Genomic DNA, 57,671 nt, shown 5'->3' on the forward strand with positions numbered 1-57,671 from the left:
GTGATCATTGCCATTGCTGTGAAGTTCTCCCGGGCAAGACTGATAGATAATGTGATTTTCCATGTTCCTGAAAGCGGTGAAAAACATGTATAGAACTTTTATGACCTCGAAACTTCATAAAGCGACAGTGACTGAAGCAAACTTACACTATGTAGGTAGTATTACCATCGACGAAGATTTGCTTGATGCGGCAGGCATGATGGCAAATGAAAAAGTGCAAATTGTCAATAATCACAATGGTGCTAGACTTGAAACATATATCATCCCTGGGGAAAGAAAGAGCGGTGTCATTTGTTTAAATGGTGCGGCAGCAAGATTGGTTCAGCCAGGAGATGAAGTCATTATTATCGCTTATGGGATGTTGTCAGAGGAAGAAGCGAAATCGCACACACCTAAAGTGGTCGTGTTAAATAAACAAAATCAAATTGAACAAATGATTGGGCAAGAGCCTGCGAGAACGATTTTATAACGCACGCTCACATGGAAACAGAACAGTTTCATCATAAGGAAGCTGTTCTGTTTCAGCTATATTGCCCAGAGTGTGTTTCACTATGAGTGGAACGAGGAATTGAGGTGTCCATTTTATGACCGATCAAAGGTTTGTTGTCGTTGATATTGAAACCACCGGGAATTCACCAAAAAAAGGTGATAAAATCATTCAAATTGCTGCGGTGGTCATTGAAAATGGACAAATTGTCGAACGGTATTCAAAATATGTGAACCCAGGGAAAACGATTCCTGGATTTATTGAACAGCTGACAGGTATTAAGCAGCACATGGTTGATGACGCGGTGTTTTTTGAGGACATTGCCCAAGAGGTGTATGATCTCATACAGGGCGCTTATTTTGTTGCGCACAATGTTCATTTTGATTTGAACTTTTTAAACGATGAACTAAAAGCATGCGGGAAAAATGAGCTGGATGTGCTAGCGATTGATACGGTTGAAATTTCTAGAATTCTTTATCCTGAGCTTGAAGGTTATAAGCTAACTGAATTAAGCGAAGAGCTCATGCTTCCACATGACCACCCGCACAGAGCGGATAGTGATGCGGAAGTTACTGCCATGTTATTTTTAACCTTATTACATCAATTAAGGAATACACCGCCAAATGTGTTAAAACAGCTGCGCAGATTATCCTCTTATCTTCTAAGTGATATAGGACTTTTAATTAAGCAGCTTGAAACCAATCACTCTAGTCAGGATGATTCGCTTGTAGAAGTAGGATCTTTTGCTGTGAAAGATGTGACCAATCCTATCACTGAATCGACATATGCAGTAGGCGCTGACGACGAGCAACTGTTTGAGGAGATAAAAGAGAAGCTTCCTCAAACATTAGAAGGCTATGAAGTAAGAGAAGGCCAGCTCACGATGATGAACAAAGTAAGAGATGCGTTCCATGAAAGAGCTTATGCGTTAATTGAAGCGGCGCCAGGAATCGGGAAAACACTCGCTTATCTTATACCAGCTGCTTTAGAAGCAAAGAAATCAGGAAAACCTGTCATTATCAGTACATATTCAATTTTACTGCAGCAGCAAATGCTTCAGCGCGATGTTCCGCTACTCAAGCAATTGCTCCCATTTGAGCCAGCCGCCTGTGTGTTTAAAGGGCGGGCACATTATATTTGTTTAGATAAGTTTGAGCATGTGCTGCATGAGGAAGATGATAACTATGATGTTGTCTTAACAAAAGCGCAAATTTTAATGTGGCTTCTTGTCACTGAAACAGGTGATTTGTCTGAACTGAATTTACCGTCAGGAGCTGCAAATATAAAAGACCGTATCTCTTGTGTGCACATGCCATTTACATCGAAAAAACGCCGTTTTAAAGAACATTGTTTTTATGAACGGGCTAAACGAAAGGCTCAAACCGCTGATTTAATTTTGACGAATCACCGTCTGCTTTTATCTCAAACGGAAGGACCTTCTATCTTTCAGCATGCAGATGTCTATGTGATTGATGAGGCCCACCAATTTGAAAAAACAGCCAATGAAACGCTAGGTGACAGTGCGTCTTATATCCAGCTTCATGCGAAATTAACGCAGCTTGGCTCTTTGCATGGCGGGCTGCTTAAGAAATTGAAAAAGAGATTTCATGGGGCAGGTTTATCAACTGACACCTTTATTGAAATGGACGAGTATCTTCAGCAGCTTCAGATGGAAAGTGACGCATTTTTTAGTACCGTTCATTCTTTTGTCAAAAGGACAAAACCAAAAGCGGACATCAATCGTCTCATTCATAGAGTCCGTCATCATTCAAAACATGCTCAGTGGGTCCGAATTAAAGAATCAGCGAGTAAGCTTTGTTCATTATTGATTGCTTGTGAGAAACTGTATGAGCAGCAAAAAAATGAGTTACTTCACAAAAGTGATCAGTTCATAGAACACTTTGCATTTGAAGCAGAAGAATACGATCAAGTGATGTCATTTATGCAGACATTCTGCAGTACGCTGTACCGGTTTATCTTTGAACCAAACAATGATGAAACCGTTTGGATTGAGATTGATGCAAAGGGTGCCAAGAATGCTGTCTTTATGCACGCGCAGCCGCTAGATACAGGGGAGTTGCTAGCTGATCGGTTCTTCATGAACAAAAAAAGCGTTGTCCTCACATCAGGGACGCTTACCATCAATCAACGCTTTGATTATTGCTTGGAACGTTTTGGCCTGCAAGATTTTTACCCACACCTTGTCCAAATTGATTCACCTTTTGAACTTGAAAAACAGCTTAAGGTCGTTGTACCGGCTGACATGCCGCCGATCACAAACCGTGATGAACGCGAATATGTGAAGCAAGCTGCAACATATATTAAGATCATGGAAAAGCAGGATCAAGCGAAAATATTGGTGTTATTTAATTCACATGAGATGTTAAAAGCAGTGTATGAAGAGCTGAAATCAGAAGGTATGCAATCGGCCTTGTTTGCTCAAGGTTTGACAGGCGGGAGCCCTGTAAAATTGACAAAAATGTTCAAATTGGCGAAGCAGGCCATCTTGCTAGGAACAGGGAGTTTCTGGGAAGGTGTGGATTTTCCTGGCTCAGAGCTAACGACCGTCATTATGGCAAGGCTTCCTTTCCGCCCGCCCGATTCACCGCTCATTGAAGCAAAATGCGAAGCGGCAAAAAAACAGGGGAAGAATCCGTTTAAAGCCGTCGCTCTCCCGGAAGCTGTGTTAACTTTTAAGCAAGGAGCCGGCCGCTTGCTGCGCTCGGAAAAAGACATCGGAACATTGCTGATTTTAGACCGCCGAGTGAAAACCGCTTCGTATGGAAAACTATTTTTAGAATCACTTCATCATGCGCCAGTTCACGAGATGTCCAAAGAGTCGCTTGAGGCGTATATAGAAAAGCTTAACAACGAAAAGCCGCTGTCATAAGCGGCCTTTCACTGGTGTGGGTTTGGAGTTAATTTATCGTAACGGCTTTTTATGTTCCGTTGTAAAAATAGTATCGGTTCTCACATTGAAAAGTATGACTAACAATATTTACGTACCGAGGAGGAATTAGAAGTGGAAAGTAAAATAGAGGTACTTTCAACTGTTCAAATTAAGCATTCAGAAGACCTATACAAAATCGTCGATTTGCTGAACAGAACGCTTAAAAGGGAAGATCTTATGTTTGGATTAGCATTAGATCAAGAAGATCAAAATCAAGCGATATTTACCATATATCGCACATAGGGGAAGCTTGACATGAAAAAAATAGTTTGGATTATTTCATCCATTGCTGCGCTCGTTTTACTCATTGGCATCATTAGCTTTTCGTGGATTTATCAAATTGCCATGGGACAAAAAGAAGAAGGTCATCAGGCAGCGATTGAACGAGCAAAAAAGCAAGCATCATTAGCACAAGTAGAGCAAGTGGATACCTTTGTTGGGAAAGAAAAGCAATTTATTGTGGAAGGTAAAAACAAACAAAACGAAGCGATCTATGTGTGGGTACCTGCCAGCAAAAAAGAAAAAGTCATTGCTAAAAAAGCAAAAGAAGGCATTACTTCAACCCAAGCAGTACAAGCCGTTCAAAAGGAGAACACCATTTCTAAGCTGAAAAATGTTCAATTAGCAAGAGAAGGTGACGTCCTCCTTTGGGAAGTAACGTACTTAAATGAGAACGACCAATATAGTTTCAGCTATGTTGATTTTACGACAGGACGAGTGGAAAAAAATTTAACACCATAGTTTCTTCTGTCTTGCGTTGACCATGCTGATTTAGAACGGTTATAATAAAATGTATGAAAAAAGAATCACACCTATCTAACAAGGTGAGTTTCTTTCTGGCTTTGGAGGGAAATATGTTGAAAACAACTATTAATCAAGTGTTCAAACACGTCGATGAAGAAGTAACAATCGGCGCATGGATTGCCAATAAACGTTCAAGCGGGAAAATTGCATTCTTGCAGCTTCGCGACGGGACAGGCTTTATTCAAGGAGTCGTTGTAAAAGCAGAGGTGGAAGAGGAAGTCTTTAAGCTTGCGAAATCAGTGACACAAGAGACATCGGTCTATGTCACAGGACAAGTAACAAAAGACGAACGTTCACCACTTGGTTTTGAATTACAAGTGAAATCCATTGAAGTGATTCACGAAGCAACAGATTACCCAATTACACCAAAAGAACATGGAACAGAATTCTTAATGGATCACCGTCATTTATGGCTGCGTTCTAAAAAACAGCATGCCATTATGAAAATCCGTAATGAAATTATTCGTGCTACATATGAGTTTTTCCATCAAGAAGGCTTCGTGAAAGTGGATCCGCCAATCTTAACAGGAAGTGCTCCTGAAGGAACAACAGAGCTGTTTGCTACTAAATATTTTGATGAAGATGCATACCTTTCTCAAAGTGGACAGCTTTACATGGAAGCTGCTGCGATGGCACTCGGAAAAGTATTCTCATTCGGTCCAACATTTAGAGCAGAAAAATCGAAAACGAAACGTCATTTAATCGAGTTCTGGATGATCGAGCCTGAGATGGCATTTGTTGAATTTAATGAGAACCTTGAGTACCAAGAAAATTATGTGTCTCACGTTGTTCAAAGTGTACTTGAAAATTGTAAAGTAGAACTGCACACACTTGGCCGTGATACAGCAAAATTAGAAAACATCAAAGCACCATTCCCGCGCATCACATATGATGAAGCGATTAAATTCTTGCAGGATAAAGGATTTGATGACATTGAATGGGGAGATGACTTCGGTGCGCCGCATGAAACAGCGATCGCCGAAAGCTATGATAAACCAGTCTTTATCACTCATTACCCAACCTCATTAAAACCATTTTATATGCAGCCTGCACCAGACCGTGATGATGTCGTCCTTTGTGCAGATTTAATTGCACCAGAAGGCTATGGAGAGATTATCGGCGGTTCTGAACGTGTTCATGATTTAGATCTGCTTGAAGCAAGATTAAAAGAACATGGGTTAGATCAAGAAACGTACAAATGGTACACAGAATTAAGACAGTATGGTTCTGTACCACATTCAGGTTTTGGTCTTGGACTTGAACGAACAGTTGCTTGGATTAGCGGAGCGCCGCATGTGCGTGAAACAATTCCATTCCCAAGATTATTAAACCGTTTATATCCTTAAGACGTGAAAGCCTCCAACATATGGAGGCTTTTTCAAACGTCTTAAGGGCAGCACGTATGAGAAAACGTGATATACTGAAAGTGAAGAGGTGTATCCGATGAAAAGGCAGCAATTTATAGATATGCAGAAAATGGGTTCGACCAGTTTGCCTAATTTGCTGATTGCCCATTATGAGCAATTAGGACTGAATGAATCACAAATGATGGTCATGTTAAAGATTAAAATGAATGAAGAACAAGGCGTCTTTTTTCAAACATTTGAAGAGCTTTCACATGGTATGACCATTTCGGCCGAAGAATGTGCTTATATGGTGCAGTATTTGATTCAAAAAGGGTTTATTTCGATCCAGCCGTTTGAAGACAGGTCTGGTATTCAGCATGACCGGTACTCGGTAGAACCCTTATGGGGTGTGCTGTATGACTTTTTAGAAGCAAAACAGGCGAAAGACCTGCAAAAGAATCATGTGCAGGCTGAAAAATCTTTATATGCGCTATTTGAAGATGAGTTTGGCAGACCACTTTCTCCTCTTGAAGGGGAAACACTCTCGATCTGGATGGACCAAGACCATCATGATGCTGAAATGATTCGTCTTGCTCTAAGAGAAGCCGTTTTATCAGGAAAATTAAATTTTCGCTATATCGATCGAATATTGTTTGAGTGGAAAAAGAAAGGGCTGAAAACAGCGGAAGAAGCGAAAGAGCATAGCCAGCATTTCCGTTCGCAGCAAAAAGCCCCACCTTCAAAAGAAGAAACATCTTCATATAAACGACAAGTTCCTTTTTATAATTGGCTGGAACAATAACCAATAAAGGAGAAGGCATGTTATCAAAAAAACAAATCAATGAATGTTTAGATATTATAGGAGATATGTTTCCAGAAGCTGAGTGTGAGCTTGTTCATTCCAATCCATTTGAACTAGTGATTGCTGTCGCACTCTCAGCGCAATGTACAGATGTTCTAGTGAACAAAGTGACCAAACATCTATTTCAAAAATATAAAACACCAGAAGACTATTTAAGTGTGCCGCTTGAAGAGTTGCAGCAGGATATTCGTTCGATCGGTCTTTATCGTAATAAGGCAAAAAACATTCAAAAATTAAGCCAAATGCTGATTGAAGATTATGGCGGTGAAGTGCCAAGAGATCGAGATGAGCTAATCAAGCTCCCAGGGGTTGGGCGGAAAACAGCAAATGTCGTTGTATCTGTCGCTTTTGGAATTCCCGCCATTGCAGTAGATACACATGTCGAGCGCGTCAGCAAACGACTTGGGATTTGCCGCTGGAAGGATTCTGTTCTTGAGGTAGAGCAAACCTTAATGAAGAAGGTGCCAAAAGAGGATTGGTCCGTGACCCATCATCGTCTCATCTTTTTCGGCAGATATCACTGTAAGGCACAGCGACCACAGTGTGAATCTTGTCCACTTCTTGATATGTGCAGAGAAGGGCAGAAGAGGCTGAAAAAAGGGCTGGTGAAGCTGGCATGAGCGGAGCAGCTGTTTTCATCTCATATGTCGAAAAGCTAAAAGAGAAAAAGGTAGAGATAAGCGGCGAAAAAAAGGATATATTAAGAATCAATCCACTCGCATTTGATCTATCTTCAGAACCTTTACTAGATGAGCAACCGTGGCAGAAAACGGAAGAATTTGTTCCTTTGATGTTTGATCTGTGGAGTGAATTAAAAGACAACATGCTTCCTCGCTTTCAAACGAGAAAATCTCGGTGTGAAGAGGATGATATGCTGCAAGGCATTGTCAGTATGATTGCAATGTTTTACTGGATCAAAGGAGAGAAGCTTCAAACCGTTGATTGGGAGCAAATTAAACAACAGACGTTTCCAGTAGCCCCTATTAACTGGACAGAACGATTAGAGTTTATTTTGCTTAAACCTACCCAATATCATTGCTTTATTCAATTGGACGAGTTATACACAGAGCTCAAAAAGCAGTATGGAAAATACGAAGCACTCAGAAAGTTAAAACAAAATCGTTAAAAAAGCACTTGCCACATAGGGCAAGTGCTTTTTTGTTATTCGTCTTCTTTGCGAGAAGTAGAATTTGACTGAGTATTTGAGCTTTGAGAATTGGCTTTCTCGTCGTCTTTCTTTTTATCTTTATTGGCATCCCTCTGTGAGTTGCTGTTTCCATTTGTACTGTCTGAGCCATCACTTGAACCGCCATTGCCGTTTTCGGTATTTCCGCCTTGATCTTGATCTTTTTTATCATCAGGCTTCTGCTCATCAGTGCCGCCTTGGTTTTGATTATCATCTGTTTGATCTGTTTGCTCATCATCAGGTTGCTGTGGCTCTTCTTCTTCTTTGTTCTCATCATCTGCTTTTTCTTCCTCTTCTTCGTCATCTTTAATGGTGAGGAAGGTAGAAGCAGCTTTACTTGTGACATCGTCTACAGTCGCTGTCACTTGGAATTTATAGGTGGAACCTGGCTTCACATCAGAGATGACGGCTTCTTTAGAAGAGCTGTTTTGAATGTCTTTATAGCCTCCATCATCGACCGCTTGCTTCACATTAAATGTTGCATCTGCATCGTCATCATAACCCCAAGTGAGTGTAATCGACTTTTTCTCTTCATCATACACCGCTTTTAAGTCAGATGGTTTGTCAGCTTCTTTCTTTTCATATGTGTCAGAAACTTTTGTTGGGACAGTTCCTTTGACGAAGTATTCCGTTGTCTTCTTATCACTTGGTGTGTTTGGTCCAGCTAACTTCGCTGGATCTGATCCTTTTTCAACCGTTGCTTCAACGACACTGTCTGGCTTTTCAAATGAGCCGCTTCCATCATCAATTTGAGAAATTAATTTCTGGAAGACAACTTTGGCAACACGTTGTTCATAATCCGTGAGCCACATTTTGCCGTCTGCATCTTTTGAGTTGCCGATTCCGGTCCATACAGCTGCTGTGTATTGCGGCGTGTAACCGACAAACCAAGAATCTTTCGCCCCGCCAGAAGGGATGTTGTATTTATTAATATCATCTTGTGTAAAGTTGGTTGTACCTGTTTTACCAGCTACTTGAACATTCGGTACTTGTGCGAGTGTACCTGTTCCAGATTGTACAGCAGTTTTCAGCATATCTGTGATCATAAATGCAGTGTAATCACTCATGGCTGCTTTAGAGTCTGGAGTTAAGTCAAGCTTCGTCCCGTCATTAAATTCAACAGACGTTACAGCATGCGGTTCATTATAGTATCCGTTGTTACCGAATGCACTAAATGCACCAGCCATTTTAAGAGATGAGACACCTTCGTCAAATCCGCCGATTGAGTAAGACTCAGGAATGTCAGAAGGTAAGTCCAAACCTAAGTTATTGGCGAATTGAACAGCATTATCTGTACCAGCTTCTTGGAAAGCTTTTAAAGCAGGGATGTTTCGTGATTGTGCCAAAGCACTTCTCATCGACATTTTCCCTAAGTGTCTTCTGTCAAAGTTGTTAATTGGTGTACCGTTAGAGTACGTATAAGGCGCATCATCAATTTGCTGATATGTTGACCATTTTTTGTTTTCAATTACAGGACCGTAATCTAAAATTGGTTTAATTGTAGATCCCGGCTGGCGTTTTGCATCAGTGGCATAGTTAAAGCCGCCGGCTGGCACATCACGACCACCACCAATGGCACGAATTTCACCATTTTTTGTATCCAGCAGGGTGACTCCAGCTTGCATACCTTTCGTAAATCCGGCTGAATCCCCATTGATGATGTCATCCAGATGATCCTGTGCTTTTCGATCAAGAGAAGTATAGATTTTTAATCCATCTGTTGATACATCTACTTTGGCTTTTTTCTGTACTTCTTCCATGACTTCTTCAATATAAGCAGAGTACTTACTTGAGTTTTGACTCTTATATTTATCAGCTGAAACAACCGTTTTGCTGACAGGTGTTGCTTTGGCTTCCTCATACTCTTTCTCTGAAATATAGCCTTGTTTTTTCATTAGGCCTAAAACGATATTACGACGTTTTTCCGCTGCCTCTGGATGTTTCACTGGGTTATAGGCAGATGGACTTTGCGGCATACCTGCAAGTGTAGCAGCCTGTGCTACAGTTAGTTTATTTAAATCTGTTACTCCGAAAAATTGTTCAGCCGCTTTCCCAACACCATAAGCATAAGGAGAGAAGAAAATACGGTTTAAATACATTTCTAAAATTTCATCTTTAGAGTATTTTTGCTCAAGCTGAATCGAGAGCCATACTTCCTGTACTTTACGTTTTAACGTCTTTTGATTGTTAAGCAGGGAGTTCTTCACTACCTGCTGGGTAATCGTACTTCCACCTTCTGCTCCAAAACCGTCCTCGACGTTTGCGACAAGAGCACCGCCAATACGGATAGGATCAATCCCGTGGTGTTTATAAAAACGTGCATCTTCAGTGGCAATAAACGCGTCTTTTACCACGTCGGGTATATCTTTAATCGAGACATACGTTCTTTTCTCCGCCCCGACTTCTGCAAAGACTTTTTTGTCTTTATCATAAAGTTTTGAAGAATACGGCGTTTTTAGCTTGCTATCATCAATAGAAGGAGCGCTTGATGCAAAAACGGCAAAAGTTGTGATTCCGGCTACTAAACAAAGAAGACCGATCACGAGTAAAGATAAAAATATTTTTTTAAATAGACCTGCTTTCTTTTTGCCTTTTTTGTTCTTTTGCTTCTTATTGTTTTCTTGACTTGCTTTACGTCGCTGTTCACGACTTGTAAATTGATCAGACATCACATCTCAACCTTTCGTGTTAAACCTTTTTCGAACGTAAATGATGCTTGCTTTCATCCGAAAAATGAAGTGTCTCCACTACTTTAATATAATCAATTCTTGGCGAATATCCAAGTGTCATGAGGTGACCTGCTTCCATTAATTCATCTTTGCTAATGGATTTTCGGCCGTTTTGCTGCTGCCGCTCCCAAAAGAAGAAGAGGTCAGTAGCGGACAAATAATAAACGGAACCAAATGCGGATATAATAACAAAACAAATACCGCCTTGCTTTTCAACCTGTTTCATATGCTCAATTTGATGGTCGTGAAAATTTTTGAGTGGAAACGAGGTGGTGCTTTTGGTTTCCTTTGCTTCAAAATCGATATAACGCCCTTTGTATACCCCGTTGTAGTCTGTTGTGGAGGATTGTTTAAAGTAGGCTTCTTTAATGACAGCAGCGCTTCTTTTTGGATAATCCACATTGACAATTTGAACAGGGGTAGGCTTTTTATGAATGACTGCGATCCCGTTGACCAAATAGTACTGGTTCGTTTCATTTAAGTCAGCTTCAAGCGTCATCCCGCGGTTACTATAAGATGATTCGCCGCTGATTCTTTTTTTTGTCCCAATTTGTTGAATGGGCTGATACGATTTTCCGTTAGGATACCGAATCATCAAGTTTCAGCCTCCTTTTAATGCATTTTGTATTGGAGAGATCACCATGTTGTCACAACAAGAGCACATGATTACCCAGCATATTCTACATGAAACGAAAGCGAAAAATAAGGACAACCTGACGCGGACAAATGCGTACAAGCGCTTTTATGACCGTCATCCAGAGATGAAATGGTCTCTGCTTGCTTCTTTTGTCTCCAGAAATGCTGGATGGTCGATGACAGATTTAAAAGGCGAGCTCTTCCATCCGGGTTTAACGGATCAGCAAGGGCATCTGTTCTTTACAGCATATGAAAGAGCGAATTGGCTGATCTTTTCAGATGCTTACCCGCAGCTTCTCTTGTATGAATGGTCAAAAAGGTGCCGCAAACCTTTATTTCATCTGCTCTCCCATTTCGGTGTGTCTCGTTTTATGAGCGCTGAGTGGGAACGATTTTGGCAAAAGCGTGACACAGAGCGACTGCTGCATGCACTCATCATAAATGAACAATATACTATACAATCTCCTATTATACAAAATCCTCTCCTGAAAAAGAATGTTTTTCACTCGATTCAATATCTTTTCAGCGAGTGGGCACATTTTCAAACCGTCGTTTTTCCGACAGTAGACGGGCATTTGTACGGGTTAACCATACGAAAGTTTTCCCAAGTAAAAGAGCGCATTACGTTAGGGAAAAAACTAGCAAAACTATTGTTTCGAGCCGATTTGTTTTCGGATTTTTATCATTTTTTGCATACCGTGCCGCATACGGGATCTCGATTTGATTTTGAATCGTTTTTAGGGATTGCGCGAAGGTCAAGCCCTTTCCTCAGAACGGTGTATCCAGTCATGACACATTCATTAGACGATCAAAGGGAAGATTGGTTTCAAAAGAAATTGAGTCCATCCTTGTTTGAAGCAGAGCGTTTACCAAAACAAATTGAGCTGACCGACTGGTATTTTCATAAAAAAAGGCAGCTTCGTTTTCTTTTCTCATTAGAACACTATTTTTTGCATAAATAAAAAGCAGGGGGTACCTGCTTTTTTTACGTGGATGGACGGTTAGGGCCGCCGAGCTTTTTATCAAGCTGATCTGTACTGTTTTCTTTCCCTTTTGTTTTTTGCTCTTTTGGTGCTTGCTGCTTTTTCATGATATCTACCTCCTTTGTCCTTAGAATTTACACAATTGGACGCGATCATACAAAGAAGGACAAGCACGTGTCGAAATGGAAGAAATTGCGCTTATCTTCACTTAGATTGGCGATTTAGTTCTAGTTTTGTCATGTATGAAGGAGGGAGTAAAAGAAAAGAGAATGTAACGAGAGATGATAAAGGAGGAATCTGATGATGAGCGAATTTGTATCAAAAGAATCCATTATGCAGTTGTTAGAGGAAATTGAGCGAAAGATTGATGAGGTGGAAGAAGAACTGTCTTTAGCTGTCAAAAAAACAAAAAACGCTGCCGTAGAGGAGCAAGAACAAATCATTGACCGTCTTGAATCTGAAGTGAAGGAATGTGAATTGAAAATTCATGCAGCAGAGTATAAGCTAGCGGCAAGACCCGCATATCACGCCGGATAGCTTTTCTATTTGAGCAATAAGTAAACGTTTGATAGGATGGTTCATAGAGGTGAACACTTTGGATAATCAAACATTACTGAAACATACACAAGAGTTGATCACGTGGATCGAAGAAGCATACGAGCAGTACCTAAAGGGAAAGGCAGAAGAGGAATACCCAGTTTATGATTTTTACAACGATATTCAGCCGGCCGTTGTCAAATTTGATCAGCAAATGGAAAAGTGGCTTACTGCTGCTACCTCATTTATTCATCAGGCCAAACCTAGATACTTACATCAAGAACAGCTTGAAGCCGTCCAAGAAAATGGAAAAGAGGTTGTGCTGCAATCTTATTTTGGCAAACAGCATGCACCTCGTGTGAAAAATTTAGTTGAGTCAGTGATTTATACACTGAACCTTTTAATAGAAGAAATCAACAAACGCAGCTGATGAAACAGCCTGCGTTTTTCTTATGGTTGCTGTAGGCACATTTTCTGCTTCCTGAACATAATATATCATTGACTTCAATATGTTTTCAGAGCGAGAGGAGCGAGATACATGTTCCCTTATTCAAACCAGCCATCTTATGAAATGAATCAATTTCAGCAACGGCCTTTTCCGTATCCAGATATGCAGCAGCCTCCGCAGCCTCCAGAATATTTTATGCCCCCATATCAAGGTGAAATGAACCAGCCGCCGTCTGCAGGCTATCAGCCGCCTTTTGGATATCAGGAAAACTTCCAGCCTTATCAGCCGCAGCCTGAAGCAATGAATCAGCCGCAAATGCAGCCGCCGGGCATGATGCCTATGCAGCAACCTATGAATCCTTATCCTTTGCCAAGGCCACAAAAACAGCAATCATCTCAATTTAAAAGTGTGCTGTCACAATTTAAAAAAACGAATGGGCAATACGATTTTAATAAAATGTTTGATACTGCTGGACAAATGATGAGTACAATGAATCAAGTGGGCTCATTGGCGAAAGGATTTACTAGTATTTTTAAAGCATAGCAAAACCCAATAGATATACATCTATTGGGTTGTTTGTTTTGGCGCAGTCACACGAAGTGATTGATCTTTCCAAACGCTCTTCATATTGGTTTCATCTATTTTTGCAGGCATTAAAATGGTTTTGGTAAAGCTCGAATAGGAGGAAGTCGTGTCTGTTTTGATTTTTTCCTGTACCGATAAGTGTAAATATTGCGCTTTCACTTCTAGTGCGATATCACCTTCGACAAAATGGTCTGGAAATCGAATCTCAATATATACATATTGATCATCTTCTGTCACATCGGTTGTAATGGATGCAAGTGAATGGCTCGTGGTCATCAGCGCCTCTGCACTATTTAAAATGTCGTGAAACGGCGATGATGCAAAAAATTGTTCAATCGCTTCATATAGAATGTCTTCATTTGATAGCAACTCGTGTTTCTTTTCACTTTCATGTTTCATTTGAATCACCTCTCATCTACAGCCTATGCAAAAGGGGCTCAGGCGGTTATCAATTGATGAGAGGAAAAAATTATGATTAAATAGTGTTGAATGAAGCAAGGTGTATGGGCGTGAAGATTTATACGCTGAATAGATCTAGAAGCAAAGCTTGAAGGGAGCAAATGAACATTGCTGAAAAAATTATTCGGTTTCGGAAAAAACCAAGATGATGTAAAGGAAGAAGTCATTTATTCTCCAGTTGATGGAGAGTTAATGGATATGACCGATGTACCAGATCCCGTTTTTTCTCAAAAGATGATGGGAGACGGCGTAGCTGTAAAACCAAAAAACGGCACCATTGTGTCACCAGTAGATGGTGAAATTATTCAACTCTTCCATACAAAACATGCAATTGGGATTCGAACACTCTCGGGGCTTGAGCTTCTGATTCATATCGGACTTGAAACGGTTGGATTAAATGGTGAAGGCTTTGAAGCACACATAAAAGAAGGGGATAAAGTGAAAGCAGGTGATCCTCTCATTACGTGTGATTTAGCGCTGATTGAAGAAAAAGCGGCAAGCACAGTGACACCAATTGTCATCATGAATGGTGATTTAGTAGAACATCTTACTAAAGAACCTAAGGGCTCTGTAGAAAAGCAGACGTCCAAGCTTTTTACAGTGAAAATGAAATAACCCAAAAAAAACTACCCTGAGTTGATAGGGTAGTTTTTTGATTGAGGACATTAATCCTCCATTGGAACCCAGCCTTTACTTGCTTCCATGACAGTCCATAAACCTTCTGGAATCAAGTACTTATCTTTTTGACTGCGTTTAATGACGGTTTCAATCTCGTTTTCTCTGCCTTCTTTAATCTTTACTGCCCAATCGGGATCAACAATGACTTCTCTTGCAACAGCAATGAGTGGAATCCCTTGATTGTATGCATTCAGTGCATCCTCAGCTGTAATGACGCTGCCGACGCCGATGAGTGGAAGCGTGTCACCACAGCGCTCTTTTAATAATTCCATCCGCGTCTTACTTGTATCAGCACCACGTCTTGCTTTAGCGTCAATCTCCATTAAAGAAATATGCAAGTAATCAAGGTTTTTTGTCTTAAGTACGTCCACTAAAGTAAATGTTTCTGTCATGGTTAAACCAGGTGTTTCTGGTTCTTCAGGTGATAATCGATACCCAAAGATAAATGGTTTTGTTACATGCTCTTTGATTGCTTCTTTCACTGCATCTACTACTGCAATTGGAAATGCGAGACGCTTTTCTTCGCTTCCGCCCCATTGATCTGTACGCTGATTACTATGCGGGGAGTAGAATTGCTGTAATAAATATCCGTTCGCTCCATGGATTTCGATCCCATCAAATCCCGCTTGGATTGCGCGCCTTGCTGCTTCTTTAAATGAGTCGATGATGTGAGGAATTTCTTCTTCTGTCAAAGCTCTCGCAATTTGTTTTCCATCTTTAAATACATCACTTGGCGCAACGACATCACCGTTTGGGACTAAATGAGGGAGAGCCTGAGAGCCGCCATGATGAATTTGCATAATGGCTTTTGTTCCTTTCGCTTGAATCGCAGAAGCAAGTTTTTGAAGGCCAGGTATATCTTCATCTCTTGCAATAGAAGGCTGTCCTTCAAACGCCTTACCATCTGGCGTCACGTTTGCACATGCGGTGATGACCATGCCCATTTCGCTTGATCTAGCGGTGATAAAATCAATTTCTTCCTTTGAGATCGTGCCATCCTCATGAGAACCGAAGTGTGTCATTGGTGCAACGACTAAACGGCCATCAATAGAGGCACCCCCTGGAAATGTAAAAGGTTCAAATAAAGGCTTAAATTCGTTTTTCAATCTCATCATCTTCTTCCTTAATAAAATCATTTCACTATAGAAGTGTAATAGATATTGTTACAACACATCAAAATATTTGCTCACAAGCGGTGCATCAAAAAATTGCCGCCTAGTCATGCAAACAAATATTCGGTACACTAGAATGAGAGGTGGATACCAGATGAAGAAGAAAACAATGAACGAACTCATAGAAGATTTAAAAAAAGACGAACAGGTCGAGCATTGGCATGAAATTGAAGCGAAGCCTGCACGGACTTCTCCAATTCCTGAAAGAGTAAATGACAGGCTCAAAGTGGCGCTTGAAAAAAGAGGTGTGAGCGAACTATACATTCATCAAAAGGAAGCCTTTGAACGTGTGATGGATGGTGAGAATGTGGTGACTGTGACACCTACAGCTTCAGGTAAAACGCTTTGCTACAATCTGCCAGTTCTTCAGTCGATCGCAGAAGATCAGACAAGCCGCTCCCTCTATTTATTTCCAACAAAAGCACTCGCGCAAGATCAAAAAAGTGAATTAAACGAAATCATTCATGAGATGGATGTTCCAATTCACAGTGAAACCTATGACGGGGACACCTCCCCAGCGATTCGCCAGCGCGTCAGACAGGCAGGACATATTGTCATTACAAATCCAGATATGCTGCACTCAGCGATTTTGCCTCACCATACGAAATGGGTCAGTTTATTTGAGAACTTAAAGTATATTGTCATTGATGAGCTTCATACATATCGAGGCGTGTTTGGCAGTCATGTTGCCAATGTCATTCGCAGACTAAAGCGAATTTGTGCATTTTATGGAAGTGACCCGACCTTTATTTGTACTTCAGCGACCATTGCGAATCCAAAAGAGCTTGCAGAGCAGCTGACCGGAAGCAAGGTGCATCTCATTGAACGAAACGGAGCGCCTAGCGGTAAAAAGAATTTTGTCTTTTACAACCCGCCAGTCGTCAATAAGCCATTAAATATTAGACAAAGTGCGGCCACTGTTGTGAATCAGCTCGCTAAAACATTTTTAAAAGAAAAAATTCAAACGATTGTTTTTGCTAGAAGTAGGGTAAGAGTTGAAGTTATCCTAAGTCATATTCAAGAACTAGTGAAAAAAGAAATTGGTCCTAAATCGATCCGTGGTTACCGCGGGGGCTATTTGCCGAAAGAGCGGCGCATGATTGAAAAAGGCTTAAGGGAAGGAGACATTCTCGGTGTTGTCAGCACAAACGCACTAGAATTAGGAGTAGATATTGGACAGCTAAAAGTCTGTATCATGACCGGATATCCTGGCAGTGTAGCGAGTACGTGGCAGCAGGCAGGACGAGCTGGAAGGCGTCATGAGGAAGCACTCATTATCATGGTCGCAAGCTCATCGCCACTTGACCAATATATTGTCAGACACCCTGAATACTTCTTTAACAGACCACCTGAATCGGCAAGAATCAATCCTGAGAACCTTATCATCTTAGTCGATCATCTAAAATGTGCGTCCTACGAGCTACCGTTTCGAGAAGATGAACAGTTTGGCAGTATGGAAGTAGAAGAAATCTTGCAATACTTACATGAAGAAGGGGTTCTTCATTTCAGCGGGAACCGTTATTATTGGTCAGATCAATCGTTCCCGGCTCATGGCATCAGTCTGAGATCTGCAAGTCAGGAAAATGTCGTCATTGTCGATCAATCCGATGTAGCGAACGTTCGAATTATTGGGGAGATGGATCGATTCAGTGCGATGACCTTACTTCATGATGAAGCGATTTATTTACATGAAGGGGTTCAGTATCAAGTGGAAAAGCTAGATTATGAGCATCTTAAGGCTTATGTGAAACAAGTCGATGTAGAATATTATACAGATGCGAATTTAGCAGTTCAGCTCAAGGTGCTTGAAATTGATCAAACAACAGAGAAAGATGCGGTATCTGTTCACTACGGTGATGTGACCGTCAATGCAATGCCGACCATTTTCAAAAAAATTCGATTATCATCCGGGGAAAATATCGGTTCCGGCCCGATTCACTTACCTGAAGAAGAGATTCATACGAGTGCTGCTTGGTTTGAATTACATGAAGCAGAGCGGACATTTGAAGAAAAAACACTTGAACAGCTCTTGCTCGGTATTGCCAATGTTCTTCAGCATATTGTTCCGGCGTTTGTTATGTGTGACCGTTCAGACATTCATGTCATTTCTCAAATAAAGGCAGCCCATACCGGGAAACCGACCGTATTTTTATATGATCATTACCCAGGTGGAATCGGTTTAAGTAAAGAGGTGCAGGCTCGCTTTGATGAAATTGCCCGTGCAGCCACTCAGCTGATTGAGCTATGCAGCTGCGAGAACGGCTGTCCATCTTGTATTGGCATGGAAATGAAAGAGATTGATGGAAAAAGCAGGATCATTCAATTGATGGCAGGATTTTAAGGGAAGGGGGAATAGACGTACTCATGTCATTAAAAGGAAAATTAAACAGAATGAAAAAACACCTGTCGCACAATCAGTCAGATGAAAAGCGTGTGGCAGTAAAAGAGGGACAAACGCACACTGTGACGGCTGAAACCATTCCATTTCTAAAAGAGTGGGGGGAATTAAGTGCAGCTCCTTACTACTTTGAAGACTCTTTCTGCCTCATTCGGGAAGTGACCTATCCACTTGACCATCAGCATGGGCGATATTCATTTGCAGAACTGCCGGAGATGGTGAGTGCATGGAACAAAAGTGAGATTCAGCATTCTCTTTCTGCAAAAGGCTACAAGCCTCACGAGCTATTTTTCTTCGATACAGAAACAACAGGACTATCTGGCGGAACGGGAAATATGATTTTTCTGCTTGGGCATGCGAGAGTTTATTCAGATAAAGTGGTGGTAAAACAACATCTGCTCACGAATCCAGGAAATGAAGCGGCACTTTACAAAAGCTTTCTTAGTGAGGTGGATGTCGAATCACTTGTGACATATAATGGGAAATCATTCGACTGGCCTCAAGTCAAAACGAGGCATACATTATTACGTGATCAAATACCTGCTCTACCTGAATTTGGTCATTTTGACCTTCTGCATGGGTCAAGGAGATTGTGGAAACATAAATATGAGCGTATGGCTCTTTCGGTTGTAGAAAAAGAGGAACTGCACGTCAATCGTGAGGGAGATACACCGGGGTTCCTCGCACCAATGATCTATTTTCACTTTTTAAAGGAACAAAACCCGAAACTGATTGAAGGAATTTTGACTCACAATGAACTTGATGTCTTATCGTTAATCAGTCTCTACATTCATTTGTCTAAAAAAATCTTATCCAAAGATGCGGTGAAGGAAGACGATGAGAAATATGCATTAGCTAAGTGGCATCTTGCTCACCGTGATGTGCAGGAAGCAACAAAGCACCTGCAAGAATTAACGGGAGCAGCGTTTGAGCATGCGGATCAAGCAGCTTATGATCTATCATTACAGTACAAGCGATTAAAACAATGGGATGAAGCGGCATGCATATGGAGGCGTCTATTTGAATCAAGTGATGTTCATGTAAGATTAAAAGCGGGTGTAGAGCTAGCAAAGTATGAAGAACACCGTCAAAAGGATCCAAAAGCAGCCCTTTCCATTACCCAAACATTGTTATCACAATCGTCTTTAAGTGAACGAGACATTGTGGAACTTGACAAGCGAGAAAACCGGCTCTTAAGAAAAGCTGGGCGATGAAATTATTGCCTGGGAAAGCGCAAAAAATGACAACGTTCGGCTCTCGGCCGAAAATAAAAATTGTTTAGCACTTTTATTGTAGAAAAGTCACGAATCCTGTAAAATAACGTTAGATATTGAATGAGGAGCGTAGAGCATGTATAAGGGTCTTTTCTACTTGTTTTTTCTTGTTGTCATATTGGTCGCTTTTGTGTTTTCAAACTATAAAGATGTTTTTCTTGCAAACTTTTAAAATAGGTTAATGCATTAGTACATGTACACCTCTTGATTCATACATTATTAATGTAAGAAAATCAAGGAGAGGGGAATGCTACATGTACCATCATCATCATTGCAATCCAAATGTTACACAGCCAATTGTACATCCAACGAATCACTGCTGTACGCATAGTGAGTCAACTACAATTGTGCCGCACATCCACCCGCAGCATGTAACAAATGTTCATCACCAAAATTTCCAACATGTTCACTACTTCCCGCATACGTTTTCTCAGGTGGACCCGGCAACACATCAACACTTTAACTGCGGTGGACCTTGCTGTAACAGATAAAGTGAAATGGGACTTTTATAAGTCCCTTTTTTTAAAAGCAGGTGAAAAAATGAAAATTATTGCTGTCACAGGGTACAAGCCATTTGAGCTTGGGATCTTCAAACAAGACGAGCCTGCACTTCAATACATAAAAGCGGAACTTCGGAAAAGGCTGACAGCACTCATTGAAGACGGGCTGGAATGGGTGCTCATTTCAGGTCAGTTAGGGGCAGAAATATGGACAGCTGAAGTGGTCTTTGAGCTTCAAGAGAAGTTTCCAGATTTAAAACTTGCTGTCATTACACCATTTTATGAACAGGAAGAGCGCTGGAATGAACAAAATAAAGAGCTGTATGAAGGCGTTCTTGCACAAGCTGATTTTGTAGAAAGTGTCACGCATAGACCGTATGAGAGTCCGGCACAATTTAAACAAAAGAACCGCTTTTTTATTGAAAAAACGGACGGTCTTCTCGTCTTATATGATCCTGAGCATGAAGGCTCGCCAAAATATATGATCAAAGAAGCTGAAACCTATACCGACTACCCAATTATGTATATCACAATGGATGATTTAAGAGCACAGGTTGAGGCGGAAGATCCGTTTTTTGACTAAAAGCAAGAGAAAATTTGACAACGTCACGTATTTCTGAAAAAATATACTATGAATTCACGATATGAGGTGAAAAAGATGCTTGCTGATAAAGTAAAGCTTTCTGCGAAAGAAATTTTAGAAAAAGAATTTAAAACAGGTGTCCGAGGGTATAAACAAGAAGAAGTCGATAAATTTCTAGATATGGTCATTAAAGACTATGAGACATTCCATCAAGAAATTGAAAAACTCCAACAAGAAAACCTTCACTTGTCAAAACAGCTTGAAGAAGCGGTTGAGCAAGGGAAAAGACAGCCTGCACAGTCCAATACAACAAACTTTGATATTTTAAAAAGACTATCTAATCTTGAGAAACACGTTTTCGGCAGCAAACTTTATGATTGAGTAATACCAAAAAAGCTTGTGTCAGATGACATTGTCGTTTATAATAACGCATGTTGATTAACGTTCGGGTAATCGCTGTAATGCTTTGACATTGCAGAGGAAAGTCCATGCTCGCACGGTGCTGAGATGCCCGTAGTGTTCGTGCCTGGCGAAAAGATAAGCCAGGGCAGCCTGGGAAAGGCTGACGGCAGGAAAAATGCCTACGTCCTTTTAGGATATGGCAAAGTATCCTTGAAAGTGCCACAGTGACGAAGTCTCACTAGAAATGGTGAGAGTGGAACGCGGTAAACCCCTCGAGCGAGAAACCCAAACTTGGTAGGGGAACTTTCTCAAAGGAACCAAACGGAGAGAAGGACAGAGAATTCTGTAGATAGATGATTACCACCTGAGTACGAGGCTTTTGCCGTTTGCAGTACGATGGAACAAAACATGGCTTACAGAACGTTATATCCGTTATCATAAACATGATGAAATCAAAGCTCTCCTATTTCTACATATGGAGAGCTTTTATCTTGATTAAGAAAAGAACGAGAAAACAGGTGATAAACAAATGAAAACCTATACACTCATCGCAACAGCGCCAATGGGAATTGAAGCGATTGTTGCAAAAGAAGTAAGAGACCTCGGATATGAGTGCACCGTAGATAACGGAAAAGTCATTTTTCAAGGAGATGCACTTGCCATTTGCCGTGCAAATCTATGGCTGCGTACAGCAGACCGGATCAAGGTTCAAGTTGCTGAATTTTCGGCTAGAACATTCGACGAGCTTTTTGAGCAGACAAAAGCCATTGACTGGGCTGCTTTTTTACCGAAAAATAGTACATTCCCTGTCATTGGTAAATCTGTTAAATCTCAGCTTGCCAGTGTGCCGGATTGTCAGCGCATCGTCAAAAAGGCTATCGCGCAAAAACTTAGATCATCTTACAACATACAGTCTGAATGGCTAGAAGAGACAGGCCCTGAATACAAAATCGAGGTAGCGCTTTTAAAAGATAAAGTGTTGCTGACGCTTGATACGTCTGGTGTGGGTCTTCATAAACGTGGATACCGTGCAGATCAAGGAGGCGCGCCGATTAAAGAAACCCTTGCAGCGGCGCTTGTCTTATTAACGAACTGGACACCTGACCGTCCGTTTGTCGATCCTTTTTGCGGATCAGGAACAATTGCTATTGAAGCAGCGATGATTGGACAAAACATTGCCCCTGGATTTAACCGTGAGTTCGCATCTGAATCATGGGAATGGATCGGTAAGGACGTTTGGAACAAAGCACGCCTTGAAGTAGAAGAAAAGGCGAACTATGATCAGCCGCTTCACATTATCGCGAGCGATATCGATCATCGTATGGTAGAGATTGCAAAACTGAACGCAGAAGAAGCTGGACTTAGTGAACTGATTCAATTTAAGCAAATGCAAGTGAAGGACTTTCAAACAAAAGAAGAGTATGGTGTAATTGTCGGAAATCCGCCTTACGGTGAACGTCTCAGCGATAAGCCAGCTGTGGAAAAAATGTATCAAGGCATGGGCGAAGCATTGAAAAACCTAGATACGTGGTCCATTTACATTTTAACGTCACATGAAAAATTCGAAGAGTGTTTCGGAAGAAAAGCGACGAAAAAGAGAAAACTGTTTAATGGATTTATTAAAACAGACTATTATCAATACTGGGGAAAACGCCGACCTAGAAGAGAAACAACTGAATCGTAACAAATGTCCACACCACGAGAAGGTGTGGATTTTTTATGCTAAAAAGGTATAAGTCTTGACGGGACGGAATAAACTGAACTTGATTTTAAAAAAAGAGGTGTCTTCATGATTCATTATGATCAATTTCAGTTAATTCAAAAAGCACTCGCTTCAACAGCCCGAGAAATAGAAGGGATTGAAACAGGACAATCTGCTAAACTTACGGCAGCCATCGAGAACTTAGCAATGGCTCAAAACTACATAGACCATTCAGAGCACGCATTTTTAATGAAGGAAAGCTACCAGCATCGCCTGCGCTCTTAAAAAAAGATTGTCATACCCCAGCATAAATGGTACTATTGAATGTCTGAATGATTCAAAAGTTGGGGGTTGAAGCAGGTGACAGCGTCTCGTTTGCCTTTTTCATTAACAAAAGAACATAATTTTTACGAAGAACTGGGCAACTGGATTGGTGATGTTTTTTATGACATCTTGCCAGAAAAGGGCTTTGATCTTCGAGATGAACAAATATTCATGGCTTTTCAGTTAGAAAGAGCCTTTAAAGAAAAAAGTGTGATGTTTGCCGAAGCTGGGGTAGGCACAGGCAAAACAATCGTTTACCTTTTATTTGCGGTCACATATGCAAGATATACAGGGAAACCTGCGATCATTGCATGTGCAGACGAAACGTTAATTGAACAGCTCGTCAAACAAGAAGGTGATATCTATAAAATTGCCAATCACCTTGATATTCAAATAGATGCGAGATTAAGTAAATCGCATGATCAATATTTGTGCTTAAAGAAACTAGAGAAAACGATGCAACGTGAAGATGATGAGAAGTGGCTCGACATTTATGAATCGCTTCCTTCATTTGTTCATGAATCTCATGGGATGCAGACATTTTATCCGTACGGTGATCGAAAAGAGTATCCAGAATTAACAAATGATGAGTGGTCAAGAATTGGTTATGACTCTTTTCAGGACTGCTTAACGTGCGACATGCGGCACCGCTGTGGCTTGAATTTATCAAGAGACCATTACCGAAAAGCCACAGACCTCATCATTTGCTCTCATGACTTTTACATGGAGCATGTATGGACAAAGGAGTCACGTAAACGTGAAGGACAGCTGCCGCTCCTTCCTGAGCATAGCTCTGTTGTATTTGACGAAGGACATCTTCTTGAATTTGCAGCACAAAAAGCGCTAACATACCGAGTGAAACAATCAACACTTGAGACGTTTTTGGAGCGTCTTTTGCAAAATGATATTCGTGAAGAGTTTGCAGAGCTTGTTGAAGATGCACTTGCAACAAACGATCAATTCTTTTACCTCTTAAAAACGAATGCCAAAGAAATCAAAGGATCACACCGCCTTGAAATTGGTCGTGTAGATGAGGTGAAGCGTTCAGCAAGTGAATTATGTGATTTGCTTGAGAAGATTGGAGAAGCGCTCGTATTTGAATCAGAGATGTACACAATTGATCAATATGAATTGTCTGTTGTGGAAGAGTACATTGAGCAGATGGCGTATTCTTTGTCGCTTTATCAGAAAAATGCCATTAGCTGGCTGGAGAAGCAGGAATTAGATACCACCTTTGTCGTCATGCCAAAAACGGTAGCAGAAGTTCTCGGTGAAAAGGTATTTTCGCAAAAAATCCCTTATATTTTCTCGTCTGCAACATTGTCTGAAAACCAATCATTTGATTATTTAGCTGAAAGCCTTGGGATCAAAGATTACTTATCTATGAGTGTGGCTTCGCCGTATGATTATGAGGAGCAAATGCAAATGTATTTCCACGGAATTCAGCAGCCAATGACAGAGTCAGATGTAAAAGGTCAGCACGTGCTATCTCAGGTAAAAGAAAATGGCGGTCGATCTCTTATTTTATTCCCTTCATTTGATGAACTGCATGTATTTAGAAAGCAGCTCGATGCATCAAATGAACCACTGCCTTTCCATGTGTATTTTGAAGGAGACGAGGAGATCAGTACCATTGTTCAAAAATTCCAAGCAGATGAAACATCTGTGTTAAGTTCCGTTCACCTGTGGGAAGGGCTGGATATTCCAGGACATTCTCTAACAAATGTGGTCATTTGGGGACTTCCATATCCACCGCATGACCCAGTATTTGAAGCAAAACGGAATGAAGCGAAAGATGCATTTACTGAAGTGGACCTTCCGTACATGCTGCTTCGTCTAAGGCAGGGCATTGGGAGACTGATTCGGACAAGCCAAGATGCTGGCAGCATTCATATTTACTTTGGCAGTCAGAAAGATATTGAGCTACAAAGTAAAATTGAATCCGTTCTTCCAGTGAGGCCAGTTATCTCTTAATAATAGAAAATGATTCAACAAACGGAGGATACGAGCAGCGTATCCTCCTTTTTCATTGACAAAAGAACATTTATTGAAGTAGCCTTGAAACGTACATACATATTTTATTGATTGGGGGAACGAACGCATGAGTCTTGAATCAAAAGAGAAAGCGTTTTATCAATTACTAGGAAAAATCGCCCATTATACAGAGGCGCTTCATTTACTTTATTGGGACTCTCGAACACAAGCGCCTAAAAAAAGCGCTGATTTCAGAGCAGAAACCATCGGTCAATTATCCAGCGATATCTTTAATATGAAGACTTCTGATGAAATGAAAGATCTTCTTGATGCTTTAAATAAAGAAAAAAAAGAGCTGTCAAAAGACACACAGAAGGCACTCGAATTATCGCAAAAAGAATATGATGAAAACAGTAAAATTCCAAAAGAAGAATTTAAAGAATACTCCATTCTACAATCAAAAGCAGAACATGTTTGGGTAGAAGCAAGGGAGAAATCAGATTTTTCACTCTTTGCGCCCTATTTAAAACAGCTGATTGATTTTAACAAGCGTTTCATTCAATACTGGGGCGTGAAAAAAACGCCATATGATGTGCTGCTCAATAATTATGAGCCGGATATGACGGTTGAACAACTCGATCAAAAATTTGGCGCACTTCGAGACGCCATCGTTCCTCTCGTGAAAAAAATTGAAGCTTCGCCAAATAAACCAGATACATCATTTTTATCGAAAAGCTTCCCGATCGACAAACAAAAAGAGCTGAGTCTCTTTTTCTTAAAAGAGTTAGGGTATGACTTTGACGCAGGACGACTTGATACAACGGTTCATCCATTTGCTGTGACATTAAGCAGAGGGGATGTACGTGTGACGACGCGTTATGATGAGCACGATTTTCGCATGGCGATCTTTGGCACCATTCACGAATGCGGCCACGCCATTTATGAACAAAATATTGATGAGGCACTGAGCGGAACGCTTTTATGCGACGGGACATCAATGGGTATTCATGAATCACAGTCTCTTTTCTTTGAGAACTTTATCGGCAGACATGAAGATTTCTGGAAAACGTATTATCAAAAACTGCAAGAGGCATCTCCTGAGCAATTTAAAGATGTCACATTAGAAGAATTTGTGCATGCGGTGAATGAATCGAAGCCGACTTACATTCGAATTGAAGCAGATGAACTCACATATCCGCTTCACATTATTATTCGCTATGAAATTGAAAAGGCCATTTTCAATGAAGAAGTAGCCGTTGAAGACTTGCCAGCGTTATGGAATGAAAAATATAAAGCATATCTTGGCATTACGCCGCCTAACGATGCGCTTGGTATTTTGCAGGATGTTCACTGGTCAGATGGTAGTTTTGGTTATTTCCCTTCATATGCACTTGGTTATATGTATGCGGCGCAATTAAAGCAGCAAATGATCAAAGATTTACCGAATTTTGATGAACTGATTCAAAATGGGTCTTTTGCACCGATAAAAGAATGGCTAACTGAACATGTCCATCAGCATGGAAAGCGGAAAAAGCCATCTGAAATCATTCAAGACGCAACTGGTGAAGAATTAAATGTTCAATACTTAATTGATTATTTAACAGATAAGTACACGAAACTGTATTTATCATAAATGAAAGGCACCCTTTGATCAGAAGGGTGCTTCAGCGTGTAGACAAACCCTCGCATTCGTTGTCAGGGTCTGCGCGCCGGTGCTCACGAATGTTAAATTCGCTCTGCTCCGGTGCTCGCCCTTCCTAGACTGCAAAGGTTTTCTATCACGCTGAAAAGAAGACAAAGGGCTAAAATAAAGTTCATTTTAGCCCTTTGTCAACAATCTGAGGCACCCTTTAATCAGAAGGGTGCTTTTTTGCTGCTTGAATATTCTAAAAACGAACGTTTAAAGCTTAATGATTATTTAAGTTCGGTATTTTTCTAGAAAAGTGCTTTCCAAGCGTCTGAAATCTTGTTATAATTTGAACACTATGAAACACTCATATAATCGCGTGATGAAGGCACGCAAGTTTCTACCGGACACCGATACCGTCCGACTATGAGTGAGCAAAATGAAACAGCTTTTGTATGAGCTGAAGATCCCGTGGATCGTTTTCGCATTGCTTGCTCCTTAATGGACAGCAATGCTTTTTTTATGCAAAAAAATGAAAGTTGCTAATATGCTGGGAGGAAGAATGATGGAATTGTTACGTCAAAAGATCGAGAACGAAGGAATCGTTCTGTCAAATCAAGTGCTAAAGGTAGATGCTTTTTTAAATCATCAAATTGACCCTGTGTTAATGCATGAGATCGGTCAAGAGTTTGCTAGATTATTTAAGCATGATGGAATTACTAAAATTATCACAATCGAATCTTCTGGTATTGCACCTGCTGTCATGGCTGGACTTGCCCTTCATGTGCCAGTTGTTTTTGCCCGAAAGCGGCAATCACTGACTTTAACGGATAACCTTTTGACAGCAAGTGTGTATTCTTTTACCAAAAAAGTAGAAAGTACGATCGCTGTCTCTAACACGCACCTTAGTGAGGATGATTGTGTGTTAATCATCGACGACTTTTTAGCAAATGGAGAAGCCGCTAAGGGACTAGCTGCAATCGCAAAGCAAACGAAAGCAAAAGTAGCTGGTTTTGGAATTGTTATCGAGAAATCATTCCAGCCTGGAAGAAAAGAGCTTGTGCAAATGGGCTATAGAGTCGAGTCACTCGCACGTATCGAATCGCTCGAGGAAGGAAAAGTCACGTTTGTACGCGAGGTACAATCATGAGTGCCGCTAAAAAAGCCAAAACCCTTTCGCTAGGGATACAGCATGTACTGGCGATGTATGCAGGTGCGGTTCTTGTCCCGCTCATTGTTGGAGATGCGCTTGGGCTCACGCCAGCCCAGCTGACGTACTTAATTTCGGCAGATATTTTCATGTGCGGTGCCGCCACACTGCTTCAAGTATGGAAAAACCGCTTTTTTGGCATCGGTTTGCCTGTTGTACTAGGCTGTACATTTACTGCGGTCTCTCCTATGATTGCGATTGGCTCTAAATATGGAATTTCGTCTATATATGGAAGTATTATCGCCGCAGGGTGTATTGTCATTGCTCTTTCATTTTTCTTTGGGAAGCTTGTGAAATTCTTCCCGCCCGTTGTCACAGGTTCCGTCGTCACGATCATTGGAATTACCTTAATTCCGGTAGCCATGAACAATATGGCAGGTGGTGAAGGAAGTGCAGACTATGGTTCTTTTGAGAATCTTGGACTTGCTTTTCTAGTGTTGTTTATTATTGTCCTTCTCTATCGATTTACAAAGGGATTCATGAAAGCCATTGCCATCTTAATCGGCATTCTACTTGGGACAGCAGTTGCTGCTTTCTTAGGGAAGGTGGAGACGGCAGAAGTGGCGAATGCACAAGTTTTCCGCATCATTGAGCCTTTTTACTTTGGGTTGCCTACTTTTGAGTTTGCACCAATCATGACGATGACATTAGTTGCCATTGTGTCATTAGTCGAATCAACGGGTGTATACTTTGCGCTCGGAGATTTAACGAATCGTTCATTAAAAGAGAAGGATTTAGCAAAGGGATATCGTGCAGAGGGAATTGCCGTCTTATTAGGCGGTATCTTCAACGCTTTTCCATACACAGCCTACTCCCAAAACGTTGGATTGATCCAATTAACAGGTGTGAAGAAAAATCAGGTCATTGTGGTGACAGGGGTATTATTAATGGTATTTGGCCTTTTTCCTAAAATCGCGGCATTTACAACGATTATTCCTAAATCCGTTCTAGGCGGTGCAATGGTTGCCATGTTTGGCATGGTCATTGCGTACGGGATTAAAATGCTCTCACGCGTCGATTTTGCAAAACAGGAAAACTTACTCATTGTCGCATGCTCAGTTGGCATCGGGCTCGGAGTAACGGTGGTACCGCAAATGTTTGATCATTTGCCAGAATCGATTAAATTGTTAACAAGTAATGGAATTGTCGCCGGAAGCTTTACCGCTATTTTGCTTCATATTATTTATCACATGATTCCTTTTAAAAAAGAAACAGAGCAGGAGCTAATGGAAGAACCTAAGCAATCTGTTATGTAAACACTTCTCTTGGAGAGGTGAAAGCCCGCATCCTTTGGATACGGGCTTGTTGTGATTAGCGCTATTAATGTTGTACCGGCGGCATTGTTTCGTTAATGACTGCAAAAGTATAGCCCCTTGCTTTTAGTTGTGTAATCAGGCTATCTAAATAGTTCGTGGTAGAGGGTTGATCATGCATTAAAATAACTTTTGGTTCCCATGGTTTATTTTTCTCAAACATTTGCAGTTGATTCAATACCTCTTGAACATATTGTGAGTTTTTATATCTCCAGTCAAGGCTATCAATCGTCCAATCCCAGTAAATAAAGCCATTTTGGTTTAAACGTACTTTTTGATCATATGTTAAATTTGGAACACTGCCATAAGGTGTTCTCACAAGACGGGTGTAAACGCCTGTAACAGAAGCAAGAATGAGCTGAGCTTCTCTCATTTCATTTGCGGGAGACTCACTGTTCTGATAAAAGCGGTTTATATCATGCGTCATGCCATGAAGCCCTAATTGATGTCCTTCTTGATAAAGTCTTTTCACCGCTGCTTGGTGAGCTTGGATTTGCGGTCCAAGCATGAAGAATGTCGCCTTCACTTGATGTGCTTTTAAGACATTTAACAGCTGATTTGATGTAGCAGAAGGGCCATCATCAAATGTTAAAAAGACCGTTTTATTCGTTGCCTGTTGGTTTGGATTGGTCTTAAATTGTTGATCCAATGTTCTTGTAGACTGATCTTTTGCTTTCAGACTGATACTTGTGTCTCGGAAGTCACTGCTAGCAACAATTGTTGCATGCCCATTTGTCGCCTGCAAATGGGGTTTAGACATATCCCAGATAAAAACGAGAAACAGTGTAAGAAGCACTAAACCAATTATCTTCGAGAGAAATATCGTGTTGTAGGGTGTCTGTTTTTTGGACACCTTTTTCATGACAATCACTCCAGTCAATTAAATTTTGTGCCGAATCATGTAGTAGATTCTGTCTTTTTTCACTGTTTTTCATGGTGTTCATATTGATTAAGTATACAGGAAAAAAACACCTTTTTATATATAATCATCAAATAAATTAGCATTTTATGGTTATTTATTTGTGTTGATCAGAAAAAAGGTGATCCATTCATGTTTAAATGAAATAATTCTGAATAATAATCGAAACGTTGGTATTTATACGCTAAGATAGCAACAGATTTAACCATTAATGCGAAGTGAAAGGAGATTCCGTATGAAAGTGTTGTAAAATGACGATTTCATTGAAAAAAGGATGCTCATGTGGATATTGGAGATAGAGGCTAACTATCGCGAAATACATAGAGAAAAGCTCTTACCCTACAAAATAAAGAAGAAACAAAAAAAGCAAAGTCAGTACAACTGAATCAGAGATTGGCTACTATGTAAAAGGTGAATGTGAAAAGTCATTTGCTTATTCCTTTCATACAGCACTTTTACTTGAAGTAAAGGTGGGGTTTGTCTACGGTCTGCACTTCTCATTTGAGAGGTGTTTTTTTGCATAAAGCTATGTTAACTAATTCTATTAAAATTGCATAAAAAAAGCAGGTTCGCTTGGCTTGGAACGAACCTGTGAAGGAGGAAAACTACATCATGTTTTCACCTATATTATCCAATATTTATCAATTGTCGTCAAGACAAAAAGTTAGACGGAGGAAAATATTTTGACTGAATTGTGTCGTTTTGGCATGTATATCCTTTTTTTGATTGGGGATATTAACCGAAAAAAGAGGTGAAGCCGATGGCATACATTCTTTCAGTTGGAACAAGTCTGCCAAAACATCATGTGGATCAGCAAGCAGCTGCTCAATTTGCAAGATCTCAATTTAAACGATCGTTTAAAGACATTGATCGACTATTAAAAGCTTTTAATAATGGCGAAATAGAGAGCAGACAGTTTGTACAGCCTATTGATTGGTATCAAGAACATCACTCTTTTGAAGAGAAAAACAACCTCTATATCGAAAAAGCATTGGCTCATGCGAAAGAAGCCGTTTTTCACTGTCTGCATGAAACAGCATTTCTTACAAAGCCAGTTCCTTTTGATGAGATTGATGCTTTGTTTTTCATCTCCAGTACAGGGTTATCAACGCCAAGTCTTGATGCAAAGCTGATGAATGTTCTTCCATTTTCTCCTTATACGAAACGAGTGCCAATTTGGGGGTTAGGCTGCGGGGGCGGGGCGGCAGGCTTATCCCGAGCTTATGAATACATCAGGGCGTATCCAGAAGCGAAAGTGCTCGTTGTTGCCTGCGAGCTTTGCAGCCTCACTTTTCAGCCGCAAGATCAATCAAAAAGCAATTTAATTGGAACCTCGCTGTTCGGTGACGGGACTGCGGCCGTTCTTTTAACTGGAGAAAAGGCCGCCTCTAAGTATACGCGGTTAAAAACGGTTCCTAAAGTGCTTGGCACGCAGTCAGTGACCATGAAAGATTCTGAGGATGTGATGGGATGGGATTTTACCGCCGACGGATTTCGGGTCATCTTCTCACGTGACATTCCGTCCATCATTTCTGGCTGGTTAAAAGAGCAAGTGGATCACTTTTTACATCAACTAGGGTTTTCAACAGAGGATGTATCCGTATTTCTTGCTCACCCTGGAGGAAAAAAAGTGATTGATGCCTATCTTGAAAGCCTATCTTTACAAGAGCATCAGCTATTTTCTTCAAAAGAGGTTCTGAAACAGCATGGAAACATGTCCTCTGCCACCGTTTTATATGTCATGAAGCATTTTCTTGAACATCAGTCACTAGATGCAGGACAGGTGGGGCTTTGCGGAGCACTTGGTCCAGGCTTTTCGTCAGAATTATTGCTCATGAAATGGGAGGGGCTCTCGTGATGATTTTCTGGATAGTGATTGGCATTTTCATTTGTCAGCGCCTCATTGAAGTGCTTGTGGCGAAAAGAAATGAAAAGAAGGTGAAGGCGATCGGAGCAATTGAATTTGGTGCAAGCCATTATCCTTATATGGTCGCTATGCATGCAGCTTTTTTCCTCTCGCTTATTGGAGAGACATGGCTGCTGCATCGTCAACCGTCTCGTTTTTTCCTATTGCTGCTTGTGTTCCTTCTTGCTACCCAGGTGATTCGGTACTGGGCACTATGTTCACTTGGGACGTATTGGAATACAAAAATCTTAGTCGTTCCAAATGCGATGATTGTGAAAAAGGGGCCGTATCGCTGGTTAAAGCATCCTAACTATGTGGTGGTGGCGATTGAACTGATGTTCATTCCGCTGCTATTTAACGCATTTATTACTGCCATTTTGTTTACGTGTTTAAATGGATGGATGATGATGGTCAGAATACAAACAGAAGAAAAAGCGCTGAATCAATATTTACTAAATTAATATTGAAAATCATTATCAATTGTGCTACACTTTCATTATTGATAAACATTCTCAATCATGAAGGATGGACGGTGATCACATGACAATGATTTTCTTACTCGGTACGGTCTGTGTATACAGCTTATTGATTGGCTTCGTATTAAAAGGTGTTTCAAAAAAATCTGCTTCCTGATTGCAGTCCATTGTGACTGATCGGGCAGCAGATTTTTTTTATTTCCTCAGATCAGAAGAAAAATCTCTTTATTTTGTGTAAAATGGTACACATACATAACTGACTTTTCTAAAAACAAAGGGGTTTATCGTCATGAAAGACTTGTCTATTCGAGATTCGCTCGTTCAAACTACAGGTGCTTTATATCAAAGCCTTCTGAAAAGGGATGATCACGAGCGCGCAGCCAAACTTGCATCTATTATGAAAAAGGAAGCTGAAGAAGAAGTATATATCGCATTTACCGGCCACTATTCTGCTGGTAAGTCATCACTAGTGAATCATCTTCTTCATGATCACATCCTGCCCACAAGCCCAATTCCAACGAGTGCAAACTTGGTTGTTGTCAGGAAAGGGGTCAGTGAAGTTCAGCTCCATACGTCTGATGGACGCTTTGCAAAAATGAGCGGTTCTTATGATAAAGAAGCGGTGCAGCGTTTTTGTAAAGATGGGGAACAAATTGAGATGGTGGAAATTAGCGGTGATTATAGTGGACTTGAAGAAAAAGTGGCACTCATTGATACGCCGGGAATTGATTCAACGGATCATGCGCACTTTTTATCCGCTGCTTCGATTCTTCATCAAGCGGATGCTCTTTTTTATGTCGTTCATTATAACCATGTCCATTCTGAAGAAAACATTCGCTTCATTCGCTCGATTAAAGAGAAAGTGCCTAATCTTTATTTCATCGTCAATCAAGTGGATCGGCATGATGAACAAGAGACAACTTTTGAAAACTACAAAAAACAAGTCGTTGAGATGCTTTTAAAAGAAGGCATTGAAGAAGAACATCTATATTTTACTTCTGTGACGGATGAGGCACACCCAAAAAACGAAATGATCCGTTTAGTGAAGAAGCTACAAGAATTACAAACCATGCCTAAAGCATCACTTCGAGCCTATACAGAGCAGAAAATCGAACATGTTTTAAAAGAACATATAGACTCGTTAAAAGAAGAACTGCATGAAGAGGACCTTGACGCGCAGCTTCAAGAAAAAAGGAATGAAGTGAAAGAACTAGAAGAGAAACGCCGATTTATTGAAAATGGTGCAAAGCAGGTAGAAGATAAAGTGTCTTCTGAAGTAGAGAACATCTTAAAAAATGCAAACCTCACGCCATTTAAGATGCGAGAGCTTGCAAGTGACTATATCGAATCGAAAGCACCTGGCTTTAAAGTGGGTTTACTTTTTGCAAAAAATAAAACCGAGCAGGAAAAGGAAAAGCGGGCAAGTGATTTCTTAGCAGATGTAAAAAAGAGAATGAAAGCGGAAGTTGACTGGCACATTGCCGAGCTCCTTAAAAAAGAAATAAAACAGCATCAGCTTGGGGAAGCGTTATTAGACAAAGCCATGGCATTTGAGACACCTGTTGAAGAATCCTTGCTTGAAAAGGTCATTCGCCAAGGGGCAACTTTTTCTAACGAATATGTTCTTCAATATGCGAAAGATGCTGGTGAAGCATTGAAAAGACAGGCAAAACAGCAAGCGCTTCAATTGATTGAACAGATGATTGAGACCTTGAAAGACCAGCTCCGGAATGAACAAGAGAAGCAAGAGGAAAAATGGAAACAAGCGAAACAAGAGCTTCAGAGCCTTGAGGAGTATAACGAAAAAAATGAACAAATAAGACAGGATATTCAGCATTTATGGGATATTTGGCAAAACGGAACGGATGATCATATCCCAGGCGACTGGTTTTATGCGAAAAAGCAATGGATGCAGCACGACCAGCTGGAGAAGAATCGCGCATCAATTCATGTTGAAGAGAGCGATCAAGCAACTGAACGGATAGAGCGCGATCAATACCGCCAATCACAGCATTTAACAACAGCACAATCAATTGCACAATTTAAAGAGCTTTCCCGCATTTTATCGCCTTTAGATATTCTAAAGTCTCAAAGAGATTCCTTTGAAAAACGAACAGAACGGCTGCAGGCAAAAGAATTTACACTCGCTTTATTTGGCGCTTTTAGTTCTGGAAAATCTTCTTTTGCCAATGCGCTTGTTGGACGGAAGGTGTTACCATCATCACCTACGCCAACAACTGCGACAATTAACAAACTGACACGACCTACGGAAGATCATCCTCATGAAAGTGTCAAAGTGGTGTTTAAAACCAAGCAGGACATTCTAGAGGAACTCGATCAGATTCTTGGATTTTCGATCGCAACAGAAAAAGGAGATTCGTTTAAGGCAAAGCTGGAAAGAGTACTGAAAAAACGGCAGCTCGAACAGGATCACCGAATCATTGTAGAACATTTCCTACAAGCCTATGCCAAGTTTCATGATGACATTGACAACCAAACCAATTTACATGTCACACTTCAAGAATTAAAGCCTTATGTAGCGGAAGAATCTGTTTCTTGTGTGGTGAAGGAAGTGACGGTGTATTTAAGTACACCTTTGACAGATAAAGGACTGACGATTGTCGATACACCAGGTGCTAGCAGTATGAATAAGCGTCATACAGAAATCGCCTTCCAGTATATGAAGGATGCAGACGCCCTTCTTTATTTAACGTATTATCAGCACTCTTTCTCAAAAGCTGATCGCTCATTTTTACGGAAGCTTGGACTCGTAAAAGATTCCTTTAGCATGGATAAAATGTTCTTTATCATCAATGCAGCTGATTTGGCTAAGGATCAAGCAGAGCTTGAAACCGTATTTGACTATGTACGAAGCGAGCTCACAAAAGAAGGCATCCGCAATCCAAACCTGCATCATGTGTCTAGTAAGGAAGAGATCGAGGGGAAAGAGCCGACATCTTATAATCAATATGCAACACTGAGAAAACAGCTCGACTATTTTATTGAGGAAGAATTAACGAAAGATGCCATTGAACTTTTGCATTTTGAAGCTAATACATTATGTACAACGGTCGATAGACTACGTGCGACCTTGCATCAATCAGAAGATGAGAAAGAAGCTGAAAAGAAAAACATCAAGACATCCTATGAAGCCATTCTCGAAAAAATGCAAGATGTGAAACGGTCTAAACTTGTGACCGAAAGCGTAAAAAAAGACGTGCATGAACAGCTCTATCATATTGTACAGCGGCTTTCATTATTTGCGAATGATCTATTAAAGTCGGCTTTTTATCCTGGCATATCTCAAGGGAATTTTGGTCAGCAGTTAAAAAAGGCACTTGAGAAAGCGTTAAAGGAGTATGAATTTGAATTTGTGCAGGAGCTCAAGGCACTTGATATCCGAATGGAATCGTTTATCCATCATTATTTCCAGGAGGAGTGGGAAAAAGGGATGCAGGCTGCATGTGCGGAAGATCCTTACTTTTCTCTTAGCCTGTCAGCCCCTGAGGAGAAAAATGCTGAGCTAAAACAAATTGAAGTTGAAGCAGAGATTACACCATTTGAGCCGCTTTTAAAGAAACAAAAATCAGCGAAAGCCTTCTTTGAACAAAATGAAAAGGCTACGTTTATTGAAACCATTCGAGATGTTCTACATCAAATGACAACACGTTGGGCAGATAACGAAAAAGAAGAGTTGCTGAGCAGATATGAAAAGCTAGTGAAGACCTATACGGAAAGGTACGAACAAGATGCTCTCCAACAGCTCAATGAGCAAAAACAGACATTTATGACAAGCCTTACAACAGATGCTGAAAAACAGGCGGTCATTGAACAAGTTTATGAACAAACAAATGAATGGAAGAACCAGTTGAAAACGATATGATTCATGGTAGACTATATAAAAAAGAAAGCAGTTGATAGACGATGACGAGCGTACACGAAGAAATTTCTGCACATTCACAGAAACAACATGCCCACATCCAATCTTTTCTTGCACTTGAACAAAAAAGAGAGCAGGCGATTGAATCGGCTGTGAAAAAATGTGAACACAATGAACCATTTTCAACAGATGAGATCAACGCCATTACGTCTAAAATGAATGAGCTTGCCCGAGGCGGAATTGTTCCCCTTCGTAAACATGTCACGATTGAGATGGTGGAGGAATACACCCAGCGTAAACAGAAGTAAAGAGTAACTTTCTCATTTTTGGTCATCTTAACAAATGAACCAGAAAGGGGAATGATCATGGCAAAAAAGCAAAACGTAAAGCAGCAGGAGGAGCGCATGCCGAAGGAAAAAGGCATGCCATCCTACGCAGAAGCGGAAACGAAAAAAATGCAATATGGTAAAAAGTAATCGGGCTGCCTCTTCTTTATCAAAAGAAGAAGGCGCCTTTTTTATGTTCGTTTCGATGTTCTATGATAGAATAGGAGTATTGTTTATAAAAAGGGAGTTTAGATGAATGAATAAACACGTATTACTTGTAGATGGAATGGCCCTTCTTTTTAGGTCGTTTTATGCGACGGCTGTCCATCGCAATTTTATGATAAATGATCGTGGTGTGCCGACAAATGGAGTGAATGGTTATTTGAAGCATTTGTTAACAGCTGTCCAAACATTTGAGCCGACTCATATCGTATGCTGCTGGGATATGGGGAGCCAGACATACCGGAACGAATTGTTTCAAGATTATAAAGCCAATCGAGGCGAGGCGCCTGTTGAGCTTATCCCGCAGTTTGATTTAGCAAAAGAGGCGACAGAAGAACTGGGGATCATGAACATTGGTGTGAAAGGTTTTGAAGCAGATGATTGTATTGGAACGCTTGCATCAATCTATCAAAACGAAGCACATGTGACCGTCTTAACAGGAGATAAAGATTTGCTGCAAATCTTGAATGAACAAGTGACCGTGGCTTTAATGCAAAAAGGCATTGGGAATTATAAGCATTATACAAAAGCCCTTTTTGAAGAGGAAATGGGCATATCTCCAAAGGCACTGATTGATATGAAAGCACTGATGGGTGATTCTAGCGATAATTACCCTGGTGTAAAAGGAATCGGCGAAAAAACAGCATTGAAATTTATTCAAACGTATGAAACGATTGATCGACTGTTAGAAAATGTTCATTCATTAACGGCAGCTCAGCAAAAGAAAATGCAAGCAGGATTAGAAGATCTGAAGCTTTCTCGTATACTGGCAGAAATTAAATGTGATGTACCACTCAGCTGTGCGATTGACGAAACAAAAATAAAAATGGATCCAGAGCGGGCAGCGGCAATGCTTCGCTTGCATCAAATTAAAGGGATCGAACCAATGGTGAACCGCTTAAGTCAATTAGGAATCAGTTAAGGTTAGAAAAAAAGAAAGGGCTAAAATCAAGTTCATTTTAGCCCTTTGTGTTGCTTTTTTTCGCCTTATTTTCTAATTGCGATATTGGCTGTTTATCTTTTGTCTGCGCATCACCTTGAGGAGTCGTTCCGTTTGTGACACGGCCTCTGTTCTCTTTATCCAATTCGTATCACCTCACCCATTAGCATAACCAAAAGAAAAGCGATTCATCCTTTTGAAAGGTGAATCGCTTTTCTAGCGAGCTGATCAGCCACTTGATTTTCCTTGCTCGGAATCCACTTAATGAAAAATAAATCAAATTCGCTTTGAAGCTGCAGCATTTCTTCGATAAAATGACGAAAAGATGGATTTTTAGCAAATCCTGCATTGGCTGCACGATCTACTACTTGTGAATCAGTGCGGAATGAAACGGTCCGTAATCCTTTTTCTACGCAAATTTTCATGCCTTCAATGAGCGCGGAAAACTCTGCTTCATGATTGCTCATGGTGCCAAGAGGAATGGAGAAAGACTCAGCTTTTCCGTCATATTTCAAGAAAATGCCGATGCCAGATGGACCTGGGTTTCCGGCACTAGCACCGTCAATATATATTTCAGCTGGCAATTTATTTCCCCCTTTCATCAATCGGAACCATTTTTTTCGCCGCATAGGCATAAGGTGTGCCAATGGCAGCGACGATAAATTTAATCACATAAGTCGTGATGAAAATTTCGATCCATATATGGAATGGGTAGGTCCCAAGAAAGGCAATGGTTGTGAAAACGAGTGTATCAAGCAGCTGGCTAATCATTGTACTCCCCGCATTTCGCAGCCAGAGCGCACCATCTGAAGGAAATATCCGGCGAATAAACGAATATACATAAACATCTAACATTTGACTGATGATATAAGCAGCAAGGCTACCAAGAGCGACCCTTGGCATAAAGCCAAATATCGTTTCTAATGATGATTGGGAAATGTCAGATGGAGCGGGATGGAAAAGCAAAGCCTCCTGCATGACAACAGTTAATGTTAAAAGGGTGGCAAAGCCAATCCAGACAGCTTTTTTCGCTTCGGTTTGTCCATATTTTTCATTGAGGACGTCCGTTGCAAAAAACACACTGCCGTATAAAATGTTGCCAAGTGTTGCCGTTAAGCCAAATAATTCAACGGTTTTGACCACTTGTAAATTGGCCGCAACTGTTGCAAAACCAATCCATACGAAAAGCCCCATCTTGCCAAATCCTTTATAAAATAGAAGAACAATGATAAAATTAATGATCGCAAATAAGATCCAAATACCTTCATTAAACAAGTGACATGAACTTCCTTTCTAAATGTAAAATGTAACTTTTTGATTATAGCATAACGAACGTTTACCTTAAAAGTATGGGAAGGCGATGTGATCAATGAAACTAAGAGCACACTATACAATGAAAGTGAAATCGATTGGGTCCATTGCTTTTTTCCAAGAAAATTGGATGGAGCTCAAAGAGGCCTTGCTTTTAGCAAAACATATAGACAAAAAAGAACCGCAGTCACTTCTATCATTTGAAGATGAAAAGGGTGCGATGTGGTCGACGAAAGAACTTGAAAAGCTAAACGAAGAACTTAGGCTTGAACCCGATCAGCTTCAGGTCTATTTTGATGCGAGTTTTCGCAAAGAAACAGGTGATGCTGGGCTTGGAATTGTCGTGTATTATCAGCTCGGACAGGATGCATACCGGTTAAGGAAGAATCAGCCTTTTCAGAGCACCACGAACAATGAGGCAGAGTATGCGGCTTTATTTGAAGCGGTAAAAGCTTTAAAAGAACTGGGAGCCAGCAGAAACTCTGTTACGATTAGAGGAGATTCTCTTGTTGTGATGAATCAGCTCAAAGGGGAATGGCCTTGTTATGATGATATACATAACAAATGGCTCGACCGAATTGAGGCTGCGATCAAAGAGCTGAAGCTCACGCCAACATATGAAGTCATCGATCGTAAACAAAATGCAGAAGCAGATCAGCTTGCCAGACAGATACTTGCAGACGTCCCTATCGAAAGTAAGTTGAAATTAGAAGCAGACGGAGCTGAATAAAGTGGATAAAAAAACAGCAGTAAAAGAATTAACAGATCTTCAAGACACGTATTGTTCAGATTGTTTGATTAAGAAGCACTTTCGTAAAGAATTTGGTAAAAAATACGCGCACTCCTTTTGTATTCAGCAATGCACGGTAGGAGAGAAGATCAAACAATACGGGAATGAATTACTAAAAAAATAAGCGTACACTCCGGTTTTCCCCTAGATGTATCATACGCTCACGAAAAAAAACGAATAGAATGTGTAAAAAAAGAACATATTCTGAAAAATGAGCCGATATAACTATAGAAAGTTTTGGTTGAGTTACTTTTTGACTAAGTGACGGATAATAGAGGAAAAGGGGAAGGCCGGCATGGATAATAAGGATTTTGAAACGGTATTACATCGGACATTTCAAGAGGTGTACAGTGATCTAGAGCAACTGGTAGATGTTGCAAAGAAGGGAAGACCTTTTCTCGAAAAAGATATCTCTGAAATTGAACAAAGATTAAAGCAAAATATTTTAGCGATTGAAATTCAGCTGAAAATCAAATAAGAGAGGCATACGCCTCTCTTTATTTTGTCGTTTCATCATTGATTGAGTTGATTAGATTTTTGTTACGTTTGCAGCTTGAGGTCCACGATTACCTTCAACGATTTCAAAAGAAACTTCTTGTCCTTCTTCTAGAGATTTGTAACCGTCACCTTCGATAGCTGTGAAGTGAACGAATACATCGTCTCCGCCTTCAACTTCAATGAAGCCGAAACCTTTTTCATTATTGAACCATTTTACTTTACCGTTTTGCATATTGCTTTTTCCTCCTAGTACTGTAGCACACCTTTTGGCATACTAAAAAAAATTTTTCATCACCTAACGACTTAAGAAGTTGTTAAATGATGGTTCCACTATACACCATCAAAAGTAAAGCGTCAAGCGGGCAAGCCAAATTTTGAGCAGAATGTTTGATTTTTTTGTTTTTTTAGTGAATGACATTTATCTATAAAACGTCCTAATCTCATGAAACCTAACGTATAACTTGTCCGTATATAGTAAAAATACAGAAAGAGGTGCGTCATGAATCGTTACACAATTGAGGAGTTTGTTCAGAATACGCAGCAAGAAGACAAAGGGGAAGGGGTCTTTGAACTTGAAACACCAAGATTGTTAGAAATTAATTTAACGGATACCATTTGGGCAAAAACAGGCTCCATGGTTTCATATCGCGGGAAAATAAAGTTTGAACGTGAAGGTGTGTTTGAACACGGTGTGTCAAAGATGTTCAAAAAAATGTTATCAGGAGAAGGAACTTCTTTGATGAAGGCCACAGGTGATGGGAAATTATATGTAGCAGACCAAGGGAAAAAAATTTCGATTCTTCGATTGGCTCAAGGGGAGTCTATTTTCGTTAATGGAAACGACTTGCTCGCATTTGAACCGTCTGTTCGGTGGGATATTAAATTAATGAAAAAGGTGTCTGGCATGCTTGCAGGCGGATTATTTAATGTCAAACTTGAAGGACCAGGTCTTGTGGCAATCACAAGTCATTACGAACCGCTGACGCTGATTGTTCAGCCAGGTGATTCTGTTTATACAGATCCGAATGCGACGGTCGCATGGTCAGGAGATTTGCAGACTGAATTTGTGACAGATGTATCGTTCAAAACGTTTATTGGCAGGGGAAGCGGAGAGTCCATTCAAATGAAGTTTAGCGGAAGTGGCTTTGTTGTTGTTCAGCCGTTTGAAGAAGTATATACAACGAATGGAAATCAAGGTTAAAAGAAAAAAGGTGTCCGTCAATGACGGACACCTTTTTATGATAATGCTTGAGCATACGATTTGTTGCTCATGATCAGATCTGATTGTTCGACGATATCTTCTAAAATGGTTTGAGAAGATTGTTTTAAGTGTAATTTTTTGATGTTTTGTTTCATGGATTCTAATTTTTCTTCGTCTTGCAGCAAGTTGGTGACAGATTCTAAAATGTCTTCGTGTCTGTTGATGACAATGGCAGCGCCGTAATCTTCAAAGAAAAGAGCATTTTCTTTTTCTTGTCCTGGAACAGGTTTGTAAAGAATAACTGGGACACCAATTGCTGTTGCTTCTGTTAATGTAATTCCACCCGGTTTTGTAATCATACAGTCCGTTACTCTGAACAATTCATCAATTTGTTCCACATATCCAAGCGCCTTCAATTGATTTGGGTGTGCTTGTTCAAGTTCGCTAAGCGATTGCTTCAGCGCTGCATTCTTACCGCACACAACAACAATTTGTACTTCACTGTCAAGAAGTAGTGCTTCACACAGTTCCTTCACATTTTTTAGTACACCATGGGCACCCGCCATAATGAGAAGGACTTTTTTGTCTGATGATAATCCATATTTTTTATAGATGATCGATTTAGGCACGTCTACTTCAAATTGTGGTCTAATCGGAATGCCTGTTACCTTGACATCGCTTGGATGTGTGCCGATTTCTACTAGCTTTTGTTTCACATAATCGGTTGCAACATAGTATCGGTCAATGTTTTCATGTACCCAAATTTTATGAAGACAAAAGTCTGTCATCACATTAAATGTTGGAATGACTTTACCTGTTTTGTTTCGGTATTCAGGTACAACAATCATCGGGAATGTAATGATGATGATATCCGGATTGTGTAATTGAATTAATTCATCAAGACGCTTATTTCCCATCTTTAAATAAATGTTAAATTTGCGTTTATTGTAAATTTTATCTACACCGTAATAAAACAAGCGATAAAATTGTTTCCCAATGGAGAAGCTCTTTAAATATAAATATTGAGTCACTTCAGACACAATGGGATTTGATTCTTGATACAAATTAGAAACTATCACATGTTCAAACCCTTGGGATTTGCATTCATCATACAGTGTTTTTGCAACCTGCATATGTCCATTTCCATAATTTGCGGTCAAGATTAATATTTTTTTATTGGTATTCAAGAATATTCACCTCAAATGTAATCAACAACAACAAAACTTCGTACGAAAACTATAAATCTCATAGGTCTACATATACATAAAGATAACATATAAACAGCGAGAGCATATCATTCGTTACGAAAGAATTAAACTAATTTTAAAAAACAAACAGACTAAATTGATAATGGAAGACAGAGCCATTTGTATTTTAACACATTTTAAGCATTTATCATCAGACTACAGTCTATTTTATTCCCACACATATGGTGTTTCTTGATAAACATAGTAATTAAGCCAATTCATAAACAGCAAAGTAGCATGGGCTTTCCAGCGGTTCACTGGAACTAATGTGTCTCCATCTTCTATGAAATAGTGGACGGGTTTTTTGACTGTATCATGTTTCAACAAATCTCTTTCATATTCCTGCTTCAATGTATCTGTATCGTATTCAGGATGTCCAGTTAAAAATACTTGTCTATCATCATCTGAAACAATTAAACAAACACCAGCTTCCTCAGACGTGCTCAATATTTTTAGATTCGGCGTGTTTTTTAATTGTTCTGTATTAATATCTGTATGCCTAGAATGTGGGACATAGTATACTTCATCGAAACCTCTTACTAATCTTTCTTTTTTCTCTTTGACAAGATGTTCAAAGACACCGAATTTTTTCTCTGGAAGCTTGATTTTTTCAATGCCATAATGATGATACAGACCAGCCTGTGCCCCCCAGCATATATGGAGAGTAGACGTCACATTCGTTTTACTCCAGTCCAAAATGTCCTGCAGTTCTTTCCAATAGGAAACTTCTTCGAAAGCTAAATGCTCAATTGGTGCACCTGTAATGATCATGCCATCAAATTTTTTATGGCGAATCGAGTCAAAGGTCGTATAAAATTCATCTAGATGCTCTCTCGATGTATTCTTCGGTGTATGTGTACTTGGAATCAAAAATGTAAAATACACTTGCAAAGGAGAATTTCCGAGCATTCTCAACAGCTGCGTTTCAGTTTGTATTTTTTTTGGCATTAAGTTTAAGATCACGATATTCAAAGGACGGATATCTTGTTTGAATGCCCTTGTCTCATCCATGACGAAAATGTTTTCGCTCTCTAGTATTTGTTTTGCCGGCAGATGAACTGGTATGTTAATAGGCAACTCGCCACCCCCTGAACCAAAGCTAATTTCACTTCATTATAGGAACTTTCTGGCGATATTTCAATGTTTCAATTATGTTACAATGAAAAATAGAGCAAAAAAGAAAGCTGTTTCTGTCAAAAAAGGAGGCCATTAATCATGATCACAAAGCATTTATCAGATATTGACATTGCCCAAAAGGCAAAGCTGAGACCGATTCAAGACATCGCAGCAAAATTACACATACATGACGAAGAATTAGAATGCTATGGTTTCACAAAAGCGAAAATATCTTTGACTATTTTTGACCGTTTAAAGGAACAAAAAGAAGGAAATGTGATTCTTGTGACTTCGATCAACCCAACGCCAGCAGGTGAGGGGAAGTCCACCGTAACAGTTGGCCTCGGTCAAGCCTTCGAGAAAATTGGGAAAAAAGCGATCATTGCCATGCGTGAACCTTCACTAGGTCCCACAATGGGTATTAAAGGCGGTGCGGCTGGCGGCGGATATTCACAGGTGTTGCCTATGGAAGAAATCAATCTTCATTTCACAGGGGATTTTCATGCGATTACATCTGCACATAACGCTTTAGCTGCTTTTATTGATAATCATATCCATCACGGAAATGAGCTTGGGATCGACGCACGCCGAATTGTATGGAAACGAGTGTTAGATTTAAACGATCGTGCTCTAAGACAAGTGGTCGTAGGACTTGGCGGTCAATTAAATGGGTACCCTAGAGAAGATGGATTTGATATTACGGTTGCATCCGAAATGATGGCCATCCTCTGTTTAGCAGACGACTTAAACGATCTAAAAAAACGTCTTTCTTCTATTGTTGTTGCCTACAATCAAGAAGGTGAACCGGTCACAGTTGGAAATCTAGGATATGAAGGCGTATTGACCTTGCTTTTAAAAGATGCGCTGAAACCAAACCTTGTTCAAACGATTGAAGGAACTCCAGCCCTTGTTCATGGTGGTCCTTTTGCCAATATTGCACATGGATGCAATAGTTTAATTGCCACAAAAATGGCGGCAAAACTAGCAGATTACGTCGTAACAGAAGCGGGATTTGGTGCAGACCTCGGCGCGGAAAAATTTCTTCACATCAAAACAAGAGCCGGTGATTTTAAACCAGGCGCTGTTGTCATTGTAGCAACTGTCAGGGCGCTAAAAATGCATGGCGGAATGCAGAAAACAGAGCTCAAGGAAGCAAATGCACAGGCTGTATTAGAAGGTATACATAATTTAGAGAAGCATATTGAAACAGTGCAAGCCTTCGGTCTACCATACATCGTTGCAGTGAACCGTTTTATTACCGATACAAAAGAAGAAATTCAAGCAATAGAAAACTGGTGCGAAACGAATGGACATCCAGTCAAAGCCGTCAATGTATGGGAAGAAGGGGGAGCTGGCGGGGTAGCACTTGCCGAAGAGCTCACGACACTCATTGAAAAGAATGAAAACAGCTTTTCTTATTTATATGAGAAGCAAGATTCCATTGAAGAAAAGTTGTCAAAAGTCGCCAAAGTGGTTTATGGTGCAGACGGCGTCAACCTTACATCAAAAGCAAGAAAGCAGCTAGCTGCAATTGAGAAAAATGGCTGGGCCCATTTGCCGGTTTGTATGGCAAAAACGCAATATTCACTATCGGATGATCCAGCTTTAATCGGCAGACCAAAAGGCTTTACCGTTACGATTCGAGAGTTAAAACCATCTGTAGGGGCAGGTTTTATCGTTGCACTAACGGGAAGCATTCTGACCATGCCAGGTCTCCCTAAAAAACCTGCGGCACTTGAGATGGATTTATTAGAAGACGGCAGTGTGACTGGACTCTTTTAGCAGGAAGCATAAAAAGCGATTTTCTAAAAGAAGCATGTTACGATAGGAAAAAGTGAATCCTAGGAGGCTATGAGATGTCAATTTATGATATTCAGGTCAAGACCATTAACGGTCAGGAAAAATCAATGGCAGATTACAAAGGGAAAGTACTGATCATCGTGAACACAGCGAGCAAATGTGGACTGACCCCTCAATTTAAACAATTACAAGAGTTATACGATCAATATCATGAAAAGGGCCTTGAAATTTTAGGATTTCCGTGCAATCAATTTATGAATCAAGAGCCAGAAGGGGAAGAAGCAATTCAAGAATTCTGTTCGTTGAACTATGGTGTGACCTTCCCGATGTTTGCAAAAGTAGATGTCAATGGTGACAATGCGCATCCGCTTTTCAAATACTTAACGAGTCATGCGAAAGGTGTGCTTGGCACAAAAACGGTGAAATGGAATTTCACAAAATTTATCGTTGACCAAAACGGAGAAGTGACTGAACGATTTTCTCCTAAAACACCACCAAAAGAATTAGAAAGCTCCATTATCGCTCTTTTGGAGAAATAAGCATGTATTCGAGTAAGCAGCAAGAACAATTGGAGGCAGCTGCCTCCTTTGTTTCAAAACAGCTAAAGAATGAACCGACTGGACACGATGAAGCTCATATCAATCGTGTGCGCCAGCTTGCCGTCCATATTGCACAACAGGAGGGCGGGTCGCTTTTTGTCATTGAAATGGCAGCGATTGTCCATGATGTCATTGATGACAAGCTGTCTAGTGAATGGAAGCTTTCACCGCATGATCTCAAGCAGCAGCTCCTTTTGTGGGAAGTGGACACGCGAGATATTCGCTATATCATGGATATTATTACAACGATGTCTTTTCGTCACCGGCATATGCAGCATCAGCCAGTGACATTAGAAGGGGCCATTGTTCAAGATGCAGATCGGCTAGATGCGATAGGTGCAACTGGGATTGCAAGGGTGTTTACATATGCAGGTGCAAAAGGGGAGCCTCACTATACAGAGGGTGCTCACCAAGGCACAGTACTTGTGCATATGCAAGAAAAGCTGCTTCAATTAAAAGACTTGATGAACACACGTGCTGGAAAGCAGCTGGCTCATGAGCGGCATGAGTTTATGTGTCTATTTATCAAGACATGGAAAGAAGAATGCGGCCTTACAGATGAGTAGGGTCTTTATGTGTGTAAGGAGGATGTATAGATGAAAATAACTGCCATAGAACCAACGCCAAGCCCGAATACAATGAAAGTCATTTTGACAGAAGCGCTTGCAGGCGGTAAAAGCAATAACTACAAAAAAGATCAAAAAGACGAAGCGCCAGAGATGATCAAGCGAATTTTAACCATTGAAGGTGTAAAAGGTGTTTACCATGTAGCCGATTTCTTAGCGGTTGAGCGTAATGCGAAATTTGATTGGCAAGGTATTTTACAGCAAGTCAGAGAAGCCTTTGGACAAGAAACAGAAGGTCTTCAGGGAGAATCGCAGTCAGGTGATGACACATTTGGAGAAGTCAAAGTGCATGTTCAAATGTTTAATGGGATTCCGATGCAGGTGAAGCTGACAGACGGTGAAAGAGAAGAACGATTTGGAATGCCTGAACGTTTCCAGGCAGCGATTTTAAAGCTAAGAAGCAGTTCAGATAATGTTGTATTTGAACGTGTGTGGAAAGAACATGGCGTACGTTTTGGAGAATTTGCTGATATCGGTCAAGAAGTCACAGAAGAGCTGCAAGCTGCATATGACGACGAGCGTTTATCCCGTTTAACAGAGGCAGTGAAGGAAGGTCAAGAGGCTGTAGATAAACAAGTGAACCGAAAAGCATATGATGTGACAGAAGAGATGCTGCTCGATGAAGATTGGAAGAAACGTTTTGCTCATTTAGAGCAAATGCAGCCTGAGAAAAAAGATATACCTGTTTTAATGAAAGCGATGGAGGATCCAAAAACATCAATTCGCAGACAAGCTGTTGTGAATGCTGGCATGATTGAAGATCCAAACATTTTGCCTATTTTGTATAAAGGGCTTGAAGATAAAACAGTGACGGTTAGAAGAACTGCTGGAGATTGTATTTCAGATCTTGGTGATCCTAGTGCGATTGAAGCGATGATCCAAGCCTTAAAGGACCCAAGTAAGCTTGTCCGCTGGCGTGCGGCCATGTTCCTTTATGAAGAAGGTGACGAAACAGCACTAGAAGCTTTAAAAGAAGCGGAGCAGGACCCTGAATTTGAAGTCAGTCTTCAAGTGAAAATGGCCATCGAACGAATTGAGCACGGAGAAGAAGCAAAAGGCTCTGTGTGGAAGCAAATGACAGAAAGTAGAAAAAATGCATCAGAATCATAAGAAAGACGAGCAGGCTGCCAATAAAAGGCAGCTTGTTTTCTGAAAATGGCTTTTTTATTGGCAGAAAAATTTTTTTAGAAAAATTATTTTGAATATTGTTGAAATATGAGAAAAAACTCTATATAGTAGTACCAATATAGAATATTGGAGGTCAGATTTTATGACACAATCCTTGCTGAGCACTTGCTTCAGCAGAGAAATCAGTCACTATCTATTATAGGTGGCTAAATAAACAGAAAATTTGTAAAATAAAATGAACTCAAAATCATACAGTCAACAAGACTAGTAGTATAGGAGGCTTTTTAAACAGATGGCAGAACTTCGCAGTAATATGATTAAACAAGGAATTGACAGAGCACCTCACCGAAGCTTACTAAGAGCAGCTGGGGTAAAAGATGAGGATTTTGGCAAGCCGTTTATTGCCGTATGTAATTCCTATATTGATATTGTCCCAGGGCATGTCCATCTTCAGGAATTCGGAAAAATTGTGAAAGAAGCCATTCGTGAAGCTGGCGGTGTTCCATTTGAATTCAATACAATCGGGGTAGATGATGGTATTGCGATGGGGCATATTGGGATGAGATATTCATTGCCAAGCCGTGAAATCATAGCTGATTCAGTAGAGACCGTGGTGTCTGCACACTGGTTTGATGGCATGGTTTGTATTCCTAACTGTGATAAAATCACGCCAGGTATGATGATGGCTGCCATGCGTGTGAATATCCCAACTGTATTTGTCAGTGGTGGACCGATGGAAGCTGGTAGAACAAGTGATGGCAGAAAAATTTCTCTTTCTTCTGTCTTTGAAGGCGTAGGCGCATACCAATCAGGGAAAATTAATGAAGAGGAGTTAAACGAATTAGAGCAATTTGGCTGTCCAACATGCGGATCTTGCTCTGGTATGTTTACAGCAAACTCAATGAACTGTTTAGCAGAGGCGCTAGGGATTGCTCTTCCTGGAAATGGAACCATTCTGGCGACTTCACCAGAACGAAGAGAATTTGCGAAGAAGTCAGCAAAACAATTGATGGAGCTAATCAAAAAAGACATTAAACCACGTGATATTGTCACCGAAAAAGCGATTGATAACGCATTTGCTTTAGATATGGCACTTGGTGGTTCAACAAATACAGTTCTTCATACATTGGCGATTGCAAACGAAGCAGGCGTTGAATATTCACTTGAGCGTATCAATGAAGTCGCAGAACGTGTGCCGCATTTATCGAAACTTGCTCCAGCTTCAGATGTATATATTGAAGATTTACATGAAGCTGGCGGAGTGACTGCTGCACTAAATGAATTGTCCAAAAAAGAGGGAGCTCTTCATTTAGATACCATGACCGTCACAGCGAAAACGTTAGGCGAGAACATTGCAGGTCATGAGGTAAAAGATTATAACGTCATTTATCCAATTGACAAGCCATTTACTGAAAAGGGCGGCTTAGCCGTTTTATTTGGAAACCTTGCGCCAGATGGAGCGATCATTAAAACAGGCGGTGTACAAGACGGCATCACACGTCATGAAGGACCTGCGATCGTATTTGAATCCCAAGAGGAAGCACTTGAAGGAATCATTAATCGAAAAGTAGAAGCAGGACATGTTGTCATTATTCGTTATGAAGGACCTAAAGGCGGTCCAGGTATGCCTGAAATGCTTGCACCAACTTCACAAATTGTTGGAATGGGACTCGGTCCAAAGGTTGCTTTAATTACAGACGGACGATTCTCCGGTGCTTCTCGTGGATTGTCTATTGGACACGTCTCTCCAGAGGCAGCAGAAGGCGGCCCGCTTGCCTTTGTTGAAAATGGTGATCATGTCGTTGTTGATATCGAAAAACGCATTTTAAGCGTAGATGTCCCGGAAGAAGAATGGGAAAAAAGAAAAGCAAACTGGAAAGGCTTTGAGCCAAAAGTAAAAACAGGTTACCTTGCCAGATACTCAAAACTTGTGACATCAGCCAATACAGGCGGAATCATGAAAATTTAATGTGAAATTGATCATTTGAAAATTGGCTCTCTCTATAGTATCCTTTATTCACAACATAAGGATTATAGAGGGGGCTTTTTTATGTCAATGGCATATGAAGAATATATGCGTCAGCTCGTCGTACCAATGCGCCAAGAACTAACTAGTGCAGGGTTTCAAGAGTTGACGACTGAAGAAGAAGTAGAAAAAACGATGCAGGAAGCAGAAGGAACAACATTTGTTGTCGTCAATTCCGTATGCGGATGTGCTGCTGGTTTAGCACGCCCTGCTGCTACTCAAGCTGTCATGAAAGCAGAAAAAGCACCAGATCGAATGGTGACGGTTTTTGCTGGTCAGGACCGGGAAGCAACGGCTAAAATGAGAGAATACTTCACAGGTGAGGAGCCATCTTCTCCATCTATGGCACTTTTAAAAGGAAATGAACTCGTTCACTTTATCCCGCGTGACGAAATTGAAGGTCATGAAATGGAAGATATTATGAAGAACGTCTTATCTGCATTTGAAAAACATTGCTAATACAAATGTTGAAATGTCCTGTGATCCATCAGGGCATTTTTTCTTGATTATGATGGAGGAACGTCATGCTCATTACAACAAGCTTTAGAGCAAATGAACAAACAATTGAAACGGCAAAGGCCCTCGCAAAGGACTTGCATGGTGAGTATATCGAGCGGCGTAAACAATCTGTCAAACAGCTTGCGATCAAGCGGGGGGATGTACTCGTTGTTGGGAAAGAACGATTTGAATGGTATCAGCCAAATGGTGAAAAGTTCTTTTTCCATCCAAGCTCAGCGATGTTTAGGGTGAAGCGGGTTCTGCGAGGGGAAAAAGATCCATTAATAGAAGCAGCACAATTAAAGCCGGGCGATTCCTTTTTAGATTGTACGCTTGGCTTAGGATCTGATGCGATTACCGCAAGCTGCGCTACAGGAGCCAATGGAAAAGTGGCCGGTATTGAAAAAAATCCGATGACGGCATTGCTTGTTCGAGAAGGACTCAGCACATGGGAAACGGGTGTGAGAGAGGCAGACGAAGCGATGAAACGGATATCTGTTATCAGCGGGGATAGTATTGAGCAGTTAAAGAAGCTCCCTGATCGATCCTATGATATCGTCTATTTTGACCCAATGTTCGAAGAAACCATACAAGAGTCTGCTAGTATGATGCCGCTTCGTCATGCAGCTGAGCATCATTTTGACCATGAAACCGCTGTGAAAGAAGCAATGAGAGTGGCTAGAAAAAGAGTGGTTTTAAAAGATCATTGGAAAAGCACACGATTTACCACTGTTTCCTATCAATTTCAAGTGATGAAACGTAAAACTGCCCAATTCCATTACGGATATATCTCAATAGAAGAAGACAAATCAACAAAACTTTAATCACTCTTAACAATTAAAAAAGCCCTATTTCAGGGCTTTTAATCGGTGATCTCCATATAGACAAAATAAAATAACGTCAGCAAGGAAGCTGTGATGAAAAACCCTTCAAGCATATCCATTCCTCCCAAATTTTAGTCGTCGTTACTGTCATTGTAAACGTTTTATCATGAAAAAGAAAGTCTCAACTCAATGACCAAATTGAATGACTGAAAATTCATTATATGCTAGAATAGCAGTATGATAACTTATGGAAGGAATTAGATATCATGAAAATGTGGATGAGAAAAACGCTTGTTGCACTCTTTACGATTGCGACTTTTGGTTTAATCTCTCCTCCATCGGCTTTGATGACAGACAAGCCATCTGAACTTTCTTCATCTGATAAATCACCTTATACAGCAGTTTATGATACATCAGATGATACGCGCAGCTGGGAACTATCGCAAGAAGACAACAAAGAGCGGGTAGACCCCTTTGAGCAATATAAGCAAGAGGTTCTATCAAGTGCAGAAAACCAATCCTTTCTCAAATTTGGTCGTAAAATCACACCTGTCATTGAGGACGAGTATAGAGAAGAGATTCAACCCAAAATTGAACAAGTGCTAACCGACTTTTTAACAAATTTCAAAGATGACGAAAAATTTCAAGATGTTGTTTTAACTGATCAGCCTTCAAGCGGAAATGGGGAAAAAATCTTCCACATTTATAATAGAAAGACTGGAGAAGATTTGCTTCGTTTTCATGTCAGGAGAGATCAGCCGCCTCACAGCGGATATTGGTTTAACTTTCACTACCATACAGCAGAAGATGGATTCCAGACGCATCATGAACTCGGTAATATTTACTGGGATAAAAACACCCCGCCGAGCTGGATGAGCCACTAGAAGGAGATGTCATGCCAATTGAAAAAGTATACAATGAACGAAATGGTTCGCATTACAAAACAGATGTTAAACGAGCGTGGAGTGAAAATAGAAGATATTGCACATATTGTGCTGAAACTCCAAGAGAAATACAACCCAAATCTTCCACTTAGTGTCTGCATTGAAAATGTTGAAAAAGTGCTGAATAAAAGGGAAATTGTCCACGCAGTTTTGACAGGACTTGCTCTTGATCAGCTGGCAGAAAAAAAGCTTTTGCCAGAACCTTTGCAGCATTTAGTTGAAACAGATGAACCGCTATATGGAATTGATGAGATTATTCCGCTTTCCATTGTCAATGTATATGGATCAATCGGTTTGACCAACTTCGGTTATCTAGACAAAGAGAAATTTGGTATTATTAGAGAATTAGATGAAGGTCGTCCTGGTGAAGTACACACCTTCCTTGATGACCTTGTCGCTGCGCTTGCCGCAGCAGCAGCAAGCCGCATAGCTCACTCTCACCAAGATATTAAGGACGAAGAGCAGGATCGAGTGAATCAAGCATAAAAAGAAAAACATGTCTGCTCATCATGCAGACATGTTTTTTTGGTTTCAACAAAAGCAGAAATAAGGTAAACTACAACAAGAACATAAATAAAGGATGAAAAAAATGAAACAATACAAAGAGTTATGCCGTCATGTATTACAGCACGGGGATGAAAAAGGTGACAGAACAGGAACAGGCACTATCAGCACGTTCGGTTACCAAATGAGATTTGATTTACAGGAAGGGTTTCCTTTATTAACAACAAAGAAATTACACCTGAAATCAATCATTCATGAGTTACTGTGGTTTTTAAAAGGTGATACAAATGTCAAATATCTTCAAGAAAATGGTGTCCGTATTTGGAATGAATGGGCAGATGAAAATGGAGAGCTTGGCCGTGTGTACGGTGCACAGTGGAGATCATGGGCGAGTGGAGACGGCGAGACCGTGGATCAGATCACAAAGCTGATCCATGATATTGAGCACAACCCGAATTCAAGAAGACTGATTGTCAGTGCTTGGAATCCGGGGGAAATTGATCAAATGGCGCTGCCTCCTTGTCATTGTCTGTTTCAATTTTACGTATCAAACGGGAAGCTTTCCTGCCAGCTATATCAAAGATCGGCAGATATCTTTTTTATTCGCTAAAAAACAAAATGCTGAATATAGGATTTATAGTTGTTATTCTACAAAAAATAAAACGCCTCGGTATAACCTCACCTTATTGACTTCATCGAATATATATACTTCAAAAACATCTCAAACAATAAATAAAAATGATAATTATTAGTGGAGGAGGAGAGTGTTTCGCAGCTAGGATCTTAAACTGAAAAAGAAAGTGTTAAACGAAACGAACAGTTAATAAGTAAAACCTACATAAATTATTAAGGCTGGGAGTCCTTACTTATCTTGTGTTGGAATGGACTATACTCGCAATGCTATGTTTGTTATTAGCTTGTACAGTCCTGATGATAAAGTAAGCTTAGACTATAATACATCTCACTATCCTAGCGAATTAGTAGAGTACTTAAAAGAAGAGAAAGAAAAGATTGATAACTCACTGTGTTAGAAATATGAAAGGATAGTTTCTAAAGATTGTTAACTTTTTTAAGCGAATACTTGTTTTTCTTAGCCTCTATAGAGCAGAATTTCAATATCTTATGAACGAAATAGTCCTCACTTAATGAAGTGATTTTCTTCTAAGGGAAAATAAAAAAATTATCCTAACATCTACAAAATTTTTTTTTTTAAGATATAATGTATGAAGCGAAAACTAACGGAGGTGAAGTATATTGTCGAATGAATTAGAACAAACATATTTGGATTTTTTACAATATATTTTAGATAACGGGACAAAAAAAGAAGATCGAACAGGAACGGGGACAATCAGTGTATTTGGCTATCAAATGCGATTTGATTTATCAAAAGGATTTCCGTTATTTACTACAAAACGTACATCATTTCGCTTAATTGCAAGCGAATTGTTGTGGTTCATTAAAGGTGATACAAATATTCGTTATTTACTTGAACACAACAATCACATTTGGGACGAGTGGGCATTTAAAAAATGGGTTGAATCAGACGAATATCAAGGACCTGATATGACGGACTTTGGAAACCGCTGCCTAGTCGATGAAGAATTTAATGAATTATACCAATGTGAAATGGAAGCTTTCTGTGAGCGATTACTAGCAGATGATAAATTTGCAAAGAAATATGGTGATCTTGGCAATGTCTATGGAAAGCAATGGCGTGATTGGACTGCTTCTACAGGTGAGTCCATAGATCAATTACAGGATGTCATTAATCAAATTAAAACTAATCCTAATTCGCGTCGTTTAATTGTGAATGCATGGAACCCAGAAGATGTACGCAATGCTGGTGCTAAAGGAAGTAAAGCAGCATTACCTCCATGTCACGTCATGTTCCAGTTTTATGTAGCAAATGGCAAACTAAGCTGCCACTTACTGCAACGCAGTGCCGATTCATTTTTAGGAGCAAACTTCAACATCCCATCTTATTCATTACTTACACATTTAATTGCGAGAGAATGTGGCTTAGAAGTAGGCGAGTTTGTTTATAGCATTAGCGATGCACATATTTACTTAAACCATATTGAACAAGTAAAAGAGCAATTGTCCCGTGACTTGCGTGCTCTTCCAACATTAAAAATTAACCCAGAAAAGCAATCAATTTTTGATATTGAGATGGAAGATTTAACAATTAAAGGATATGATCCGCATCCAAGTATTAAAGCACCGATTGCAGTATAATATAATTAGCAACCTATCCAAGGTTGCTTTTTTATATTATACAATATTATAAAAAGGAAAGTTGTATAAGAAGTGATTAAATGGCGAAAGCATCGAGAAATATAATTTTAGGATATACATATCAAAAGTTAGTAGCATTTTTTTCACTGTCAAAAATGGATGTGGAAAGCACTTTCAATGAGATAGTTATAGAGGCTGATGTAAATCGCAACTTTGATGATTTGGCTATTAAGGGTGAAAATAGTTTAAATATATATTGCCAGGTGAAAGATTTTGCGAATGTAGATTTATCGAATATACAAGTTAAAAGTAAAAATTTAGGCATTGATGGGAAAAATATATTGTTTTTTATAAAAAATATTGAATTAGAATCGAACTCAGAGATCTTAGGAATCCCTTTTTATCTTAAAGAGGGGGCTTATAAGGCATACTTATTTAACAAGGTTCTAGTGTGAAAACTTCAATACAATTGTAATGAATCTCCTAAAATTGAATAAAATGACTGACGCTAGTACTCTTAAAAGGTGTGTAATCGGTATGGAAAAGGATAATTTATTCACATGGAAGCATTATTAGTTTGACATTATTTAGCTAACAGTGAGATGTACATACGGCACAACCTCGGTTTTCGTGATTTAGTTGAAATGATTGAAGAACGTGAACTATTTATTGATCATACTACAATTATGCGCTGGGCTCATCAGTATGGTACTGAATTAGATGAGCCAGTACGGGGTCATCTTAAGCCAACCAATGATTCTTGGTGATTCGAGGAGACGTATGTGAAGTCAAAGGTCAATGGATGTACCTATATCATGTCGTTGATTCAGAAGGAAATACAATTGATTTTTATTTAGATAAAACAAGAGATCATAAGGCTGCAAAGCGCTTTTTCAAGAAAGCCTTGCAGTCTTTTCATGTTTCAAAGCCCTGTGTTATCACTGTAGACAAGAGTTTATCCTATTTAATGGGATTGAAGAGTTGAAGAAAGAGAAAAAGATACCCGTAGGCATCCAAATAAAACAGATAAAATATCTTAATAATATGGTGGAACAAGATCATCGTTCTATGTTAGGATTCAAGTCGTATAAAACTGTTACTTCTAAATTTAGTGACGTTAAAGCTATTTTTATGGTGAAAAAATATAAATTCTTCAACAGGTGAAGTCTGTCCAAAATGAAATAGAATTTACACATAAACTATTCGGAATTGACTTGTAATTCCGAAAACAATGATTAAATCACTTCTATATTTCAAATTAATTATTTTTGCGTCAGAACCCTAATTTAGGATTTCATAAAAGAGCTTTAATTCAAATGACTTTTGGAATGAGCTAGTGATTAAGGAGCAATGCCCGGAAACATCAGTAGAAGTAACTTTGAAAGAAATTTAATACAGATGAAGAGTTTGAAATAAATAGTAGGTGTAGGTGGTTAACTAGTCAACCTGGAAAAGAGAGGCTTAAATATAAACTCAGGTCTAAAAGTAATATAAGTACACTATCTCTAAAGAAGGCTACTAATGTTAATAAATTGCAATTGCCAATTGATAAGTAAGAATGAATATACGGTAGAGAGAAAGAAACATTAGATGTTTTTGATTTCTCTATGTTATCAAAATTCAGTGTGGAATATGTAGGTAAGCGTTCTGCGAGATGTTAATTCAGAGCTTAAAAAGTCGTCTGGTCAATTATAGAAAATCTGAAGAGATTACAAACTAACGGAAACTGATTTAGAAAAAATACCTAATCAACTCCGAAAATTGATAATAATAAAAAGAACAAGAGGCTAGTGAGGGCCGATAAGAAAAATAGAAAGGATGATTAATAAGGAATGCTAGTATAAAAAATTTCTATAAATAACCAAAGAAACTATTACCAATTAAGTAAAAAAGACCTATTTACTTATTTTTAATAATATGTAAATATATATAGTGTGTTTAAATTATTTGAATATATAAAATATATATGTATATTTTATATATTCAGAATAATAAAATTATATTAATATTTGTATGACTACCTTTCAATTTCAATCATGAAATATATATTATTAAAAAATGGGAGAGAAGTAATAAAATTAGCATTAAACTGATTCAGTTTTTTACATTTTAGAAAAAGAATGCACTTTCATATTTTTAATAGTATAAATTATCTTGGCGTATATGATCAGATCAATGGTCATTTTTTGACCTTAAAAATACATATTAGAAATAGAAAGGAGGAGTAATAATGAAAGCTAGCTATAAGGAACTGTTATTAAACTGGAAACAACCTTCTTTATTATTATCAGGTATTGGAATTTCGAATTTAGGGGATTGGATTTATTTAATTGCTCTTAATCTTATTGTATTAAATATGACAGATTCGGCTACAGCTGTAGCAGGTTTATATATTATTAAGCCGATAGCTGCTATCTTAACTACTTTTTGGGCAGGAAGTATTGTAGATAGATTTCCTAAGCGCCAATTGATGATTATTCTTGATG

General features: G+C 39.8%; 59 protein-coding genes, 1 other RNA gene, 2 pseudogenes and 1 riboswitch (2 of these 63 running past the window's edge). Of the genes and pseudogenes, 50 read left to right on the forward strand and 12 right to left on the reverse strand.

The genetic code is table 11. The features are described 5' to 3' along the window. The 9 genes from panC to EBQ12_RS13130 all read left to right on the forward strand — a co-directional run. Positions 1–93, forward strand: partial view of a pantoate--beta-alanine ligase gene (gene panC, locus EBQ12_RS13090; RefSeq protein ID WP_125590283.1) — the 3' end only. The gene continues 774 nt to the left of window position 1, outside the view; only the last 93 of its 867 coding nucleotides appear in the window; the start codon falls outside the window, past its left edge; the stop codon is at positions 91–93. Next, positions 86–469 (forward strand): aspartate 1-decarboxylase, encoded by a 384-nt coding sequence (gene panD, locus EBQ12_RS13095; RefSeq protein ID WP_017359738.1) that lies wholly within the window; start codon positions 86–88, stop codon positions 467–469. Before panC ends, panD begins: the two co-directional genes overlap by 8 nt. Before the next feature lie 115 nt (positions 470–584). Further along, entirely contained in the window at positions 585–3,377 is a 2,793-nt protein-coding gene (gene dinG, locus EBQ12_RS13100; protein WP_125590285.1) for an ATP-dependent DNA helicase DinG, read from the forward strand. 132 nt (positions 3,378–3,509) lie between these two features. Next, on the forward strand, positions 3,510–3,680 hold the full coding sequence (locus tag EBQ12_RS13105) for a YpmA family protein (RefSeq protein ID WP_008344594.1): 171 nt from the start codon (positions 3,510–3,512) through the stop codon (positions 3,678–3,680). A 12-nt stretch (positions 3,681–3,692) separates the two neighbouring features. Beyond that, complete coding sequence (tseB, locus tag EBQ12_RS13110) at positions 3,693–4,178, forward strand: cell wall elongation/penicillin-binding protein regulator TseB (RefSeq protein ID WP_125590287.1); 486 nt, start codon at positions 3,693–3,695, stop codon at positions 4,176–4,178. Between the two features lie 116 nt (positions 4,179–4,294). Then, positions 4,295–5,587, forward strand: coding sequence for an asparagine--tRNA ligase (asnS, locus tag EBQ12_RS13115; protein ID WP_024718525.1), 1,293 nt, complete (start codon positions 4,295–4,297; stop codon positions 5,585–5,587). Between the two features lie 97 nt (positions 5,588–5,684). After that, positions 5,685–6,389 carry a DnaD domain-containing protein gene (locus EBQ12_RS13120; protein WP_007500879.1) on the forward strand — a complete coding sequence of 235 codons (705 nt, stop codon included), beginning with the start codon at positions 5,685–5,687 and terminating at the stop codon, positions 6,387–6,389. A 17-nt stretch (positions 6,390–6,406) separates the two neighbouring features. After that, on the forward strand, positions 6,407–7,069 hold the full coding sequence (gene nth, locus EBQ12_RS13125; protein ID WP_008344602.1) for an endonuclease III: 663 nt from the start codon (positions 6,407–6,409) through the stop codon (positions 7,067–7,069). Next, positions 7,066–7,575 carry a YpoC family protein gene (locus EBQ12_RS13130; RefSeq protein WP_125590289.1) on the forward strand — a complete coding sequence of 170 codons (510 nt, stop codon included), beginning with the start codon at positions 7,066–7,068 and terminating at the stop codon, positions 7,573–7,575. Before nth ends, EBQ12_RS13130 begins: the two co-directional genes overlap by 4 nt. 35 nt (positions 7,576–7,610) lie before the next feature. Here EBQ12_RS13130 and EBQ12_RS13135 read toward each other — a convergent pair whose 3' ends face one another. Beyond that, positions 7,611–10,304, reverse strand: a complete 2,694-nt coding sequence (locus tag EBQ12_RS13135; protein WP_125590291.1) for a PBP1A family penicillin-binding protein — start codon at positions 10,302–10,304, stop codon at positions 7,611–7,613. Positions 10,305–10,323: 19 nt separating this feature from the next. After that, the gene (gene recU, locus EBQ12_RS13140; RefSeq protein ID WP_050827323.1) at positions 10,324–10,959 is read right to left on the reverse strand and encodes a Holliday junction resolvase RecU; all 636 of its coding nucleotides are present in this window, start codon (positions 10,957–10,959) and stop codon (positions 10,324–10,326) included. Positions 10,960–11,005: 46 nt separating this feature from the next. On the opposite strand from recU, the gene EBQ12_RS13145 reads away from it, so the two are divergent. After that, positions 11,006–11,962 (forward strand): DUF2515 domain-containing protein, encoded by a 957-nt coding sequence (locus tag EBQ12_RS13145; protein ID WP_125590293.1) that lies wholly within the window; start codon positions 11,006–11,008, stop codon positions 11,960–11,962. 23 nt (positions 11,963–11,985) lie between these two features. Here the strand turns inward: EBQ12_RS13145 and sspM are convergent, their stop codons facing one another. Next, on the reverse strand, positions 11,986–12,090 hold the full coding sequence (gene sspM, locus EBQ12_RS13150) for an acid-soluble spore protein SspM (RefSeq protein WP_017359731.1): 105 nt from the start codon (positions 12,088–12,090) through the stop codon (positions 11,986–11,988). A gap of 196 nt (positions 12,091–12,286) precedes the next feature. Here sspM and EBQ12_RS13155 point away from each other — a divergent pair, with 196 nt between their 5' ends. From EBQ12_RS13155 to EBQ12_RS13165, 3 genes are all read left to right on the forward strand, one after another. Next, entirely contained in the window at positions 12,287–12,520 is a 234-nt protein-coding gene (locus EBQ12_RS13155; RefSeq protein WP_234717153.1) for a DUF5446 family protein, read from the forward strand. A gap of 49 nt (positions 12,521–12,569) precedes the next feature. Beyond that, the gene (locus tag EBQ12_RS13160) at positions 12,570–12,950 is read left to right on the forward strand and encodes a YppE family protein (RefSeq protein ID WP_231493314.1); all 381 of its coding nucleotides are present in this window, start codon (positions 12,570–12,572) and stop codon (positions 12,948–12,950) included. Positions 12,951–13,058: 108 nt separating this feature from the next. Beyond that, positions 13,059–13,511 (forward strand): YppG family protein, encoded by a 453-nt coding sequence (locus EBQ12_RS13165; RefSeq protein WP_017359729.1) that lies wholly within the window; start codon positions 13,059–13,061, stop codon positions 13,509–13,511. A gap of 21 nt (positions 13,512–13,532) precedes the next feature. Here the strand turns inward: EBQ12_RS13165 and EBQ12_RS13170 are convergent, their stop codons facing one another. Beyond that, a complete protein-coding gene (locus EBQ12_RS13170) occupies positions 13,533–13,952 on the reverse strand; it encodes an Hsp20/alpha crystallin family protein (protein ID WP_017359728.1) in 420 nt (139 codons plus the stop codon). A gap of 168 nt (positions 13,953–14,120) precedes the next feature. Between EBQ12_RS13170 and EBQ12_RS13175 the strand changes: the two genes are divergently transcribed. Next, positions 14,121–14,627, forward strand: a complete 507-nt coding sequence (locus EBQ12_RS13175) for a PTS sugar transporter subunit IIA (RefSeq protein ID WP_065460619.1) — start codon at positions 14,121–14,123, stop codon at positions 14,625–14,627. 50 nt (positions 14,628–14,677) lie between these two features. On the opposite strand, the gene EBQ12_RS13180 is transcribed toward EBQ12_RS13175, so the two are convergent. Then, positions 14,678–15,796 (reverse strand): NADH-dependent flavin oxidoreductase, encoded by a 1,119-nt coding sequence (locus EBQ12_RS13180; protein WP_025207530.1) that lies wholly within the window; start codon positions 15,794–15,796, stop codon positions 14,678–14,680. Between the two features lie 160 nt (positions 15,797–15,956). Here EBQ12_RS13180 and EBQ12_RS13185 point away from each other — a divergent pair, with 160 nt between their 5' ends. The 12 genes from EBQ12_RS13185 to pbuX all read left to right on the forward strand — a co-directional run bounded on the left by EBQ12_RS13185 (position 15,957) and on the right by pbuX (position 29,112). Continuing rightward, entirely contained in the window at positions 15,957–18,203 is a 2,247-nt protein-coding gene (locus EBQ12_RS13185) for a DEAD/DEAH box helicase (RefSeq protein WP_125590295.1), read from the forward strand. A gap of 23 nt (positions 18,204–18,226) precedes the next feature. Next, positions 18,227–19,474: a ribonuclease H-like domain-containing protein gene (locus EBQ12_RS13190; protein ID WP_125590297.1), complete on the forward strand. Its 1,248-nt coding sequence runs from the start codon at positions 18,227–18,229 to the stop codon at positions 19,472–19,474. A gap of 314 nt (positions 19,475–19,788) precedes the next feature. Then, on the forward strand, positions 19,789–20,025 hold the full coding sequence (cotD, locus tag EBQ12_RS13195; RefSeq protein WP_072368252.1) for a spore coat protein CotD: 237 nt from the start codon (positions 19,789–19,791) through the stop codon (positions 20,023–20,025). Between the two features lie 49 nt (positions 20,026–20,074). Then, complete coding sequence (locus EBQ12_RS13200; protein ID WP_235701361.1) at positions 20,075–20,617, forward strand: SLOG family protein; 543 nt, start codon at positions 20,075–20,077, stop codon at positions 20,615–20,617. A gap of 75 nt (positions 20,618–20,692) precedes the next feature. Beyond that, complete coding sequence (gpsB, locus tag EBQ12_RS13205; RefSeq protein ID WP_008344631.1) at positions 20,693–20,998, forward strand: cell division regulator GpsB; 306 nt, start codon at positions 20,693–20,695, stop codon at positions 20,996–20,998. 60 nt (positions 20,999–21,058) lie between these two features. Then, an RNA gene (gene rnpB, locus EBQ12_RS13210) (RNase P RNA component class B) lies at positions 21,059–21,440 on the forward strand. Between the two features lie 108 nt (positions 21,441–21,548). Further along, positions 21,549–22,703: a THUMP domain-containing class I SAM-dependent RNA methyltransferase gene (locus EBQ12_RS13215; RefSeq protein WP_125590301.1), complete on the forward strand. Its 1,155-nt coding sequence runs from the start codon at positions 21,549–21,551 to the stop codon at positions 22,701–22,703. A gap of 105 nt (positions 22,704–22,808) precedes the next feature. Beyond that, positions 22,809–23,006: a hypothetical protein gene (locus EBQ12_RS13220; RefSeq protein WP_017359721.1), complete on the forward strand. Its 198-nt coding sequence runs from the start codon at positions 22,809–22,811 to the stop codon at positions 23,004–23,006. 75 nt (positions 23,007–23,081) lie between these two features. Then, positions 23,082–25,019 (forward strand): ATP-dependent DNA helicase, encoded by a 1,938-nt coding sequence (locus EBQ12_RS13225; RefSeq protein ID WP_125590303.1) that lies wholly within the window; start codon positions 23,082–23,084, stop codon positions 25,017–25,019. Positions 25,020–25,146: 127 nt separating this feature from the next. Further along, a complete protein-coding gene (locus EBQ12_RS13230; RefSeq protein WP_065460604.1) occupies positions 25,147–26,652 on the forward strand; it encodes a carboxypeptidase M32 in 1,506 nt (501 codons plus the stop codon). A 341-nt stretch (positions 26,653–26,993) separates the two neighbouring features. Then, positions 26,994–27,093, forward strand: a riboswitch (purine riboswitch). A 118-nt stretch (positions 27,094–27,211) separates the two neighbouring features. Continuing rightward, complete coding sequence (gene xpt, locus EBQ12_RS13235) at positions 27,212–27,796, forward strand: xanthine phosphoribosyltransferase (protein ID WP_125590305.1); 585 nt, start codon at positions 27,212–27,214, stop codon at positions 27,794–27,796. Beyond that, a complete protein-coding gene (pbuX, locus tag EBQ12_RS13240) occupies positions 27,793–29,112 on the forward strand; it encodes a xanthine permease PbuX (protein ID WP_039165638.1) in 1,320 nt (439 codons plus the stop codon). The genes xpt and pbuX overlap by 4 nt, the downstream gene beginning before the upstream one ends. A 64-nt stretch (positions 29,113–29,176) precedes the next feature. Here the strand turns inward: pbuX and EBQ12_RS13245 are convergent, their stop codons facing one another. Continuing rightward, entirely contained in the window at positions 29,177–30,031 is an 855-nt protein-coding gene (locus EBQ12_RS13245; RefSeq protein ID WP_125590307.1) for a polysaccharide deacetylase family protein, read from the reverse strand. An 817-nt stretch (positions 30,032–30,848) separates the two neighbouring features. Here EBQ12_RS13245 and EBQ12_RS13250 point away from each other — a divergent pair. The 6 genes from EBQ12_RS13250 (at position 30,849) to EBQ12_RS13275 (ending at position 37,820) form a co-directional block, all read left to right on the forward strand. Next, positions 30,849–31,946: a type III polyketide synthase gene (locus EBQ12_RS13250; RefSeq protein WP_017359717.1), complete on the forward strand. Its 1,098-nt coding sequence runs from the start codon at positions 30,849–30,851 to the stop codon at positions 31,944–31,946. Then, a complete protein-coding gene (locus EBQ12_RS13255; RefSeq protein ID WP_017359716.1) occupies positions 31,946–32,455 on the forward strand; it encodes an isoprenylcysteine carboxyl methyltransferase family protein in 510 nt (169 codons plus the stop codon). The genes EBQ12_RS13250 and EBQ12_RS13255 overlap by 1 nt, the downstream gene beginning before the upstream one ends. Positions 32,456–32,540: 85 nt before the next feature. Next, positions 32,541–32,627 carry a Fur-regulated basic protein FbpC gene (locus EBQ12_RS13260; RefSeq protein WP_223251174.1) on the forward strand — a complete coding sequence of 29 codons (87 nt, stop codon included), beginning with the start codon at positions 32,541–32,543 and terminating at the stop codon, positions 32,625–32,627. 132 nt (positions 32,628–32,759) lie between these two features. Then, positions 32,760–36,353, forward strand: coding sequence for a dynamin GTPase (dynA, locus tag EBQ12_RS13265; protein WP_125590309.1), 3,594 nt, complete (start codon positions 32,760–32,762; stop codon positions 36,351–36,353). Positions 36,354–36,394: 41 nt separating this feature from the next. Beyond that, on the forward strand, positions 36,395–36,658 hold the full coding sequence (locus EBQ12_RS13270) for a YpbS family protein (RefSeq protein ID WP_008346351.1): 264 nt from the start codon (positions 36,395–36,397) through the stop codon (positions 36,656–36,658). Between the two features lie 274 nt (positions 36,659–36,932). Then, the gene (locus tag EBQ12_RS13275; RefSeq protein WP_125590311.1) at positions 36,933–37,820 is read left to right on the forward strand and encodes a 5'-3' exonuclease; all 888 of its coding nucleotides are present in this window, start codon (positions 36,933–36,935) and stop codon (positions 37,818–37,820) included. A 37-nt stretch (positions 37,821–37,857) separates the two neighbouring features. Here the strand turns inward: EBQ12_RS13275 and EBQ12_RS13280 are convergent, their stop codons facing one another. The 3 genes from EBQ12_RS13280 to EBQ12_RS13290 are packed head-to-tail and all read right to left on the reverse strand — an operon-like array spanning position 37,858 to position 39,113. Then, positions 37,858–37,983 carry a hypothetical protein gene (locus EBQ12_RS13280; protein ID WP_008346357.1) on the reverse strand — a complete coding sequence of 42 codons (126 nt, stop codon included), beginning with the start codon at positions 37,981–37,983 and terminating at the stop codon, positions 37,858–37,860. Positions 37,984–38,026: 43 nt separating this feature from the next. Beyond that, positions 38,027–38,422: a reverse transcriptase-like protein gene (locus EBQ12_RS13285; RefSeq protein ID WP_035703313.1), complete on the reverse strand. Its 396-nt coding sequence runs from the start codon at positions 38,420–38,422 to the stop codon at positions 38,027–38,029. A 1-nt stretch (position 38,423) separates the two neighbouring features. After that, positions 38,424–39,113: a queuosine precursor transporter gene (locus EBQ12_RS13290; RefSeq protein WP_007500834.1), complete on the reverse strand. Its 690-nt coding sequence runs from the start codon at positions 39,111–39,113 to the stop codon at positions 38,424–38,426. 94 nt (positions 39,114–39,207) lie between these two features. On the opposite strand from EBQ12_RS13290, the gene EBQ12_RS13295 reads away from it, so the two are divergent. The 3 genes from EBQ12_RS13295 (at position 39,208) to EBQ12_RS13305 (ending at position 40,417) form a co-directional block, all read left to right on the forward strand. Then, the gene (locus EBQ12_RS13295) at positions 39,208–39,879 is read left to right on the forward strand and encodes a ribonuclease H family protein (protein ID WP_035703310.1); all 672 of its coding nucleotides are present in this window, start codon (positions 39,208–39,210) and stop codon (positions 39,877–39,879) included. A gap of 1 nt (position 39,880) precedes the next feature. Beyond that, positions 39,881–40,063 (forward strand): zinc-finger domain-containing protein, encoded by a 183-nt coding sequence (locus EBQ12_RS13300; protein WP_008346366.1) that lies wholly within the window; start codon positions 39,881–39,883, stop codon positions 40,061–40,063. Between the two features lie 171 nt (positions 40,064–40,234). Continuing rightward, positions 40,235–40,417 (forward strand): hypothetical protein, encoded by a 183-nt coding sequence (locus EBQ12_RS13305; protein ID WP_008346368.1) that lies wholly within the window; start codon positions 40,235–40,237, stop codon positions 40,415–40,417. Positions 40,418–40,468: 51 nt separating this feature from the next. On the opposite strand, the gene cspD is transcribed toward EBQ12_RS13305, so the two are convergent. Beyond that, positions 40,469–40,669, reverse strand: coding sequence for a cold-shock protein CspD (gene cspD / locus EBQ12_RS13310; protein ID WP_003215784.1), 201 nt, complete (start codon positions 40,667–40,669; stop codon positions 40,469–40,471). Positions 40,670–40,936: 267 nt separating this feature from the next. Between cspD and EBQ12_RS13315 the strand changes: the two genes are divergently transcribed. Further along, a complete protein-coding gene (locus EBQ12_RS13315; RefSeq protein WP_007500832.1) occupies positions 40,937–41,638 on the forward strand; it encodes an AIM24 family protein in 702 nt (233 codons plus the stop codon). Between the two features lie 35 nt (positions 41,639–41,673). On the opposite strand, the gene EBQ12_RS13320 is transcribed toward EBQ12_RS13315, so the two are convergent. After that, on the reverse strand, positions 41,674–42,825 hold the full coding sequence (locus tag EBQ12_RS13320; RefSeq protein WP_007500831.1) for a diglucosyl diacylglycerol synthase: 1,152 nt from the start codon (positions 42,823–42,825) through the stop codon (positions 41,674–41,676). A gap of 228 nt (positions 42,826–43,053) precedes the next feature. Next, positions 43,054–43,962: a homoserine O-acetyltransferase MetA gene (gene metA, locus EBQ12_RS13325; RefSeq protein ID WP_007500830.1), complete on the reverse strand. Its 909-nt coding sequence runs from the start codon at positions 43,960–43,962 to the stop codon at positions 43,054–43,056. Positions 43,963–44,100: 138 nt separating this feature from the next. Here metA and EBQ12_RS13330 point away from each other — a divergent pair, with 138 nt between their 5' ends. The 14 genes and pseudogenes from EBQ12_RS13330 to EBQ12_RS13395 form a co-directional block, all read left to right on the forward strand. Next, positions 44,101–45,783 (forward strand): formate--tetrahydrofolate ligase, encoded by a 1,683-nt coding sequence (locus tag EBQ12_RS13330; protein ID WP_125590313.1) that lies wholly within the window; start codon positions 44,101–44,103, stop codon positions 45,781–45,783. A gap of 74 nt (positions 45,784–45,857) precedes the next feature. Next, positions 45,858–46,340: a glutathione peroxidase gene (locus tag EBQ12_RS13335; protein WP_007500827.1), complete on the forward strand. Its 483-nt coding sequence runs from the start codon at positions 45,858–45,860 to the stop codon at positions 46,338–46,340. A 2-nt stretch (positions 46,341–46,342) separates the two neighbouring features. Next, positions 46,343–46,966, forward strand: a complete 624-nt coding sequence (locus EBQ12_RS13340; protein ID WP_125590315.1) for an HD domain-containing protein — start codon at positions 46,343–46,345, stop codon at positions 46,964–46,966. 30 nt (positions 46,967–46,996) lie between these two features. Further along, entirely contained in the window at positions 46,997–48,136 is a 1,140-nt protein-coding gene (locus EBQ12_RS13345) for a conserved virulence factor C family protein (protein ID WP_125590317.1), read from the forward strand. Positions 48,137–48,446: 310 nt separating this feature from the next. Beyond that, positions 48,447–50,123 (forward strand): dihydroxy-acid dehydratase, encoded by a 1,677-nt coding sequence (gene ilvD, locus EBQ12_RS13350; RefSeq protein WP_007500822.1) that lies wholly within the window; start codon positions 48,447–48,449, stop codon positions 50,121–50,123. A gap of 81 nt (positions 50,124–50,204) precedes the next feature. Further along, a complete protein-coding gene (locus EBQ12_RS13355; protein WP_008346384.1) occupies positions 50,205–50,639 on the forward strand; it encodes a BrxA/BrxB family bacilliredoxin in 435 nt (144 codons plus the stop codon). Positions 50,640–50,704: 65 nt separating this feature from the next. Then, positions 50,705–51,502 carry a class I SAM-dependent methyltransferase gene (locus tag EBQ12_RS13360; RefSeq protein WP_125590319.1) on the forward strand — a complete coding sequence of 266 codons (798 nt, stop codon included), beginning with the start codon at positions 50,705–50,707 and terminating at the stop codon, positions 51,500–51,502. 266 nt (positions 51,503–51,768) lie between these two features. Further along, positions 51,769–52,386 carry a YpjP family protein gene (locus EBQ12_RS13365; protein WP_024718552.1) on the forward strand — a complete coding sequence of 206 codons (618 nt, stop codon included), beginning with the start codon at positions 51,769–51,771 and terminating at the stop codon, positions 52,384–52,386. Positions 52,387–52,404: 18 nt separating this feature from the next. Beyond that, positions 52,405–52,932 (forward strand): phosphatidylglycerophosphatase A family protein, encoded by a 528-nt coding sequence (locus EBQ12_RS13370; protein WP_008346387.1) that lies wholly within the window; start codon positions 52,405–52,407, stop codon positions 52,930–52,932. 103 nt (positions 52,933–53,035) lie between these two features. Then, positions 53,036–53,548, forward strand: a pseudogene (thyA, locus tag EBQ12_RS13375) (thymidylate synthase); the annotation flags it as partial. A 656-nt stretch (positions 53,549–54,204) separates the two neighbouring features. Further along, positions 54,205–55,185, forward strand: a complete 981-nt coding sequence (locus EBQ12_RS13380; protein WP_125590321.1) for a thymidylate synthase — start codon at positions 54,205–54,207, stop codon at positions 55,183–55,185. 80 nt (positions 55,186–55,265) lie between these two features. Next, positions 55,266–55,640 (forward strand): hypothetical protein, encoded by a 375-nt coding sequence (locus EBQ12_RS13385; RefSeq protein ID WP_125590323.1) that lies wholly within the window; start codon positions 55,266–55,268, stop codon positions 55,638–55,640. 127 nt (positions 55,641–55,767) lie between these two features. Continuing rightward, positions 55,768–56,405, forward strand: a pseudogene (locus EBQ12_RS13390) (IS6 family transposase). 1,010 nt (positions 56,406–57,415) lie between these two features. Further along, a protein-coding gene (locus tag EBQ12_RS13395) for an MFS transporter (protein ID WP_125590325.1) crosses the window boundary here: on the forward strand, positions 57,416–57,671 show its beginning. The gene runs 1,001 nt beyond the window's last position; the window shows 256 of its 1,257 coding nt (coding positions 1–256); its start codon is at positions 57,416–57,418; the stop codon falls past the right edge of the window.

It is taken from the genome of Bacillus sp. 2B09 (assembly GCF_003946835.1).
GTDB classification, from domain to species: Bacteria; Bacillota; Bacilli; order Bacillales; family Bacillaceae; genus Bacillus; species Bacillus altitudinis.

Bases quoted from the DNA above. Each gene is read 5' to 3' on its own strand.
- EBQ12_RS13120 (WP_007500879.1), top strand. From the start codon at position 5,685: ATGAAAAGGCAGCAATTTATAGATATGCAGAAAATGGGTTCGACCAGT.
- EBQ12_RS13260 (WP_223251174.1), top strand. From the start codon at position 32,541: ATGATTTTCTTACTCGGTACGGTCTGTGTATACAGCTTATTGATTGGC.
- EBQ12_RS13255 (WP_017359716.1), top strand. From the start codon at position 31,946: ATGATTTTCTGGATAGTGATTGGCATTTTCATTTGTCAGCGCCTCATT.
- EBQ12_RS13345 (WP_125590317.1), top strand. From the start codon at position 46,997: ATGAAAATAACTGCCATAGAACCAACGCCAAGCCCGAATACAATGAAA.
- gpsB (WP_008344631.1), top strand. From the start codon at position 20,693: ATGCTTGCTGATAAAGTAAAGCTTTCTGCGAAAGAAATTTTAGAAAAA.
- EBQ12_RS13165 (WP_017359729.1), top strand. From the start codon at position 13,059: ATGTTCCCTTATTCAAACCAGCCATCTTATGAAATGAATCAATTTCAG.
- EBQ12_RS13360 (WP_125590319.1), top strand. From the start codon at position 50,705: ATGCTCATTACAACAAGCTTTAGAGCAAATGAACAAACAATTGAAACG.
- EBQ12_RS13185 (WP_125590295.1), top strand. From the start codon at position 15,957: ATGAAGAAGAAAACAATGAACGAACTCATAGAAGATTTAAAAAAAGAC.
- dinG (WP_125590285.1), top strand. From the start codon at position 585: ATGACCGATCAAAGGTTTGTTGTCGTTGATATTGAAACCACCGGGAAT.
- EBQ12_RS13355 (WP_008346384.1), top strand. From the start codon at position 50,205: ATGTCAATGGCATATGAAGAATATATGCGTCAGCTCGTCGTACCAATG.
- EBQ12_RS13340 (WP_125590315.1), top strand. From the start codon at position 46,343: ATGTATTCGAGTAAGCAGCAAGAACAATTGGAGGCAGCTGCCTCCTTT.
- EBQ12_RS13385 (WP_125590323.1), top strand. From the start codon at position 55,266: ATGGCGAAAGCATCGAGAAATATAATTTTAGGATATACATATCAAAAG.
- tseB (WP_125590287.1), top strand. From the start codon at position 3,693: ATGAAAAAAATAGTTTGGATTATTTCATCCATTGCTGCGCTCGTTTTA.
- EBQ12_RS13245 (WP_125590307.1), bottom strand. From the start codon at position 30,031: ATGAAAAAGGTGTCCAAAAAACAGACACCCTACAACACGATATTTCTC.
- EBQ12_RS13230 (WP_065460604.1), top strand. From the start codon at position 25,147: ATGAGTCTTGAATCAAAAGAGAAAGCGTTTTATCAATTACTAGGAAAA.
- EBQ12_RS13170 (WP_017359728.1), bottom strand. From the start codon at position 13,952: ATGAAACATGAAAGTGAAAAGAAACACGAGTTGCTATCAAATGAAGAC.
- xpt (WP_125590305.1), top strand. From the start codon at position 27,212: ATGGAATTGTTACGTCAAAAGATCGAGAACGAAGGAATCGTTCTGTCA.
- EBQ12_RS13250 (WP_017359717.1), top strand. From the start codon at position 30,849: ATGGCATACATTCTTTCAGTTGGAACAAGTCTGCCAAAACATCATGTG.
- cotD (WP_072368252.1), top strand. From the start codon at position 19,789: ATGTACCATCATCATCATTGCAATCCAAATGTTACACAGCCAATTGTA.
- dynA (WP_125590309.1), top strand. From the start codon at position 32,760: ATGAAAGACTTGTCTATTCGAGATTCGCTCGTTCAAACTACAGGTGCT.
- EBQ12_RS13220 (WP_017359721.1), top strand. From the start codon at position 22,809: ATGATTCATTATGATCAATTTCAGTTAATTCAAAAAGCACTCGCTTCA.
- EBQ12_RS13335 (WP_007500827.1), top strand. From the start codon at position 45,858: ATGTCAATTTATGATATTCAGGTCAAGACCATTAACGGTCAGGAAAAA.
- EBQ12_RS13135 (WP_125590291.1), bottom strand. From the start codon at position 10,304: ATGTCTGATCAATTTACAAGTCGTGAACAGCGACGTAAAGCAAGTCAA.
- EBQ12_RS13215 (WP_125590301.1), top strand. From the start codon at position 21,549: ATGAAAACCTATACACTCATCGCAACAGCGCCAATGGGAATTGAAGCG.
- EBQ12_RS13315 (WP_007500832.1), top strand. From the start codon at position 40,937: ATGAATCGTTACACAATTGAGGAGTTTGTTCAGAATACGCAGCAAGAA.
- nth (WP_008344602.1), top strand. From the start codon at position 6,407: ATGTTATCAAAAAAACAAATCAATGAATGTTTAGATATTATAGGAGAT.
- EBQ12_RS13270 (WP_008346351.1), top strand. From the start codon at position 36,395: ATGACGAGCGTACACGAAGAAATTTCTGCACATTCACAGAAACAACAT.
- cspD (WP_003215784.1), bottom strand. From the start codon at position 40,669: ATGCAAAACGGTAAAGTAAAATGGTTCAATAATGAAAAAGGTTTCGGC.
- EBQ12_RS13275 (WP_125590311.1), top strand. From the start codon at position 36,933: ATGAATAAACACGTATTACTTGTAGATGGAATGGCCCTTCTTTTTAGG.
- EBQ12_RS13365 (WP_024718552.1), top strand. From the start codon at position 51,769: ATGAAAATGTGGATGAGAAAAACGCTTGTTGCACTCTTTACGATTGCG.
- EBQ12_RS13190 (WP_125590297.1), top strand. From the start codon at position 18,227: ATGTCATTAAAAGGAAAATTAAACAGAATGAAAAAACACCTGTCGCAC.
- pbuX (WP_039165638.1), top strand. From the start codon at position 27,793: ATGAGTGCCGCTAAAAAAGCCAAAACCCTTTCGCTAGGGATACAGCAT.
- sspM (WP_017359731.1), bottom strand. From the start codon at position 12,090: ATGAAAAAGCAGCAAGCACCAAAAGAGCAAAAAACAAAAGGGAAAGAA.
- EBQ12_RS13145 (WP_125590293.1), top strand. From the start codon at position 11,006: ATGTTGTCACAACAAGAGCACATGATTACCCAGCATATTCTACATGAA.
- EBQ12_RS13130 (WP_125590289.1), top strand. From the start codon at position 7,066: ATGAGCGGAGCAGCTGTTTTCATCTCATATGTCGAAAAGCTAAAAGAG.
- EBQ12_RS13330 (WP_125590313.1), top strand. From the start codon at position 44,101: ATGATCACAAAGCATTTATCAGATATTGACATTGCCCAAAAGGCAAAG.
- EBQ12_RS13305 (WP_008346368.1), top strand. From the start codon at position 40,235: ATGGATAATAAGGATTTTGAAACGGTATTACATCGGACATTTCAAGAG.
- ilvD (WP_007500822.1), top strand. From the start codon at position 48,447: ATGGCAGAACTTCGCAGTAATATGATTAAACAAGGAATTGACAGAGCA.
- panD (WP_017359738.1), top strand. From the start codon at position 86: ATGTATAGAACTTTTATGACCTCGAAACTTCATAAAGCGACAGTGACT.
- EBQ12_RS13295 (WP_035703310.1), top strand. From the start codon at position 39,208: ATGAAACTAAGAGCACACTATACAATGAAAGTGAAATCGATTGGGTCC.
- EBQ12_RS13155 (WP_234717153.1), top strand. From the start codon at position 12,287: ATGAGCGAATTTGTATCAAAAGAATCCATTATGCAGTTGTTAGAGGAA.
- recU (WP_050827323.1), bottom strand. From the start codon at position 10,959: ATGATTCGGTATCCTAACGGAAAATCGTATCAGCCCATTCAACAAATT.
- EBQ12_RS13200 (WP_235701361.1), top strand. From the start codon at position 20,075: ATGAAAATTATTGCTGTCACAGGGTACAAGCCATTTGAGCTTGGGATC.